This is a genomic window from Streptomyces sp. NPDC046203 (genome assembly GCF_040646255.1).
Classification (GTDB): domain Bacteria; phylum Actinomycetota; class Actinomycetes; order Streptomycetales; family Streptomycetaceae; genus Streptomyces.
In genome coordinates, this window is sequence record NZ_JBEYZX010000033.1 from 1 (window position 1) to 57,671 (window position 57,671).

At 71.5% G+C, this 57,671-nt stretch carries 44 protein-coding genes, 2 tRNA genes and 1 pseudogene (1 of these 47 running past the window's edge); 11 read left to right on the forward strand and 36 right to left on the reverse strand.

The annotated features are described in order from the left end of the window. From ABZ990_RS21955 to ABZ990_RS22025, 15 genes and pseudogenes are all read right to left on the reverse strand, one after another. Positions 1-458, reverse strand: a pseudogene (locus ABZ990_RS21955) (ribonuclease E/G); the annotation flags it as partial. Between the two features lie 239 nt (positions 459-697). Next, positions 698-1,489, reverse strand: a complete 792-nt coding sequence (locus ABZ990_RS21960; RefSeq protein WP_361234004.1) for a TIGR03936 family radical SAM-associated protein — start codon at positions 1,487-1,489, stop codon at positions 698-700. Between the two features lie 122 nt (positions 1,490-1,611). Next, positions 1,612-2,694, reverse strand: coding sequence for a hypothetical protein (locus tag ABZ990_RS21965; RefSeq protein WP_361234007.1), 1,083 nt, complete (start codon positions 2,692-2,694; stop codon positions 1,612-1,614). Between the two features lie 119 nt (positions 2,695-2,813). Beyond that, positions 2,814-4,742, reverse strand: coding sequence for a TIGR03960 family B12-binding radical SAM protein (locus tag ABZ990_RS21970; RefSeq protein WP_361234010.1), 1,929 nt, complete (start codon positions 4,740-4,742; stop codon positions 2,814-2,816). A gap of 52 nt (positions 4,743-4,794) precedes the next feature. Further along, entirely contained in the window at positions 4,795-6,402 is a 1,608-nt protein-coding gene (locus tag ABZ990_RS21975; RefSeq protein WP_361234012.1) for a CYTH and CHAD domain-containing protein, read from the reverse strand. Between the two features lie 63 nt (positions 6,403-6,465). Continuing rightward, entirely contained in the window at positions 6,466-7,665 is a 1,200-nt protein-coding gene (gene rodA / locus ABZ990_RS21980; protein WP_361234015.1) for a rod shape-determining protein RodA, read from the reverse strand. Between the two features lie 3 nt (positions 7,666-7,668). Continuing rightward, the gene (gene mrdA / locus ABZ990_RS21985; RefSeq protein ID WP_361234017.1) at positions 7,669-9,909 is read right to left on the reverse strand and encodes a penicillin-binding protein 2; all 2,241 of its coding nucleotides are present in this window, start codon (positions 9,907-9,909) and stop codon (positions 7,669-7,671) included. Between the two features lie 19 nt (positions 9,910-9,928). Next, positions 9,929-10,597 carry a rod shape-determining protein MreD gene (gene mreD / locus ABZ990_RS21990; RefSeq protein ID WP_361234020.1) on the reverse strand — a complete coding sequence of 223 codons (669 nt, stop codon included), beginning with the start codon at positions 10,595-10,597 and terminating at the stop codon, positions 9,929-9,931. Then, positions 10,594-11,679, reverse strand: coding sequence for a rod shape-determining protein MreC (gene mreC, locus ABZ990_RS21995; protein ID WP_361234023.1), 1,086 nt, complete (start codon positions 11,677-11,679; stop codon positions 10,594-10,596). Before mreC ends, mreD begins: the two co-directional genes overlap by 4 nt. A gap of 176 nt (positions 11,680-11,855) precedes the next feature. Then, the gene (locus ABZ990_RS22000) at positions 11,856-12,875 is read right to left on the reverse strand and encodes a rod shape-determining protein (RefSeq protein WP_361234026.1); all 1,020 of its coding nucleotides are present in this window, start codon (positions 12,873-12,875) and stop codon (positions 11,856-11,858) included. Between the two features lie 516 nt (positions 12,876-13,391). Next, complete coding sequence (gene ndk / locus ABZ990_RS22005) at positions 13,392-13,805, reverse strand: nucleoside-diphosphate kinase (RefSeq protein WP_361234029.1); 414 nt, start codon at positions 13,803-13,805, stop codon at positions 13,392-13,394. Positions 13,806-13,904: 99 nt separating this feature from the next. After that, positions 13,905-14,273: a DUF4233 domain-containing protein gene (locus tag ABZ990_RS22010; RefSeq protein WP_361234031.1), complete on the reverse strand. Its 369-nt coding sequence runs from the start codon at positions 14,271-14,273 to the stop codon at positions 13,905-13,907. A gap of 5 nt (positions 14,274-14,278) precedes the next feature. After that, positions 14,279-15,793: a folylpolyglutamate synthase/dihydrofolate synthase family protein gene (locus ABZ990_RS22015; protein ID WP_361234033.1), complete on the reverse strand. Its 1,515-nt coding sequence runs from the start codon at positions 15,791-15,793 to the stop codon at positions 14,279-14,281. 83 nt (positions 15,794-15,876) lie between these two features. Then, positions 15,877-17,004 (reverse strand): ATP-binding protein, encoded by a 1,128-nt coding sequence (locus ABZ990_RS22020; protein WP_361234036.1) that lies wholly within the window; start codon positions 17,002-17,004, stop codon positions 15,877-15,879. A gap of 167 nt (positions 17,005-17,171) precedes the next feature. Continuing rightward, a complete protein-coding gene (locus ABZ990_RS22025) occupies positions 17,172-19,793 on the reverse strand; it encodes a valine--tRNA ligase (protein WP_361234039.1) in 2,622 nt (873 codons plus the stop codon). 137 nt (positions 19,794-19,930) lie between these two features. On the opposite strand from ABZ990_RS22025, the gene ABZ990_RS22030 reads away from it, so the two are divergent. Next, the gene (locus ABZ990_RS22030) at positions 19,931-20,965 is read left to right on the forward strand and encodes a hypothetical protein (protein ID WP_361234041.1); all 1,035 of its coding nucleotides are present in this window, start codon (positions 19,931-19,933) and stop codon (positions 20,963-20,965) included. A gap of 169 nt (positions 20,966-21,134) precedes the next feature. Here the strand turns inward: ABZ990_RS22030 and clpX are convergent, their stop codons facing one another. The 5 genes from clpX to ABZ990_RS22055 form a co-directional block, all read right to left on the reverse strand. Continuing rightward, a complete protein-coding gene (gene clpX / locus ABZ990_RS22035) occupies positions 21,135-22,418 on the reverse strand; it encodes an ATP-dependent Clp protease ATP-binding subunit ClpX (RefSeq protein ID WP_361234044.1) in 1,284 nt (427 codons plus the stop codon). A 176-nt stretch (positions 22,419-22,594) separates the two neighbouring features. Further along, the gene (locus ABZ990_RS22040; RefSeq protein WP_361234047.1) at positions 22,595-23,266 is read right to left on the reverse strand and encodes an ATP-dependent Clp protease proteolytic subunit; all 672 of its coding nucleotides are present in this window, start codon (positions 23,264-23,266) and stop codon (positions 22,595-22,597) included. A 43-nt stretch (positions 23,267-23,309) separates the two neighbouring features. Then, the gene (locus tag ABZ990_RS22045; protein WP_361234050.1) at positions 23,310-23,927 is read right to left on the reverse strand and encodes an ATP-dependent Clp protease proteolytic subunit; all 618 of its coding nucleotides are present in this window, start codon (positions 23,925-23,927) and stop codon (positions 23,310-23,312) included. Positions 23,928-24,202: 275 nt separating this feature from the next. Next, the gene (gene tig, locus ABZ990_RS22050) at positions 24,203-25,582 is read right to left on the reverse strand and encodes a trigger factor (protein WP_361234053.1); all 1,380 of its coding nucleotides are present in this window, start codon (positions 25,580-25,582) and stop codon (positions 24,203-24,205) included. A 162-nt stretch (positions 25,583-25,744) separates the two neighbouring features. After that, positions 25,745-25,821 (reverse strand) — tRNA-Pro (locus tag ABZ990_RS22055). Positions 25,822-25,956: 135 nt separating this feature from the next. Here ABZ990_RS22055 and ABZ990_RS22060 point away from each other — a divergent pair. Next, positions 25,957-26,027 (forward strand) — tRNA-Gly (locus tag ABZ990_RS22060). Between the two features lie 202 nt (positions 26,028-26,229). Here ABZ990_RS22060 and ABZ990_RS22065 read toward each other — a convergent pair. From ABZ990_RS22065 to ABZ990_RS22105, 9 genes are all read right to left on the reverse strand, one after another. Continuing rightward, a complete protein-coding gene (locus tag ABZ990_RS22065; RefSeq protein ID WP_361234056.1) occupies positions 26,230-26,424 on the reverse strand; it encodes a hypothetical protein in 195 nt (64 codons plus the stop codon). Between the two features lie 147 nt (positions 26,425-26,571). Next, positions 26,572-27,084, reverse strand: coding sequence for an HD domain-containing protein (locus tag ABZ990_RS22070; protein ID WP_361234059.1), 513 nt, complete (start codon positions 27,082-27,084; stop codon positions 26,572-26,574). A 58-nt stretch (positions 27,085-27,142) separates the two neighbouring features. Continuing rightward, on the reverse strand, positions 27,143-29,632 hold the full coding sequence (locus ABZ990_RS22075) for an ABC transporter permease (protein WP_361234062.1): 2,490 nt from the start codon (positions 29,630-29,632) through the stop codon (positions 27,143-27,145). Then, positions 29,632-30,441, reverse strand: coding sequence for an ABC transporter ATP-binding protein (locus ABZ990_RS22080; protein WP_361234064.1), 810 nt, complete (start codon positions 30,439-30,441; stop codon positions 29,632-29,634). Before ABZ990_RS22080 ends, ABZ990_RS22075 begins: the two co-directional genes overlap by 1 nt. A 116-nt stretch (positions 30,442-30,557) precedes the next feature. Continuing rightward, positions 30,558-31,703, reverse strand: coding sequence for a PP2C family protein-serine/threonine phosphatase (locus ABZ990_RS22085; protein ID WP_361234067.1), 1,146 nt, complete (start codon positions 31,701-31,703; stop codon positions 30,558-30,560). Positions 31,704-32,456: 753 nt separating this feature from the next. Further along, on the reverse strand, positions 32,457-33,047 hold the full coding sequence (locus ABZ990_RS22090; protein ID WP_361234070.1) for a L,D-transpeptidase: 591 nt from the start codon (positions 33,045-33,047) through the stop codon (positions 32,457-32,459). A gap of 248 nt (positions 33,048-33,295) precedes the next feature. After that, entirely contained in the window at positions 33,296-34,342 is a 1,047-nt protein-coding gene (locus ABZ990_RS22095; protein ID WP_361234072.1) for a peptidoglycan-binding protein, read from the reverse strand. A 490-nt stretch (positions 34,343-34,832) separates the two neighbouring features. Continuing rightward, positions 34,833-35,702, reverse strand: a complete 870-nt coding sequence (locus ABZ990_RS22100) for a DNA-formamidopyrimidine glycosylase family protein (protein ID WP_361234075.1) — start codon at positions 35,700-35,702, stop codon at positions 34,833-34,835. Then, positions 35,702-36,196 carry a ribose-5-phosphate isomerase gene (locus ABZ990_RS22105; protein WP_361234077.1) on the reverse strand — a complete coding sequence of 165 codons (495 nt, stop codon included), beginning with the start codon at positions 36,194-36,196 and terminating at the stop codon, positions 35,702-35,704. The genes ABZ990_RS22100 and ABZ990_RS22105 overlap by 1 nt, the downstream gene beginning before the upstream one ends. A 192-nt stretch (positions 36,197-36,388) precedes the next feature. Between ABZ990_RS22105 and ABZ990_RS22110 the strand changes: the two genes are divergently transcribed. Beyond that, positions 36,389-37,879 carry an amino acid permease gene (locus tag ABZ990_RS22110; protein WP_361234080.1) on the forward strand — a complete coding sequence of 497 codons (1,491 nt, stop codon included), beginning with the start codon at positions 36,389-36,391 and terminating at the stop codon, positions 37,877-37,879. A gap of 160 nt (positions 37,880-38,039) precedes the next feature. On the opposite strand, the gene ABZ990_RS22115 is transcribed toward ABZ990_RS22110, so the two are convergent. Next, positions 38,040-38,630, reverse strand: a complete 591-nt coding sequence (locus ABZ990_RS22115; RefSeq protein WP_361234083.1) for a biotin transporter BioY — start codon at positions 38,628-38,630, stop codon at positions 38,040-38,042. Between the two features lie 410 nt (positions 38,631-39,040). Here ABZ990_RS22115 and ABZ990_RS22120 point away from each other — a divergent pair, with 410 nt between their 5' ends. The 3 genes from ABZ990_RS22120 to ABZ990_RS22130 all read left to right on the forward strand — a co-directional run bounded on the left by ABZ990_RS22120 (position 39,041) and on the right by ABZ990_RS22130 (position 43,165). After that, positions 39,041-40,534: an amino acid permease gene (locus ABZ990_RS22120; RefSeq protein ID WP_361234086.1), complete on the forward strand. Its 1,494-nt coding sequence runs from the start codon at positions 39,041-39,043 to the stop codon at positions 40,532-40,534. Between the two features lie 116 nt (positions 40,535-40,650). Next, a complete protein-coding gene (locus ABZ990_RS22125) occupies positions 40,651-42,291 on the forward strand; it encodes an amino acid permease (protein ID WP_361234089.1) in 1,641 nt (546 codons plus the stop codon). 229 nt (positions 42,292-42,520) lie between these two features. Then, positions 42,521-43,165, forward strand: a complete 645-nt coding sequence (locus ABZ990_RS22130; RefSeq protein WP_361234092.1) for a superoxide dismutase — start codon at positions 42,521-42,523, stop codon at positions 43,163-43,165. 188 nt (positions 43,166-43,353) lie between these two features. On the opposite strand, the gene ABZ990_RS22135 is transcribed toward ABZ990_RS22130, so the two are convergent. Next, positions 43,354-43,989 carry a DsbA family protein gene (locus tag ABZ990_RS22135; protein ID WP_361234095.1) on the reverse strand — a complete coding sequence of 212 codons (636 nt, stop codon included), beginning with the start codon at positions 43,987-43,989 and terminating at the stop codon, positions 43,354-43,356. A 198-nt stretch (positions 43,990-44,187) separates the two neighbouring features. Here ABZ990_RS22135 and pepN (ABZ990_RS22140) point away from each other — a divergent pair, with 198 nt between their 5' ends. Beyond that, positions 44,188-46,749, forward strand: coding sequence for an aminopeptidase N (gene pepN, locus ABZ990_RS22140; protein WP_361234098.1), 2,562 nt, complete (start codon positions 44,188-44,190; stop codon positions 46,747-46,749). Between the two features lie 223 nt (positions 46,750-46,972). Then, complete coding sequence (locus ABZ990_RS22145; RefSeq protein ID WP_361234185.1) at positions 46,973-47,752, forward strand: hypothetical protein; 780 nt, start codon at positions 46,973-46,975, stop codon at positions 47,750-47,752. Positions 47,753-47,861: 109 nt separating this feature from the next. On the opposite strand, the gene ABZ990_RS22150 is transcribed toward ABZ990_RS22145, so the two are convergent. From ABZ990_RS22150 to ABZ990_RS22160, 3 genes are all read right to left on the reverse strand, one after another. Continuing rightward, positions 47,862-49,073, reverse strand: a complete 1,212-nt coding sequence (locus ABZ990_RS22150; protein ID WP_361234101.1) for a serine hydrolase domain-containing protein — start codon at positions 49,071-49,073, stop codon at positions 47,862-47,864. 137 nt (positions 49,074-49,210) lie between these two features. Next, positions 49,211-49,678, reverse strand: a complete 468-nt coding sequence (locus tag ABZ990_RS22155) for an NUDIX domain-containing protein (RefSeq protein WP_361234103.1) — start codon at positions 49,676-49,678, stop codon at positions 49,211-49,213. 237 nt (positions 49,679-49,915) lie between these two features. Next, positions 49,916-50,581, reverse strand: a complete 666-nt coding sequence (locus ABZ990_RS22160; RefSeq protein WP_361234106.1) for a hypothetical protein — start codon at positions 50,579-50,581, stop codon at positions 49,916-49,918. 316 nt (positions 50,582-50,897) lie between these two features. Between ABZ990_RS22160 and ABZ990_RS22165 the strand changes: the two genes are divergently transcribed. From ABZ990_RS22165 to pepN (ABZ990_RS22175), 3 genes are all read left to right on the forward strand, one after another. After that, the gene (locus ABZ990_RS22165; RefSeq protein ID WP_361234109.1) at positions 50,898-51,431 is read left to right on the forward strand and encodes a hypothetical protein; all 534 of its coding nucleotides are present in this window, start codon (positions 50,898-50,900) and stop codon (positions 51,429-51,431) included. Between the two features lie 210 nt (positions 51,432-51,641). Next, positions 51,642-52,658, forward strand: coding sequence for an aspartate-semialdehyde dehydrogenase (locus ABZ990_RS22170; RefSeq protein WP_361234112.1), 1,017 nt, complete (start codon positions 51,642-51,644; stop codon positions 52,656-52,658). A 249-nt stretch (positions 52,659-52,907) separates the two neighbouring features. Beyond that, on the forward strand, positions 52,908-55,484 hold the full coding sequence (gene pepN / locus ABZ990_RS22175; RefSeq protein ID WP_361234114.1) for an aminopeptidase N: 2,577 nt from the start codon (positions 52,908-52,910) through the stop codon (positions 55,482-55,484). A 175-nt stretch (positions 55,485-55,659) separates the two neighbouring features. Here the strand turns inward: pepN (ABZ990_RS22175) and alc are convergent, their stop codons facing one another. Then, positions 55,660-56,889, reverse strand: coding sequence for an allantoicase (gene alc / locus ABZ990_RS22180; protein ID WP_361234117.1), 1,230 nt, complete (start codon positions 56,887-56,889; stop codon positions 55,660-55,662). Positions 56,890-57,045: 156 nt separating this feature from the next. Next, positions 57,046-57,671 carry the 3' portion of a LysR family transcriptional regulator gene (locus ABZ990_RS22185; RefSeq protein ID WP_361234120.1) on the reverse strand. Its footprint extends 295 nt past the window's final position, so only the last 626 of its 921 coding nucleotides appear in the window; the start codon falls outside the window, past its right edge — the gene reads right to left on this strand; the stop codon is at positions 57,046-57,048.

Consider the following 57,671-nt stretch of genomic DNA (forward strand, 5'->3'; position numbering starts at 1 on the left):
GCCTCGGCGGCGGGCGCAGGGGTCTCCGCGACCGCAGCGGCCTCGGGGGCCTCCGGGGCGGCGACGGCGCGGGTGGCACGACGACGGGTACGGCGGGCCGGAGCGGCCTCCGTCTCCGCGACGGGCTCGGCCGGGGCGGCCTCGGCCACCGGCTCGGCGGCCGGGGTCTCGGCGGCGGCCTGGGCCTTCACCGGCTCCGGCGTGCTGGTCTTGCGGGTGGCACGGCGGCGCGGACGCGCGGGCGCCGGCTCCTCGGCGGCGGCCGGAGCGGACGCTGCGGCCTGCGTGCCGGTGCCGGCGTCCGTGTCGGTGGAAGGGGTCTCGACGACGGTCTCGGACGCGGCGGCCTCGGCCGTCACCGGCGGACCGGCGGGCCGGGAGGCGGCGCGGCGCCGGCGGCGGGCCGGCAGCTTGTCCCCGAGAGCGTTGTTCTCGTTTTCTTCGTGCTGTTCGAGCATGCGGGCGGTTCTCCCGTCACGCTCCCGGGCGCCGCGTCGGTTCCGGTCCGGCGGCACGTACGCGCGCGAGGCGCGGTGCCGTGCCGCCGTCCGGGGCGCGGGCGCCGCACGGGAGCTGTATGTCTGGCTCGCCGGTTCCGTACGCCCTGTGCGGACGGCCTGGCGAAAGTCTCCTGGTCAGTGCGCGGCCCGACCCAGGTGGCTCCCGAGTACCAGGGCTGCGCTACGACGACCGCTCCTTACGCGGCACCGGCACCCGGCGCCGTCGCCGAGGTGGTCGCGGCGGCCGTGGGTGAAGCGGCCGAGACAGCCTCGCGGTCGGCCGCGAGCGGGTCGGTCACCGTGCCGGACTCCTCGTCGAAGAGCCCCTGCGCCAGCCTGGTCACCGCTGCGGGGACCGGCGGCGCCAGGTCGGCCACAGCTCGGAGACCGGACAGGACGTCGTCGGGTCGTACGGCAGGTGTCACGTGCCGAACAACCAGCCGCAGTATCGCACAGGCGCTGTCCACCGGCCCATTAACCTGGGCGTCGCCCTGGGCGGGGGCCGCGGTCAGCTCCACGACGGCACCGCGGGTGTCGAAGGTGCGGATTCCGTTCTTGGTCTTGCGCTGGACTTCCACGGTCTCGGCCGCGAGGAAGGCCGCGACGGCCTCGGCCGCGTCCTCGGTGGCGACGCCGTCGAGGCGCAGCTCCCAGACGGAGGCGGTGAGCCGGTCGGCGAGACCGGAGGTGCCGGCCTCGACGGCCTCGACGATGTCGAGACCGGTCGGCATCGACTCGTCGAGCAGCCGGCACAGGGTCTCGGGATCGCGCGCCTGGGTGAGGGCGATCTCCAGGTACTCGGCCTCGGAGCCGGTACCCGTCGGGGCGGCGTTCGCGTACGACACCTTGGGGTGCGGGGTGAACCCGGCCGAGTACGCCATGGGCACCTCGGCACGGCGCAGGGCGCGCTCGAAGGCGCGCTGGAAGTCACGGTGGCTGGTGAACCGGAGGCGGCCGCGCTTGGTGTAGCGCAGTCGGATGCGCTGCACCGCAGGTGCGGGCGGCGGGCCTTCGGGCTGTCGCTTGCCCAGTGGTTCTTCTCCTCGGTGCGGGGCGGGCGCGGGAGGCGGCCGCCCTCGAAGGCGGGTGTGTCCCGGGGGTCCCGCCCGGCTCACCCCCGCTGGTGCGAGGAGATCTCGGGTGCGGGCGCCGCGCCGGGGACGTTCGTTGTACTACCCAGAGTACGCGCCGAGGCCGCCGGAGGTTCCCCGGGCCGCCCGGGGCGCGCTCCGCCGACGAGGGCGCGCCACGCGTCCTGCCGGGCGGTGCGCACGGTGTCCCGGGCGGCGGAGAGCACGGCGCGCGCGGTCTTTCGGACCTGGGTGAGGGCGGTGCGGGCCGGGCTCAGGACGGCGTCGCGGACCCGGTGCCCGGCCGGGACGCAGACCTCCCGGTAGAGCCAGGCGGCGGGATCGCGGACCAGATGGCGCAGGAGCCAGCCGAGCGGCCGGGCGACGAGATCGCGGGCCACCCAGACCACGGGCCGTACGACGAGGGTGCGGACCGTCCAGGCGAGGCCGCGCCACGCGGCGTGCGAGAGGAATCCGGCGACGCGCCAACAGATGGCGAGCGCGTCGCGGATCTCCCGGCCGAGCGGTGCGAGTACGCGCGCGTACAGCCACCCGGCCGGGGCGGCGACGCCTCGGCGCAGGAGCGGGGCGAGGGCCTCCCGCCACAGCCAGCCGGCCGGGCGGGCGATCCCGTGGACGGCGACCGGGACGATCACATGGCGCCAGGCCAGGACGAAGGGCCGGGCCAGCGCGGCGCCGGTCCATCGGGCGGCGACCGCGAGGCCGTGTCCGATCCCCCGGCCGAGCCACCCTAGGGCGCGCCGGATCCCGGTGAACGCCCAGGTCAGGCCGTGCCACACCACCGCGCCGGCCCGGGCCAGCACCCGTCCCACCGGTCCGAAGAGCCAGACCAGAGCCCGGCCCGATCCGTCCAGCAGCCGGCCGAGGGCGCGGCCCGCCGGCCGCAGCAGGTGCCGTTCGAGCAGGTGCCCGCCGGCCTCCACGGCGTCCCAGGCCATGCGCACCGGCAGGACGAGGACCAGCACGACGACCCGGACCGGGATCCGGATCAGCGGATGCGGGGCGTGGGCGGCCGGGACGGGCACCCGGGAGGGCGCCGGGGCAGGGGCCTCGGCGGGCGCCGGGGCGCGGTCCGGGGCGGGGTCCGGGTCGGGCGTGTTCATGCCCACACAGACGCCGGAGGCCCGGCGGAGGGTTGTCCTCCGCCGGGCCTTCGTCACACGGGACTCACACGGGACCCGGGCGTGTCACGCCCGTCCCCGCGCCGGTTTCCCGCCCGCGCCTACTTCTTGACCGAGAGCGGCAGCAGCTTCTTGCCGGTCGGGCCGACCTGGATCTCGGTCTGCATCGCCGGGCAGACACCGCAGTCGAAGCACGGGGTCCAGCGGCAGTCGTCGACCTCGGTCTCGTCGAGGGCGTCCTGCCAGTCCTCCCAGAGCCAGTCCTTGTCGAGACCGGAGTCCAGGTGGTCCCAGGGCAGGACCTCCTCGTAGCCGCGCTCGCGGGTGGTGTACCAGTCGACGTCGACACCGAACTCGGGCAGCGTCTTGTCGGCGCACGCCATCCAGCGGTCGTACGAGAAGTGCTCGCGCCAGCCGTCGAAGCGGCCGCCGTCCTCGTAGACCGCGCGGATGACCGCGCCGATCCGGCGGTCGCCCCGGGAGAGCAGGCCCTCGACGATGCCGGGCTTGCCGTCGTGGTAGCGGAAGCCGATGGAGCGGCCGTACTTCTTGTCGCCGCGGATCTTGTCGCGGAGCTTCTGCAGACGGGCGTCCGTCTCCTCGGCCGACAGCTGCGGCGCCCACTGGAACGGGGTGTGCGGCTTGGGCACGAACCCGCCGATGGAGACGGTGCAGCGGATGTCGTTCTGGCCGGAGACCTCGCGGCCCTTGGCGATGACGTTGATCGCCATGTCGGCGATCTGGAGCACGTCCTCGTCGGTCTCGGTCGGCAGGCCGCACATGAAGTACAGCTTCACCTGGCGCCAGCCGTTGCCGTACGCGGTGGCGACGGTACGGATCAGGTCCTCTTCCGAGACCATCTTGTTGATGACCTTGCGCATGCGCTCGGAGCCGCCCTCGGGGGCGAAGGTCAGTCCGGAACGACGGCCGTTGCGGGTCAGCTCGTTGGCCAGGTCGACGTTGAACGCGTCGACGCGGGTCGACGGCAGCGACAGACCGATCTTGTCGTCCGTGTAGCGGTCGGCGAGACCCTTGGCGATCTCACCGATCTCCGTGTGGTCCGCGGAGGACAGCGAGAGCAGACCGACCTCTTCGAAGCCGGTCGCCTTCAGACCGCGGTCCACCATCTCGCCGATGCCGGTGATGCTTCGCTCCCGCACGGGGCGCGTGATCATGCCGGCCTGGCAGAAACGGCAGCCGCGGGTGCAACCGCGGAAGATCTCGACGGACATCCGCTCGTGGACGGTCTCCGCGAGCGGGACGAGGGGCTGCTTGGGGTACGGCCACTCGTCGAGGTCCATGACGGTGTGCTTGGAGACGCGCCACGGCACACCGGACTTGTTGGGGACGACCCGGCCGATGCGGCCGTCGGGCAGGTACTCCACGTCGTAGAAGGCCGGGACGTAGATGCTGCCCGTCTTCGCGAGGCGGAAGAGGACCTCCTCGCGACCGCCCGGGCGGCCCTCGGCCTTCCACTGGCGGATGATCTCCGTCATGTCGAGGACGGCCTGCTCGCCGTCGCCGATGATCGCCGCGTCGATGAAGTCCGCGATCGGCTCGGGGTTGAAGGCGGCGTGGCCGCCGGCGAGCACGATCGGGTGATCGACGGTGCGGTCCTTCGACTCCAGCGGGATGCCGGCCAGGTCGAGGGCGGTGAGCATGTTCGTGTAGCCCAGCTCCGTGGAGAAGGACAGGCCGAACACGTCGAACGCGGAGACCGGGCGGTGGGAGTCGACGGTGAACTGCGGGACCTTGTGCTCGCGCATCAGGGCCTCCAGGTCCGGCCACACGCTGTACGTGCGCTCGGCGAGGACGCCCTCCCGCTCGTTCAGTACCTCGTAGAGGATCATGACGCCCTGGTTGGGCAGACCGACCTCGTACGCGTCCGGGTACATCAGCGCCCAGCGGACATCGGCGGACTCCCACGGCTTGACCGTGGAGTTCAGCTCTCCGCCGACGTACTGAATCGGCTTCTGCACGTGCGGGAGCAGAGCTTCGAGCTGCGGAAAGACAGACTCGGCAGCAGACATCTCGAACCTTTGTGAGCTGGCAGGGGGGCGACTATCCAGCGTACCCCGGCGCTCAGCGGCTCCGTGCCGCCCGGAAGCGGGGCGCGGAGGAGCGGGCCCACACCCGGTGCAGCTCGCGTTCGCGGTCCGCGGCCGCCGCTTCCTCCCTGCCGTACAGAACACCCCAGGTGAAGGCGGTCTCGCCGGCCGTGTGGGCCGCGTCGGCCAGTTCGCGCAGCGCGGCGCGGGCGACGACGGAGTCCTGGTGGTCGCCGAGACAGTCCTGGAGACGTTTCATCCGGGTGACGAGACGGCGGGCGGGCTTGCCGAGGGCGGGGGCGGCTGCCTCGGCGGCGTAGCGGACGCGTTTGGCGGCCTTGCGGGCGTCGTGCAGGGCGTGGTCGCGTTCCGTCCCGGGGTCGAGCGCGAGGGCCCGCTCGACCCCGCGGGCGAGGCGGCGGTGGTCGCGCAGGACCGCCTTGCGCAGGACGGGCCCCGCAGGCCGGTGGGCGGCGGGGAGCAGGGGCGGGTCGGCGAGCAGGGCGTCGATCCGGGTGAGCAGGGCGAGGTGGCGCGGGGAGTCGAGGGCGGCCCGGGCGCGGCGGCGGGTGCCCGCGTTCCGGCTCTTCGCCCAGCTCTTCAGGCGCCGGTGGACGGGTCCGGCGGCGAGGTCGCGGGGAATCGCGTCGAGGGCGGTCCGGATGCGGTCGTCGAGTACTTCGAGGTCGCGGGCGGCGCCGAGTTCGGCGGCGAGCCGGCGCAGTTCGGCGCCGAGGGGGTCGGTGACCTCGCGGTCGAGGACGTCGCCGTACGTCCGCAGGGCGCCGCGCAGCCGCCGGCAGGCGACCCGCATCCGGTGGACGGCGTCGGGCAGGTCGCGGCGGACGGCGGGGTCGAGCCGGACGAGGGCGTCGGCCTGTGCGCGTACGTAGGCGAGGACGACGGAGCCCGCCGTGCCGGTGTCCGTATCGGCGCCAGTACCGGTACCTGTGCCCCCGGCCGGGGGCCGCTCGGGAACGGGGGTGCCGGTCGCGGCGAGGGCGCGGGCGAGTTTCGAGGGGGCTACGGAGGGCCGGATCCCGGCCTTGACCAGGCGTTTTTCGACCGCGTCGAGGATCTCGGGGTCCGCTCCGTCGGCGAGCTCGACCTCGATCTCGGTCCAGTCCGCGGTGCCCGGGCAGCCGGTGAGGCGCTCGGCGTGGACGGTGTCGACGGAGACCTCGGCGAGCAGGGTGCCGTCGGCGGCGTGCAGGTGGGTGACGTCGCGGCGGGACCGCAGCCGGACGACCGGCTGGACGGGGGCGGTGCGGACGCGGGAACGCAGCAGCCCCGCCAAGGAGCGCGGGAGTGTGTCCGAGAGCGGGGCCCTGATCTCGTCGCGGACGCCGGGGGCGACGGGGAGCTTCAGGTGCCAGCCGGCGTCGGCGCCGCCGGTGCGGCGGCGCAGGGTGAGGGAGTCGGCGGCGAGCCGGAGGTCGGCGGTGTCGTAGTAGACGGCGTCGAGTTCGGTGACGCCCCGGGCACGGGTGGTGGCGACGCCGTGGGCGCGGGTGAGGTCGGGGAGCCGGGTCTTCCCCGTGGCCTCGTATTTACGTTCGATCTCGCGGTGTGTCGTGGCACCGGAGCCCCGCTCCCCCGGCCGCTTCCCCGTGCGCTCCGCCGCCGCCCGTTTCTGTGCCATACATCGAATCTAGTGGCGAAACGGGCGGCGAGCAGCGGAGCCGAAGGAGCCGAAGCCGGGGAACTACGCCGTCATCGGGCGCTGCACCCTGATCGACTGGAGCAGCCCGATCGCCACCCACACCGCGAACATCGACGACCCTCCGTACGAGACGAACGGCAGCGGCAGACCGGCCACCGGCATGATGCCGAGGGTCATCCCGATGTTCTCGAATGCCTGGAAGGCGAACCAGGCGATGATCCCGGCCGCCACGATCGTGCCGTACAGCTCGGTCGTCTCGCGGGCGATCCGGCAGGCGCGCCACAGGATCACGCCGAGCAGCACGAGGATGAGCCCCGCGCCGACGAAGCCCAGCTCCTCCCCCGCGACGGTGAAGACGAAGTCCGTCTGCTGCTCGGGCACGAACTGGCCGGTGGTCTGGGACCCCTTGAAGAGTCCCGAGCCGAGCAGTCCGCCCGACCCGATCGCGATCCGCGCCTGGTTGGTGTTGTAGCCGACACCGGCCGGGTCGAGGTCCGGGTTGGCGAAGGCGGCGAACCGGTTGATCTGGTACTCGTCGAGCATGCCGAGCGCGGTGACGAGCACCGCGCCGAGGACGCCCGCGCCGATCAGGCCGAGGACCCAGCGGTTGGAGGCGCCGGAGGCGAGCAGCGCCCCGAGCACGATGACCGCCATGACCATCACGGAGCCGAGGTCGGGCATCAGCATGACGATGCCCATGGGCAGCGCGGCCAGGCCGAGCGCCTTGGCGACGGTGCCGTGGTCGGGGTGGAGCTGGTCGCCCGCGTCGACCTTCGCGGCCAGCAGCATCGCCATCACCAGAATGATGGTGATCTTGACGAACTCGCTGGGCTGGAGCGAGAAGCCGCCGCCGACGACGATCCAGGCGTGCGCGCCGTTGATGGTCGCGCCGAGCGGGGTGAGCACGGCGAGGATCAGCACGATCGAGATGCCGTACAGGAACGGGACCGCGCCGCGCAGCGTGCGGTGGCCGAGCCAGACGGTGCCGATCATCAGGGCGAGCCCGATCCCGGTGTTCATGGCGTGCCGGAACAGGAAGTAGTACGGGTCGCCCTGATTGAGCGAGGTGCGGCCGCGGGTCGCGGACCACACCAGCAGCGAGCCCAGGAAGGACAGGGCGAGCGCCGACAGCAGGATGGGCCAGTCGAGCCGGCGCAGCACCGAGTCGCGGGCGGCGAGCCGGGCGATCGTGCCGCGCTTGGGCGCGTAGCGGGAGACGGAGAAGCCGTGGGGCGTGGTCATCGGTCAGTCCCTCCCGCGCAGGGCGGTGCCGGGCGGTCCGGCCAGCGGGTCGGTGGGCTTGCGCGGTGGATCGGCCGGCTGGTCGGCGGGCGGTCCCGCCTCCGTCGGCGGCAGGGTGTCGGCCGTCTTGCCCGCGTTCGGGTCGTACGGCTCGATGCCGGGCGCGTCGATGGAGCCGTCGGCCGCGATCTTCGGCAGGTCCTTCTGGGGCTGCGGCAGCAGCGCCCGCTTCAGGTCCTGCTTGCCGGAGTCGTCGAAGCCGTACAGCGCGTCGTAGATGTTGCGCACGGCGGGGCCGGAGGCGCCGGAGCCCGTACCACCCTGGGAGATCGTCATGACGATCGAGTAGTCCTTGGTGTACGTGGCGAACCACGAGGTGGTCTGCTTGCCGTAGACCTCCGCCGTACCCGTCTTGGCGTGCATCGCGACCTTGTCCTGCGGCCAGCCGCCGAACCGCCAGGCGGCCGTACCTCGGGTGGCGACACCCGCGAGGGCTTCGTCTATCAAGTCGCGGGTCGCCTTGGTGAACGGCAGCTTGCCGTGCGACTTGGGCTTGATCTCCTCGACGTTTCTGCCGTCGGCGGTGATGACGGCCTTGCCGACGGTGGGGTTCCACAGGGTGCCGCCGTTGGCGATGGCGGAGTAGATGGTGGCCATCTGGATGGGGGTGACGAGGGTGTCGCCCTGGCCGATGGAGTAGTTGACGGAGTCACCGGCGCGCATCAGATTGCCCTCCAGGCAGTTCTCGTACGAGAGCTGCTGGACGTAGGTGCCGCCCTTCTTGCCGTTCTTGCACCACCAGTCCTTGTTGGCCGACCAGAAGTTCTGCTTCCACTGGCGGTCGGGGACCCGGCCGGTGACCTCGTTGGGCAGGTCGATGCCGGTCTCGGCGCCGAGGCCGAACTGGTGGGCCGTCTTGTAGAACCAGTCGCCCGGGTGGCTCTTCGGCTTCATCCCGCCGTCCTTCTGCCACTGCTGGTGGGCGAGGGCGTAGAAGACGGTGTCGCAGGAGACCTCCAGGGCGCGGCCGAGCGAGATCGGGCCGTGGTTTTGCGACTCGAAGTTCTTGAAGACCTGGTTGCCGATGGAGTACGAGCTGGTGCAGGGGTAGCGGCCGTCGAAGTCGTAGCCGGCGTTGACGGCGGCGGTGGTGGAGACGACCTTGAAGATGGAGCCCGGCGCGGCCTGGCCCTGGATGGCCCGGTTGAGCAGCGGGAAGTTGGAGTTCTTGCCGGTGAGGGCGGCGTAGTCCTTGGCGGAGATGCCGCCGACCCAGGCGTTGGGGTCGTAGTCGGGCAGCGAGGCCATGGCGACGATCCGGCCGGTCTTGGCCTCCATGACGACGACGGCGCCCGCGTCGGCCTTGTAGTTCTCGTTGGTGTTCTTGTCGAAGGTCTTGCGGGCTTCCTTCATGGCGTTGGCCAGTTCCCATTCGGCGACCGCCTGGACGCGGGCGTCGATGGAGGTGACCACGTTGGCGCCGGGCACCGCCGGGTCGCTCTTGGCCTGGCCGATGACCCGGCCGAGGTTGTCGACCTCGTAGCGGGTGACGCCGGCCTTGCCGCGCAGCTGCTTGTCGTACGTACGCTCCAGGCCGGAGCGGCCGACCATGTCGGAGCGCAGATACGGCGACTCGGTGGTCTTCGCCTTCTCGATCTCGTCGTCGGTGACCGGCGAGAGATAGCCGAGGACCTGGGAGGTGCGGGACTTGCCGGGGGTCGGGTAGCGGCGTACGGCGGCGGGTTCGGCGGTGATCCCGGGGAAGTCCTCGGCGCGCTCGCGGATCTGGAGGGCCTGCTGGGTGGTGGCCTCGTCGGTGACCGGGATGGGCTGGTAGGGCGAGCCGTTCCAGCAGGGCTTGGGCGTCTTGGAGTCGCACAGCCGGATCTTGTTGACGACGTCCTCGGGCTTCATGTGGAGGACGTCGGCGAGCCGGGTGAGGACGGCCTTGCCGTCGTCCTTCATCTTCATCAGCTCGGTGCGCGAGGCGGAGACCACGAGCCGGGTCTCGTTGTCGGCGAGCGGCACCCCTCGGGCGTCGAGGACGGAGCCTCGGACGGCGGGCTGGACGACCCGCTGGACGTGGTTGTTCTTGGCCTCGTCCCCGTACTCCTTGCCGTTGCGGATCTGGAGGTACCAGAGGCGTCCGCCGAGGGTGAAGAGCAGGGAGAAGACGAGAACCTGGATGACGACGAGCCGGATCTGGACCCGGGGGGTCCGCCCGGTCTCGGGGATGTTGCTCATGCTGCCGCTGCCCCCTGGGTCACAGTCGCTTGACTCCCTTGATCCGCCCGGCGCGCGAGGCGCGGTTACGGGCGGCCTTGATGCGCAGTCCGTTGCTCGGGCCGCCGATTCTCAGGCCGGTGCCGGAGGACAGCCAGCCGGAGGCCACGTCGGCGCCGTTCGCCCCCGTCGCACCGGCGATCGGGTCGTTGTCGACGCGCCGGGCCAGGGCCATGATCAGCGGCACTGTGAACGGGGCGAGGAGCAGGTCGTACAGGACGGCCGTGAACAGCAGGAACCCGAGGCCGACATGGCGGGCGGCGGTGTCGCCGACGAGGGCGCCGACTCCCGCGTAGAGCAGGGTGGAGCCGACGGCGGCGGCGGCCACCACGGTCATCGGGCCGGTGGCGGACTTCAGCCGGCCGTTCTCGGGGCGGGCCAGGCCGCACAGATAGCCGACGAGGCAGAGCACCAGGGCGTAGCGGCCGGCCGCGTGGTCGGCGGGCGGGGCGAGGTCGGCGAGCAGTCCGGCGGCGAAGCCCGCGAGGGCGCCGGTGACGTGCCCGTACACCAGGGCGAGGGCGACCACCGTGAGCAGGACGAGGTCCGGGACGGCGCCGGGGAGCTGGAGCCGGGCGAGGACGGAGACCTGGACGACGAGGGCGACGACGACCAGGACCGCCGACAGGAGAATGCGGTTGATCTTCACGGTGTCGCCCCCTGGTCCTGCGGCTGCTGGTTCTCGTCCGCCTGGTCGGCGGGCGGGGCGGCGGGCGGCTGGGCCGGCTGCCCCGGCTGCTGGACGCGGCCCGCGGCCGGTCCGACCGGCGCCTGACCACCCGTCTGCTGTCCCGGCTGCCGCTGGCCGTCGGCCTGCTGGCCGTCCTGGGCCGGCGGCGGGGCCGTGACGGTGACGGTCGGCGCGGGCTTGGGCTTCTGCGGCAGGACCATGTCGCGCGGGTCCTTGCGCGGGGCCTGGACGACGACGCCGACGATGTCGAGCTTGGTGAAGCCGACGTACGGGCGGACGTAGATGTTGCGGGTCAGACCGCCGCCCGCGGGGTCGACGCGGACGACCTCGCCGACGGGCACGCCGGGCACGAACGGCTTGTCGGCCTGCGAGCCGAAGGTGACGAGCCGGTCGCCCTTCTTGACCTTGGCCTTGCCGTTGAGGAGCTGGATGAGCAGCGGGCGGTCGCCCTGGCCGGTGGCGAAGCCGAGTTCGTCGCTCTTCTCCATCCGGGTGCCGACGGTGAAGTCCGGGTCGTTGGCGAGCAGCACGGTGGACGTGGACGGGCCGACGGTGGTGACGCGGCCGACAAGCCCGGAGCCGTTGATGACGGTCATGTCGCGCTTGACGCCGTCCCGGGCGCCGATGTCGATGGTGACGGTCCAGGAGAAGCCCTGGGCGGCGCCGATGGCGATGACCTGGGCGCCCTTGATGCCGTACTGGCCGGCCCCGGCGGTCTTCAGCATGGCGTCGAGTTCGCGCACCCGGTTGCGGTTGCGGTCGTCGCTGCCGAGCTTCGTCTTGAGCGCCGCGTTCTCCTTCTCCAGGGCGGCGATACGGGTGCTCCGCTCCCCGGAGTCGCGGACGGCTCCTATGGCGTTGCCGACCGGGTCGACCGCGGAGGCGACTCCGTTCTCGACCGGGCCGAAGACCGCGGCCGCGGCCTGCCGGGCACCGTCGACCGGTGACTCCTGGCCTCCTCTGATGTCCACCGTGATCAGCGCGAACGCGGTGGCGATCAACAGCACCAGGAGCAGCCGGCTCTCTCGTGTGTCCCTCACGTGCGGCGGCCGTGCCCTTCCTCGAGTCGACAGATGATGGAGTTGTACGGGCGCGGGTACGGACGGCACCGGGGTGCGCGTACGCGCGCGGGGCGCGAGATCCACCGGGTGCGGGGGGCGCCGGGCGGCCTCGCGACGGCGCCGGGCCCGGGATCACCCCCGGGCCCGGCGGGCCGTCAGCGGCGTGGCTGGGCGTCCAGGACCTGCTGGAGGGCCTCGAACTCCTCGACGCACTTGCCGGAGCCGAGCGCCACCGAGTCCAGCGGGTCCTCGGCGATGTGGATCGGCATGCCGGTCTCCTGGCGCAGCCGCTCGTCGAGGCCGCGCAGCAGGGCGCCGCCGCCGGTGAGGACGATGCCCCGGTCCATGACGTCACCGGACAGCTCCGGCGGGCACTTGTCGAGGGTGGTCTTCACCGCGTCCACGATGGCGTTGACCGGCTCCTCGATGGCCTTGCGGACCTCGGCGGCGGAGATGACCACGGTCTTCGGCAGGCCGGAGACCAGGTCACGGCCGCGGATCTCGGTGTGCTCGTCCTCTTCGAGCTCGTACGCCGAGCCGATGGTGATCTTGATCTGCTCGGCGGTGCGCTCGCCGAGGAGGAGCGAGTACTCCTTCTTGACGTGCTGGATGATCGCGTTGTCCAGTTCGTCGCCGGCCACCCGGATGGACTGTGCCGTGACGATTCCGCCGAGGGAGATGACGGCCACCTCGGTGGTGCCGCCGCCGATGTCGACGACCATGTTGCCGGTGGCCTCGTGGACCGGCAGGCCGGAGCCGATCGCGGCGGCCATCGGCTCCTCGATGATGTGCACCTGGCGGGCACCGGCCTGGGTGGACGCCTCGATGACGGCGCGGCGCTCGACTCCGGTGATGCCGGAGGGCACGCAGACGACGACCCGGGGGCGGGCCAGATAGCGGCGCTTGTGGATCTTGAGGATGAAGTAGCGGAGCATCCGCTCCGTGATCTCGAAGTCGGCGATCACGCCGTCCTTGAGCGGGCGGACCGCGACGATGTTGCCGGGCGTCCGGCCGATCATCTTCTTCGCCTCGGCACCGACCGCGAGGATGCCACCGGTGTTGGTGTTGATCGCGACGACGGACGGCTCGTTCAGAACGATGCCTCGACCCCTGACGTACACCAGCGTGTTGGCGGTCCCGAGGTCGACAGCCATGTCACGGCCGATGAACGACATTGAGTTCCCCTTGATTCCCATGAGGATCGTCGGGCCTTCCCTAGCGGAGCGTTGACGGCTTCTCAGGACGGCGAGGTGGTGGCTGACGAGGCAGCGGCGTGGAGTTCTCCATCGTAGTGCCGCCCGTGCGCCTGCCGCGCGGCGGACCGCCTCGCTCCACCTCTGTATAGGTGACGGAATGACGCGGCGATCCGTTCCCGGGATCGGCGATCATATGCCAGAGGGCGACCGAATTCCTTCGGTCGCCCTCTGGCGCATGCGCTGTTCGGCGGAGGCGGTGCCCCGCCGGTCGGCCGGTCGGCCGTACGGACCGTTTCCGGGACCGGATCGGCCGGATGTGGTCGGTACGCGGAGTCCGGCGCGGAGCCGGACGCGGAGTCCGGCGCGGAGCCGGACGCGGAGTCCGGCGCGGAGCCGGATCCCGGACCGGACGAACCGGCGGGGCCCGGGCTCAGGTCGGCCCGGGCTCGGATCGGCCCCTGGCCGAAGCCCGGCCCGAGCCCCGCCGGACCCGGATCAGACCAGGCCGGGGAAGAAGATCTTCATCTCGCGCTCGGCGGACTCCTCGGAGTCCGAGGCGTGGATCAGGTTCTCGCGGACGATGGTGCCGAAGTCGCCGCGGATGGAACCCGGGGCGGCGGCGATCGGGTCGGTCGGGCCGGCCAGGGTCCGCAGACCCTCGATGACCCGCTCGCCCTCGACGATCAGCGCGACGACCGGACCGGAGGCCATGAAGCCCATCAGCGGCTCGTAGAACGGCTTGCCCTTGTGCTCGCCGTAGTGCTGCTCCAGGGTCTCCTGGTCCAGCTCGCGCATCTCCAGGGCCGCGAGGGTCCAGCCGGCCTTGCGCTCGATACGGCCGATGATCTCGCCGACCAGGCCACGGCGGACGGCGTCGGGCTTGAGCAGGACGAGCGTGCGCTGGCTCACGGGAAAACTCCTTTTGGGACTTCGGACAGACTTCAGGGTGGAACAAAGCAGACAAGGGGGCGCGGGCCACTGAATCTACCGGGCCCGCACCAGGGAACATCACGCAGCGTCAGGTGCTGCCGAGCCTTCGGCGGCGGCAGCGTTGGCCGCCCAGCGGGCCTTGATCTCGTCGATCCTCCGGCCGTAGTGCACCGAGGCCCACCACAGGACGGCGAAGACCGCGCCCAGGAAGAACATCACCGGGACGACGAAACCGCTCGCGATCAGCGCGATCTGGAGCGCCCAGCCCAGCTGCACACCCCCCGGACGGGTGATCATCCCGCACAGCAGGATCGTCAGGACCATGGCGATCCCGCACACCGTCCAGACCGTCGACGTGGACAGCGTGTCGTCCTTCATCGCGACCAGACCGGCGAAGCCGATCACGAAGAACTCGCCGATCAGCGTCGAGGCGCAGAGCATACGCACAGGTTTCAGCCCCTCTTGAGCAGCAGCCGGGCATCGCCGACCGTGAAGATCGAACCGGTGACGAGCACACCGCCGCCCGCGTACTCGCCCTCTTCCTCGGCGAGCGTGATCGCGGCCTCGATGGCGTCGTCCAGGCGCGGCTCCACCACGACCCGGTCCTCGCCGAAGACCTCGACCGCGAGCGCGGCGAGTTCGTCCGGGTCGCTCGCGCGCGCGTTGGAGTTCGAGGTGATCACGATCTCCGCGAAGATCGGCTCGAACGCTTCGAGCAGCCCCCGGGCGTCCTTGTCCGCGCTCGTCGACACCACGCCGATGAGCCGGGAGAAACCGAAGGACTCGGTGACCGCCTCGGCCGTCGCGCGGGCGCCGTGCGGGTTGTGCGCCGCGTCCAGGACGACCGTCGGCGACGAACGGACGACCTCCAGCCGGCCCGGCGACGCCACCTGCGCGAACGCGCGGCGGATCGTGTCGATGTCCAGCGTGCGGGCGTGCTCCGCGCCGATGCCGAAGAACGCCTCGACCGCCGCGAGCGCCACCGCCGCGTTGTGCGCCTGGTGGGCGCCGTACAGCGGCAGGAACACCTCTTCGTACTCGCCGCCCAGACCCCGCAGCGTCAGCAGCTGGCCGCCGACCGCGACCTCGCGCGCGGTGACGCCGAACTCCATGCCCTCGCGGGCCACGGTGGCGTCCACCGAGACGGCCTTCTTCAGCAGCACCTGCGCCGCGTCCACCGGCTGCTGCGCCAGGATCACCGTCGCGCCCTGCTTGATGACACCGGACTTCTCGCCGGCGATCTCGCCGGTCGTCTCGCCGAGCCGGTCCGTGTGGTCCAGGTCGATCGGCGTCACCACCGCGACCGAACCGTCGATGACGTTCGTCGCGTCCCAGGTGCCGCCCATGCCGACCTCGACCACGGCCACGTCCACCGGGGCGTCCGCGAACGCCGCGTACGCCATGCCGGTGAGGACCTCGAAGAACGACAGCCGGTACTCCTCGCGGGCGTCGACCATCTCCACGTACGGCTTCACGTCCCGGTACGTCTCGATGAACCGCTCGGGGTCGATCGGGGCGCCGTCCAGGCTGATCCGCTCGGTGATGGTCTGCACGTGCGGCGAGGTGTACCGCCCGGTGCGCAGGTCGAAGGCGCCGAGCAGGGCCTCGATCATGCGGGCCGTCGACGTCTTGCCGTTCGTGCCCGTGATGTGGATCGACGGGTACGCGTGCTGCGGATCGCCCAGCACGTCCATCAGCGCGGCGATCCGCTTGACCGACGGCTCCAGCTTCGTCTCGCCCCAGCGGGTCGACAGCTCCGTCTCGACCTCGCGCAGCGCGCGGTCCACCTCCGGATCCTCCGGACGGGACGGCACCGGGTCGCCCTGCGGCGGGCCGGTCATCGCGCGCAGGGTGCGGCTGCCGGCCTCGATCACCGCCAGATCGGGATCACGGTCGGTCGCTTCGTCGACGATGCCGTCGAACTGGTCGTCGTCGGCCTGGTCGCGCGGGTCAGTCGAGTCACTCACGGGTCCAGTCTACGGAGCGGCGCGGGACGCGCTGCGCGCGGCCGTGCGGTGGGGCGGTGCAGGTCGCCGTGCGGTGGGGTGGGCTACCGCAGGCCCGACGGCAGCGTCGCCCTCACCACGTACGCGTCGTCGGTGCGGGTCGCGTGGAGGGTGCCGCCCATCGTCGTGACACGTTCCGCCATGGAGAGCAGGCCCGTGCCGGCGGAGACCGGGGCGCGGTCCGGCGGGGTGGCCGGGAGGGGGTTGTGGACCTCCAGGTGGAGGTCGGCGGCGTCGAGGGTGATGGCGACGGTGACGGGGAGGCCGGGGGCGTGCTTGGCCGCGTTCGTGAGGCACTCGCGGACGACCCGGTGGACCGCCGCCTGGCGCAGCGGGGAGAGGGCCTTCGCCCCGGCGTCGACGTCGAGCCGCACGGGGCTGCCCATCTGCTCGCTCTCCTCGGCGAGGGCCGCGAGACCGTCCAGGCCGGGGGTGTCGTCGGTGCGCCGGACGATGGTCTCGTTGAGCATGTGATGGGCGCGGCGGGCGGTGTCGGCCAGTTCCTCGAAGTCCTGCTGGTGGGCCTGGCCCCGGGCGCGTACCGCCAGCACCTCGGCGCGTACGGCGAGCAGGGTCAGCTCCCGGCCCACCAGGTCGTGGACGTCCCGGCCGACCTGGATGCGCTCCTCCTGGACGGCCTGCCGGGCGGCGGACTCGCGGCGCTCGACCTCCAGGGCGGCGACCAGGTCCTGGCGGTACGCGGCGATGCCGACGCCCGCCGCGAGGACGCCGATGGGCAGGACCAGGCTGAGGAAGTCGCTGAGGGTGTCGCCGTGCCGGTCGGGCCAGCCCGGCAGGTTGAAGTAGGCGTACGCGACGACCACGTACAGAGCCGTGGCCAGCAGGGCGGTCCGGCGGCCCCGGAAGCGGCCGAGGGAGTACAGCGCGAACTGGATCATCGTCAGTTCGTGCAGCCAGCCCAGCGTGCCCATGGCCACCACGAACGGCACCCACGGCATCCGGCGGCGCAGCGTCAGGGTCGACGCGGCGGCGGCGAAGACCAGGGCCGCGACCCAGCCGGGGAGCGAGTCGTCCTCACGGGCGAGCCCGGGGACGTCCAGGACCATCAGGCCGAAGGAGAAGAGTGCGGCGACGACGTCCATGGCCGGCGGCGACACGGCCCACCGGTCCACACAGCGGCGCAGCGTGAGCGGGGCGGGCGAGGGGGGCATGAGGCCATCATCCCGGGTCGAAGGTCCCGTCACCGTGGTCCTGAAGTCCCGATCACTGTGAGATCGGGCACTTAGTCCGGATCGGACTAATTTTCTGACGGTGTGTCACCTACGAAAAAGGGTCCCTCCCGCGCTCGATGCGCGGGAGGGACCCCTTCCCCGTCCGGTTACGCCTGCGGCAGGCGGTCCAGCTGCGTCCGGATACGGGCGATGTCCTCGTCCGCCTTGGCGAGGCGGGTACGGATCTTGTCGACCACGTTGTCGGGCGCCTTGGCGAGGAACGCCTCGTTGCCCAGCTTGCCCTCGGCCTGCGCCTTCTCCTTCTCGGCGGCGGCCAGGTCCTTCGCGAGCCGCTTGCGCTCGGCGGCCACGTCGATGGTGCCCGACAGGTCGAGGGAGACCGTCGCGCCGGCGACCGGCAGGGAGGCGGTGGCGGAGAATGCCTCGCCCTCCGGCTGGAGGCGCAGCAGCTGGCGGATGGCGGCCTCGTGCGAGGCGAGCGCGGTGCCGTCGAGGTCGAGACGGGCCGGGACCTTCTGGCCGTCGTTGAGGCCCTGCTCCTTGCGGAACCGGCGGACCTCGGTGACGACCTGCTGGACCAGCTCGATCTCGCGCTCGGCGGCCTCGTCGCGGAAGCCGCTGTCCTTCGGCCAGTCGGCGATCACCAGGGACTCGCCGCCGGTCAGCGTGGTCCACAGCGTCTCGGTGACGAACGGGACGATCGGGTGCAGCAGACGCAGCATGACGTCCAGGACCTCGCCGAGGACCCGGCCGGAGACCTTCGCGCCCTCGCCGCCCGCGAAGAACGTCGTCTTCGACAGCTCGACGTACCAGGCGAAGACCTCGTCCCACGCGAAGTGGTAGAGCGCCTCGCTGAGCTTGGAGAACTGGAAGTCCTCGTAGTACGCGTCGGCCTGCGCGACCGTCTTGTTGAGACGCGAGAGGATCCAGCGGTCCGTCGCGGACAGCTGCTCCGCCGGCGGCAGCTCGCCCTCGATCGTCGCGCCGTTCATCATCGCGAAGCGGGTGGCGTTCCAGATCTTGTTGGCGAAGTTGCGGGACGCCTGGACCCAGTCCTCGCCGATCGGCACGTCGGTGCCCGGGTTGGCGCCCTTGGCCAGGGTGAAGCGGACGGCGTCGGAGCCGTACTTGTCCATCCAGTCCAGCGGGTCGACGACGTTGCCGAAGGACTTCGACATCTTCTTGCCGAACTCGTCGCGGACCAGGCCGGTCAGGGCGATGGTCTTGAACGGGACCTCGCCGTCCATCGCGTACAGGCCGAACATCATCATCCGGGCGACCCAGAAGAAGATGATGTCGTGGCCGGTGACCAGGACGTCGGTCGAGTAGAACTTCTCCAGCTCCGGCGTCCGCTCCGGCCAGCCGAGCGTGGAGAACGGCCACAAGCCGGAGGAGAACCAGGTGTCGAGGACGTCGGTGTCCTGGTGCCAGCCCTCGCCCGTCGGCGCCTGCTCGTCGGGGCCGACGCAGACGATCTCGCCCTCCGGGCCGTACCAGATCGGGATCCGGTGGCCCCACCACAGCTGGCGCGAGATGCACCAGTCGTTCATGTTGTCGACCCAGTCGAAGTAGCGCTTCGACATGTCGGCCGGGTGGATGGCGACCCGGCCGTCGCGGACCGCGTCGCCGGCGGCCTTGGCCAGCGGCTTGACGTTGACCCACCACTGGAGGGACAGGCGCGGCTCGACGGTGGTCTTGCAGCGCGAGCAGTGGCCGACGGAGTGCGTGTACGGGCGCTTCTCGGCGACGATGCGGCCCTGCTCGCGCAGGGCGCCGACGACCGCGGAGCGGGCCTCGAAGCGGTCCAGGCCGAGGAAGGGGCCGTGGACGGTGATGACGCCGTGCTCGTCCATGACGGACAGCGACGGCAGGTCGTGGCGCTGGCCGATGGCGAAGTCGTTCGGGTCGTGCGCGGGCGTCACCTTGACGGCGCCGGTGCCGAACTCCGGGTCGACGTGGGTGTCCGCGACGACCGGGATGGTGCGGTCGGTCAGCGGCAGCTTGATCTGCTTGCCGACCAGGTGCGCGTAGCGCTCGTCGTCGGGGTGGACGGCGACGGCGGTGTCGCCGAGCATCGTCTCGGCCCGGGTGGTGGCGACGACCAGCGAGTCCTCGCCCTCGCCGTACCGGATGGAGACCAGCTCGCCGGCGTCCTCCTGGTACTCGACCTCGATGTCGGAGATCGCGGTGAGGCAGCGCGGGCACCAGTTGATGATGCGCTCGGCGCGGTAGATCAGACCGTCCTCGTACAGCTTCTTGAAGATGGTCTGGACGGCACGGGACAGGCCCTCGTCCATGGTGAAGCGCTCACGGCTCCAGTCGACGCCGTCGCCGAGCCGGCGCATCTGGCCGAGGATCTTGCCGCCGTACTCCTCCTTCCACTGCCAGACACGCTCGACGAACTCCTCGCGGCCCAGGTCGTGGCGGGACTTGCCGACCTCGGCGAGCTGCTGCTCGACCTTGTTCTGGGTGGCGATGCCGGCGTGGTCCATGCCGGGCAGCCACAGGGCCTCGTAGCCCTGCATGCGCTTGCGGCGGGTGAGGGCGTCCATCAGCGTGTGCTGGAAGGCGTGGCCCAGGTGGAGCGAGCCGGTGACGTTCGGCGGCGGGATGACGATGGTGAAGGGCGGCTTGTCGCTCTTCACGTCGGCGGTGAAGTAGCCGCGGTCCACCCAGCGCTCGTACAGCGCCCCCTCTACCTCGGCCGGCGCGTACGTGGTCGGGAGTTCGGGGGTGGCTGCGGGGTGCTGCTGAGTGTTATCGGTCACCGGGCCAGTTTAAAGGTGTCACCGCCCGGTCCTGAAACGCGATTCTTCGGTAACGGTGTGGGCCCCGTCGCGCTTCTCGCCGCCGACTTCCGACAGGATGTTCGGCAGCATAAGCATTCTGTGAGGGGAACCCGTCCATGAGCCACAATCAGCCAGGACCGTACGGCGGCCAGCCGAACCCGTACGGGCAGCAGCCCGGGCCTTACGGGGGCCAGCCGAACCCGTACGGGCAGCCGCAGGCGCCGCAGCCCGGCTACGGATACCCCCCGCAGGCACCGCAGGCACCCCAGGCCCCGCAGGGCGTCCCGCCGCAGGCCCCCGGCCCGTACGGCCAGCCGCAGGGTTACGGATACCCGCCGCAGCCCCCGCAGCCGCAGCAGTACCCCTACGGGCAGCCCGGACCGCAGCCCGGCCCCTACGGGCAGCCGCCGCAGCCTCCGTACGGTGCCCCGCAGGGCCCCGGCGGTTACGACATGCCCCCGCCGGGCGGTCCGAAGAAGAGCAAGGCCGGCTGGATCGTCGGCGGCGCGGCCGTCGTGGCGCTCGCCGTGGGCGCGTACTTCGTCATCGGCGGGGGCGGCGGCTCCAATGTCGCGGACGACGGCGCGCACAAGCTGATCACCCCGGCCACGGTGCTCGGCGAGTACAAGAAGTCCTCCAAGGACGACGCGTCGTCGAGCGACAAGGAGTCGCTGAAGCAGGCGGAGAAGGACGGAGTCCGTAACGCCAAGGAGGTCCAGGCGTCCTACCAGGTGCAGGACCCGAACAACCCGATGGCCGGGAAGCTGCTCCAGTTCAACGGCCTCTACGGCGAGATCGACGACCCGGAGAAGGTCGTCGACTCCATCTTCGCCTTCGTCAAGGCGCAGTCGGCGAAGGACCAGGGCAAGGGCAAGGAGGGCACGGGCGAGCTCCAGGGCGACCCGCAGGCGTACAACCCGGCCGAGCTGGGCGATGCCATTCTCAAGTGCCAGCAGTCCAAGACGGAGGCCAACCCCGCCGAGAAGACGCCCGCGTTCACGATCTCCATCTGTGTGTGGGCCGACCACAGCACGGTGGGCATCGTGGTCCCGCTCGACATGGGATCCCTGCTCACGGGCAAGGGCGGCTCCCCCGAGGACGCGGCCGGCCTGACCGCCAAGTTCCGCAAGGAAGTCCGCGTCAAGATCTGACGCGCGGGCCCTGAAGCCGCGCGGGCCCTGAGGCAGGGCTCCTGAGGCGCGGGGCCCGGCCCCGCGGCTCCGGCCCTCGGCCGCGGCCCTCGGTTGAGTGGCAACGAAGAAGGGGCGCCCCGGCGGGGGCGCCCCTTCTTCGTGTCCTACGGCGGGAGTTGCTCCCGGCTCACGCGCTCTTCTCGTGCCGTCCGTCGTTCTTCACGATCCGGGGCACCAGCGTCGGGTTGACGTTGTCGCGGACCACGTCGGCCGTGATGACCACGCGGGCCACGTCCTTGCGGGACGGGACCTCGTACATCACCGACTGGAGGACTTCCTCCATGATCGCGCGCAGACCGCGCGCGCCGGTGCCGCGCAGGATCGCCTGGTCGGCGATGGCCTCCAGGGCGGGACGGTCGAAGTCCAGCTCGACACCGTCGAGTTCGAAGAGCCGCTGGTACTGCTTGACCAGCGCGTTGCGCGGCTCGACGAGGATCTTGAGGAGGGCCTCGCGGTCCAGGTTGTGCACCGAGGTGATGACCGGGAGACGGCCGATGAACTCGGGGATCATCCCGAACTTCACCAGGTCCTCGGGCATGACCTCCTGGAACACCTCGCTCGACTCGATCTCCCGCTTGGAGCGGATGGTCGCACCGAAGCCGATGCCCTTGGCGCCGGCCCGCGACTCGATGATCTTCTCCAGGCCGGCGAAGGCGCCGCCCACGATGAAGAGCACGTTCGTCGTGTCGATCTGGATGAACTCCTGGTGCGGGTGCTTCCGTCCGCCCTGCGGCGGCACGGAGGCGGTGGTGCCTTCCAGGATCTTCAGCAGGGCCTGCTGTACGCCCTCGCCGGAGACATCGCGCGTGATCGACGGGTTTTCGCTCTTGCGGGCGACCTTGTCGATCTCGTCGATGTAGATGATGCCGGTCTCGGCCTTCTTGACGTCGTAGTCGGCGGCCTGGATCAGCTTCAGGAGGATGTTCTCGACGTCCTCGCCGACATAGCCGGCCTCCGTCAGCGCGGTGGCGTCGGCGATGGCGAACGGGACGTTGAGCATCCGGGCCAGGGTCTGCGCGAGCAGCGTCTTGCCGGAGCCGGTCGGGCCGAGCAGCAGGATGTTGGACTTCGCCAGCTCGATGGCGTCCTCACGGCCCGCCCCGCCGCCGTTCTCGCCGGCCTGGACGCGCTTGTAGTGGTTGTAGACGGCCACCGAGAGCGCCTTCTTGGCGGGCTCCTGACCGACGACGTACCCCTCGAGGAACTCGTAGATCTCGCGGGGCTTGGGGAGTTCCTCCCAGCGCACCTCGCTCGTCTCCGCGAGTTCTTCCTCGATGATCTCGTTGCAGAGGTCGATGCACTCGTCGCAGATGTACACACCGGGACCCGCGATGAGCTTCTTCACCTGCTTCTGGCTCTTTCCGCAGAACGAGCACTTGAGCAGATCGCCGCCATCACCGATGCGTGCCACGAGGTGCTTCCCCTTCGCCTGGGAGCGCCTGGTTCAGCGACTCCTGGTGCCTCATATTCGACGGTACCTTGCCGGGCCCTCCACCCGGGCCCCCCTTGACGCGGTTGACAGGGTCGGAATCCGGCCATGCCGTGCTCCGTGGCACCCCGCGTACCGCGTCAAGGGAAGGTCGGGCGTCAGACCGTGACGGCGCCCTTGCGGGTCGAGACGATCTGGTCGACCAGACCGTACGCGAGGGCGTCCTCGGCGGTCAGGATCTTGTCGCGCTCGATGTCGTCGCGGATCTTCTCGATCGGCGTCGAGGAGTGCTTGGCGAGCATCTCCTCGAGCTGGCTGCGCATGCGCAGGATCTCGTTGGCCGCGATCTCCAGGTCGGAGAGCTGCTCACGGCCGGTGCCGCCGGAGGGCTGGTGGATCAGGATCCGGGCGTTCGGCAGCGCCATCCGCTTGCCGGGGGTGCCCGCGGCGAGCAGCACGGCCGCGGCGGAGGCCGCCTGGCCCATGCAGACCGTCTGGATGTCCGGCTTGACGAACTGCATCGTGTCGTAGATGGCGGTCAGCGCGGTGAACGAACCACCGGGGCTGTTGATGTAGATCGAGATGTCGCGGTCCGGGTCCATCGACTCCAGGCACAGCAGCTGCGCCATGACGTCGTTGGCGGAGGCGTCGTCGATCTGCACGCCGAGGAAGATCACGCGCTCCTCGAAGAGCTTCGCGTACGGGTCGTACTCGCGCACACCCTGCGAGGTGCGCTCGACGAAGCGGGGAACGACGTAACGGTTGTCCACCTGCGGGCCGGTGTAGAGACCGCTCGCGGAGAAGTTCGGGGTCATGGGGCTGTTCACCATCCTGGGGGCGTTCGTGGGGCTGGGGCTGCGGTGCGGGGCCGGATCAGGCGCCCGTGCCGCCGCCGCCCGGGACACCCGCGGCGTGGGTGATGATGTCGTCGATGAGGCCGTACTCCTTGGCCTCCTCGGCGGTGAACCAGCGGTCGCGGTCACCGTCGCGGATGATCGCCTCGACCGTCTGGCCCGAGTGGAGCGCGGTGATCTCGGCCATGCGCTTCTTCGTGCGCAGCAGGTACTCGGCCTGGATCTTGATGTCCGAGGCCGTGCCGCCGATGCCGGCGGAGCCCTGGTGCATCAGGATGTCGGTGTTCGGCAGCGCGAAGCGCTTGCCGGCGGTGCCGCCGGTGAGCAGGAACTGGCCCATGGAGGCCGCCATGCCCATGCCGATGGTGACGATGTCGTTCGGGATGTACTGCATGGTGTCGTAGATGGCCATGCCGGCCGTCACCGAGCCACCGGGGCTGTTGATGTAGAGGTAGATGTCCTTCTCCGGGTCGGCTGCCAGGAGGAGCATCTGCGCGGTGATCTTGTTCGCGATCTCGTCGTCGACCTGCTGGCCGAGGAAGATGATCCGCTCGCCGAGAAGCCGGTTGTAGACGTGGTCGCCGAGACCACCACCGATGGACGGCTCACCCGCGGCGTAAGGCTTCAGATTCGTCACGTATCCACCTGCTCGTCTCCGACGGCCCCGTGCCGTCTCGCGTCTCGTTCTGGGGGCAGTGCCCCCGTATTCATGGACCCTAACGCGCTGGTAGGCGGGCGCCATCCCGGTTCCCGAACTGTTCGCTCGGAGCGCAAGGTGGGCGGAGCGCGCATGAAGCGGAGCGCGCGTGAAAGGGCCGGTGTACGTCACGGGCCCGGGCGCACAGTGGTGCGTCCGGGCCCGTGGCGCGGGTACAGCGGGCTTGACCGGGCGAACGGGCCGCCCGGAGAGCCTTACTTGTCCTCGGAGACCTCGGCCTCGCCGGTGGCGGCCTCGACGGTCTCGGTGGCCTGCTCCTCGTCCTCGTCGGACAGGTCGACCACGTTGCCGTTGGTGTCGACGACCTTGGCGGCCTCGACGACGACCGCGAGGGCCTTGCCGCGGGCGACCTCGCCGACCAGCATCGGCACCTGGCCGCCCTGGACGACTGCCTGGGCGAACTGGTCGGGGGACATGCCGGAGGAGGCGGCGCGACGCATGAGGTGCTCGGTGAGCTCCTCCTGCTCCACGTTCAGCTTCTCCTGGGAGACCAGCTCGTCGAGCAGGAACTGGGTCTTGATGCCCTTGACCGCCTGCTCCTTGGTCTCGGCGTCGAACTCCTCGACCGTCTTGCCCTGGAACTCCAGGTACTTCTCGATGGTCAGACCCATCTGACCGAGCTGGTGGTGCTCCAGGTTGTGCTTGCGGGTGTTGACCTCCTCCTCGAGAAGCTTCTCGGGGACGGGGATCTCCGCCAGCTCCAGGAACTTCTCCAGGACACGCTCCTGGGCCTGGGTGGCCTGGTCGAACTGCTTCATGTTCTCGAGGCGCTTGCGGCTGTCGGCCTTGAGCTCGTCGAGGGTGTCGAACTCCGACGCCATCTGCGCGAACTCGTCGTCCAGCTCCGGCAGCTCACGGGCGGCGACGGTGGTGACCTTGACGGTGACCTCGGCGTCCTTGCCCGCGGCGGAGCCGCCCTTCAGCTGCGAGGAGAAGGTGGCCTCGCCACCGGCCTCCAGGCCGGTCACGGCCTCGTCGATGCCGTCGAGCAGCTCGCCCGAACCGATGGTGTACGAGACACCCTCGGCGACACCGTCGGCCAGGACCTCGCCGTCGACCTTCGCCTCGAGGTCGATGGTGACGACGTCACCCTCGGCCGCGGCGCGCTCGACCGGGTTGGTGGAGGCGAAGCGGTCGCGCAGCTGCTCGACCGACTTCTCGACGTCCTCGTCGCTGACCTCGATGGCGTCGACCTCGACCTCGATGCCGGAGTAGTCCGGGATCTCGATCGTCGGGCGGATGTCGACCTCGGCGGTGAAGGCCAGCAGCTCGCCGTCCTTCAGCTCGGTGATGTCCACCTCGGGCTGGCCGAGCGGGTTGATCTCGGCCTCGTTGGCGGCCTGGGTGTAGAACTTCGGAAGCGCGTCGTTGACGGCCTCCTCCAGCACGGCGCCGCGGCCGAACCGCTGGTCGATGACACGCGCGGGGATCTTGCCCTTGCGGAAGCCCTTGACCGTGACCTGCTGGTTGATCTTCTTGTACGCCGCGTCGAGGCTGTCCTTGAGCTCCTCGAAGGGCACCTCGACAGTGAGCCGAACCCGGGTCGGGTTCAGGGTCTCCACGGCGCTCTTCACGGTTCGGTCTCCTTGGTGGCTGATTCCTGGTTTCCGGCGGTACCACCTGAGTGGTTCCGGCCGATCGGCCCGGTCCAGAGAGACACACGGGCACGCAGCTTGCATAGTAACCGCAAGCGACGGGCGGCCCACAATGTGATCTTGCGCTGGTCGATCTCGTGCTGGTCGGGGTGGCGGGATTTGAACCCACGGCCTTCCGCTCCCAAAGCGGACGCGCTACCAAGCTGCGCCACACCCCGTCGGTGCGACACGTAGGGTACATGCACGGGAACAGTCCGACGTCCTCGATTTCCGAGGCGTGTGCGCGGACCTCCCGGAACCCGCTACGATGGCGTCCGTGCCGCGGCCCCAAAGCCTGCGGCATGTCGGTGCACGCGGGCGTAGCTCAATGGTAGAGCCCTAGTCTTCCAAACTAGCTACGCGGGTTCGATTCCCGTCGCCCGCTCTGAAGATGGCGAAGGCCCCCTGGACATGGTCCGGGGGGCCTTCGTCATGTGCGTCGCCGTACGCGCGCGGGGCGGTCGCGAGGCGGTACGGGGCTACAGGCTTGCGGAGATACGGAGTTCACGCGGCCGGGCCACCCGCGCCGGCGGGCCCGGCCTCGCCGTACAGGTCGTCCGGCACACGCGCCGTACGCGCCGCGCGCCTCAGAACTGGATGGCGCTGATCGACGCGGATATCGAGTTCAGGAAGCGCTGGATGGACTCGGACATGCCGGTGAAGGCGAGGAAGAAGCCGAAGAGCACGGCGACGAGCGCCGGTCCCGGCTTGAGGCTCTTGCTGCGGATCAGGACCACCAGGATGATCGCCAACAGCAGCACCACGGACAGTGAAACGGCCATAACTGATCACACCTCTGGTCGGTCGCGCTTACCGCCGGGAGCGCCCGTCACACAGGCCCCCCGCCGCATCTATCGTGCCATCAACCTTCTGCCCGCGCCCGGTGGGTGACGAATCGTCGGCGGAGAAATCCGGCCACGTGACGGATTTCATGGTGTCGCGTCGGAGGGTGCCGAGGGCTGGGCAAGGCCCAACAAGGTGTACATCCGGGCGTATTTGGCGGTGAGCCGGGCGCGGGTCGCGGGGTCGAGGGCGGCGAGCCGGGCCGGGTCGGCGTTGTGCGCCAGGTCGGCCTCCTTGACGAGCAGGGCGCCGGGGGTGGCACGGATCCGTTGGGCATATGCCTCGGGTTCCTCGCCGGGGCGCTTGGTGAGGGCTCGCACCATCGCCTTGACCGCGTCGGGAAGGGCCGCCGCCGTCAGCCACTCCTCGGAGAGGGCGTCGTCCTCGACGGCGTCGTGCAGCCAGCCCGCCGCGATCTGTTCCGCGCCGCCGCCCCGCGCCCGCACCCCCTCGGCGACGGCCCGCAGATGTTCCGCGTAGGGCCGGCCCGCCTTGTCGGTCTGCCCGGCGTGGGCGGCGACGGCGAGCGCCTCGATCTCGGCGAGGGTGAGGTACGGGCGCGGGGAAGGGGACGGGGACGGGGACGGGGCTGCGGTCATGCGGGCCAGGCTACGGACCGGACCGGCCGCGGACAGGGTCCCGGGGTTACGGACGGGGTTACGGACCGGGCGAGCGCAGTGCCGCGCGGGCCGGGAGGGACGTCGCGGCGAGGCCCAGGGCGACGATGCCCGTGGCGAACGCCCCGTAGACCAGCGGCGGGATGTACGGGCCCTCGCCGGTCACGGCGCGGGTCAGCGGGACGAGGGTGGCCAGGGCGATCAGGCTGCCGAGGACGGTGCCCGCGAGGGTGACCAGCAGGGACTCCCAGCGGATCATGCGCAGGACCTGGCGGCGGGTGGTGCCGACGAGGCGCAGGACGCGCAGTTCGCGGCGGCGGTCGAGGACGGTCATCACCAGGGTGTTGGCGGCGGCGATCGCCGCGAATCCGCCGAGGACGGCCGCCATGACGGTGTTGGCCCAGGCGTTGAGTTCCCGGTCCTGGCTGCGCGCGGCGGCCCGGCCCGCGGCGTCGGTGACGGTGAGCGGTCCGAGCGCGGCGAGGTCGGCGGCGCTGCCGCCGCGTACCAGCAGCTCGTCGGCGTACGGGCTGGAGACGTGTCCGGCGAGGTCGGCGGCGGACAGGGTGATCTCGCCCAGGCCGAGGCCCCGGCCGTAGGTGGCGACGACGCGCGGGGTGGCCTCGGTGCCGTCGGGCAGCCGGAGGGCGAGCCGCTGGCCGGTCCGTACCCCGGCCGTCTCGGCGAGGGTGGCGTCGACGGCGGCGGTGCCGGGGCCGAGGTCGGCGAGCGAGCCGGTGCGGACGTCGAGGTCGAGCACCGGGCTCGGGTCGGCGGAGACGCCCTGCGCCGCGACGGGGAAGAAGCCCATGGTGTCGTCGGGGACGAGGACGCCGGTGCGCTGGACGGTCACGGCGGCGGTGACCCCGGGGATCCCGGCGGCGCGGCGGGCGGTGTCGGTGGGCAGCGGACCGGCCGGGGCGGTGACGACATGGTCGGCGACGACGCCGTCGCGCTGCTGGTGCCGGGTGGCCCGCTCGGTGCTGGTCTGGAGGAAGACCAGGGTGGAGGTGAAGGCCAGGGCGAGCACGATGGGGGTGAGGGCGGAGGCGAGCCGGCGGGCGTTGGTACGGGAGTTGGCGGCGGCGAGGTGGCCGGAGGCGCCGAGGCGGCCGAGCGGCAGCCTGGCCAGGGCGGCGCAGATCCGGGCGATCCACGGGCCGAGCAGGGCGACGGCCACCATGAACAGCATGACGACGCCGAGGGCGGCCTGGGCGGCGCCCATGCCCGACTGGGCGGTGGCGACCCCGCCGACGCCGACGCCGCCGGCCAGGGCGGCCAGGCCGAACCCGGTGCGGACCCGTCCCGGCCCCGCCTGTTCGGTCTGCGCCTCGGCCAGCGCGCTGCCGGGCGCGGTACGGGAGGGACGGCGGGCGGCCATCAGGCCGGCGAGCAGCGCGGTGAGGACGACGGCGACGACGGCCGCGAGGAAGGGCAGCGGGCCGGTGTCGAGCCGTACGCCGTCGGGGATCGCGCCCCGGTCCCGCAGGGCGTCGAACCACCAGCGGGCGAGGGCGAGTCCGGGCAGGCAGCCGAGGGCTCCGGCGAGCGGGGCGAGCAGCAGGGCCTCGGTGGCGATCGAACGGCGCAGCTGGCGCGGGGTGGTGCCGATGGCCCGCAGCAGGGCGAACTCGCGGGCGCGCTGGCCGACCGAGAGCGCGACGGTGCCGGCCGCGGTGAAGACGGCGACCATGGTCGCGGTGCCGCCGAAGGAGCCGCCGAGTCCGGTGAGCAGCTCCCGGGCGGCGGGCAGCGCGGCGCCCTCGGCGAGGCTGCGGTCGTCGCCGGTGTGCACCAGGGCCTTGCCGTCCAGGGCGTGGCCGAGGCGGCCGGCGAGCGCGGCGGGGTCGGTGCCGGGCTCGGGCAGGACGGCGATGGCGTCGACGGTGCGGGGGTGGCCGGACAGGGCGAGGGCCCGGGCGTCGGTGAACCAGACGCCGGGGGTGTCCGTGGTGCCGGAGACGGTGAAGGTACGCCGGCCGGCCGGGGTGTCGAGGGTGAGGCGGGCGCCGGGCCGGCCGAGGCCGGGGCCGGTCACGACCTGGTCCGGGCCGGCCGGGGCGGTGCCGGAGGTCGTACGGACGCCGGTGAAGGCGGTGGAGCCCCAGCCGGAGGCGGCGAGCGGGCCGCCGGCGAAGACCGGGGCGCCGGCGGAGGCGAGAGCGGGGGCGTCGGCGGGGACGGCCCGGACCGGGTAGCCGACGTCGCCGATCGCGCGGGCGGTACCGGGGACGGCGGCGGCCGTACGGACCAGACGGGCGTCGAGGCGGGCCCGGTCGGGCACCGCGACGGCCTCGGTCTCGGGCTCGGGGCCCCGCAGGACGGTGGCGTGGACCTGCTGGTCGGCGGCGGCGACCACGGGCGCGCCGGCGTAGCGGGTGGGCGGCACGGAGGCGGTCAGACCGGTCTGGAGCAGCAGTCCGCAGCCGGAGACGACGGCGGCGGCGAGCAGCAGGGCGAGGAAGGTGCCCGCGAAGGCGGACGGCTTGAAGCGGATCGCCGCGCGGGCGAGTCCGTTGGCGCGGAGCATCAGACGGCCGTCCCGGCGTAGTGGGCGAAGGGGGCGGGGGCGGTGGCGGCGGTGGGACCGGTCGGGGCGGCGGGACGGGCGGCGAGCGCGGTCATCCGGGCGGCGATCGTGGCGGGGGTGCTTCGCGGGAGCGTGTCCACCAGGCTGCCGTCCGCCAGGAAGATCACCCGGTCGGCGTAGGCCGCGGCGACCGGATCATGGGTGACCATGACCACGGTGGCCCCGAGGTGGTCGACCGCGCTCCGCAGCAGGGCCAGCACCTCGGCGGCGGTGGTGGGGTCGAGGGCGCCGGTCGGCTCGTCGCCGAAGATCACGTCGGGGCGGGTGACCAGGGCCCGGGCGATGGCCACCCGCTGCTGCTGGCCGCCGGAGAGCTCGCCGGGGCGGCGGGCGCCCTTGTCGCCGAGGCCGACCTGGGCCAGCACCTCGGCGGCGCGCCGGCGGTCGGGGCGCAGGCCGGCCAGGCGCAGCGGCAGCAGGACGTTCTGTTCGACGGTGAGGGAGGGCAGCAGGTTGAACGCCTGGAAGACGAAGCCGAGACGGCTGCGGCGCAGCTCGGTGAGCCGGTTCTCGCCGAGGCCGGTGATCTCGGTGCCGCCGAGCCGGATGGAGCCGGCGGTCGGGCGGTCGAGTCCGGCGGCGCACTGGAGGAAGGTCGACTTGCCGGAGCCGGACGGCCCCATGACGGCGGTGAAGGTGCCGCTCGGCAGGCGCAGATCGATGCCGCGCAGGGCGTGGACGGCACGGTCGCCCCTGCCGTACTGGCGTCGTACTCCGGCGAGTTCGACGGCTGCCGTGTCCGGGCCCATGGGTTCCTCCGTACGTTCGTTCTTGACCCCTTGAACGTACGGATCAGCGCAGGTCAGCGGCTATGACGCAGGCCGGTGGAGCGGGGGTGGGGCCATCCCTACCCCGGCGCCGGGGGTCAGCCCTTGCGACTGATGAGAAGCAGCGCCCGGTCGTCGTTGACGTCCTTGGCGCATGCCTCGATGAGGTGCCAGGCGGCGCCCTCGAAGCCGCCGGCGACATGGCGGTCGGCCTCGCCGGTGAGCCGGTCGATGCCCTCGGCGATGTCGCGTTCGGCGCTCTCGACGAGGCCGTCGGTGTAGAGCATGAGGACGTCGCCGGGGCTGAGCGAGCCCTTGACCGGGTGGTATTCGGCGGCGTCGTACACACCGAGCAGCGGTCCGTCGGCGGACTTCTCCTCCCAGGCACCCCGGCCCGCGTGGAGCTGGAGGGCGGGCAGATGCCCGGCGGAGAAGAGTTCGTAGTCGCCGGAGTCCAGGTCGAGGACGAGATGGATGGAGGTGGCGAAGCCCTCGTCCCAGTCCTGGCGCAGCAGATAGCCGTTGGCGGCGGGCAGGAAGGCGTGCGGGGGCAGCGAGCCGAGGAGTCCGCCGAAGGCGCCGGACAGCAGCAGGGCGCGGGAGCCCGCGTCCATGCCCTTGCCGGAGACGTCGGTGAGGACGACTTCCAGGGTGCGGCCGCCGTGGGTGCGGGCGGCGACGACGAAGTCCCCGGAGAAGGACTGGCCGCCGGCCGGGCGCAGGGCCATCTCGCGGTGCCAGCCGCCGGGCAGGCGGGGCAGCGCGCTCTGGACCCGGATGCGTTCGCGCAGGTCGAAGAGCATGGTGCCGCCGCGCCGCCAGGGCACGCCGACGCGGGCCCGGAACTGGGCGACGAGCAGCCCGAACAGTCCGCAGGCGGCGACGACCAGGACGATGCCCGGGGTGACCCGGGCGGGGCCTTGCGTATAGGGGCCGAGGGCCACTGACTCGACGATGAGCGCGGCGGCGGCCGTCGCGTACAGGCCGAGCAGGCTGGCGGGGCGCAGGATCAGTCCGCCGGCGACGATCGGCAGCACGAGGGCGGCCGGCGAGCACCAGACGGGGGCGAAAAGCGTGCCGCAGGCGATGGCGGGGACGGTGAGGAGGAGACCCGCGAGGGCGAACCGGTCGGAGCCGTCGCCCCGGAAGTAGTCGACCCCGGACCGGCGCAGGCCGACGCGGACCCGGCGGAGGCTCCTGCGCCACCGGGCCACGTATCCGGGCATCGCTCCACGACGTGTCATATGGGCTGGACCCTATCCACCCGATCGGAGCTCGTGCAGGGGGACCCGAGTGACATTGCATTCGAAATCGGATGGCCGGAATCGTGAACCGGAGAAGCCAGTGGCATATGACAGGTGCACGTATGGGCCGGCACCTGCCCGAAGAGGCCGCTGGTCGGCCGCCGGAGGGTCCGCCTCCGGCGCGCGACGGGAGCATTCCGGAAGGACCGGCTCTGGCGGGAATTGAGCGGAGCTGAACGGCCCCGCCGCACCGGAGGGAGGGCCCCGGCGGGCGGCTCGGGCCCGCCGTGGCGGCCGGGCGGCGGGGAAGTCGCCGCCGGTGGCGGTGGCTACGGAGCGCGGCGACGGCGTCACAGGGCCCTCGCACGACACCATCAGGCCGAAGTAGGACTTCGCGGACGCGAACAGTCCGCTCTGGCGTACTCCTGCCGTGCGCCGCCGAATGGCCGTATGAGCCGTCGCACACGGCACCGGGTGCCACCCCGCGCGCCACGGGACGTACGGCCGCGCCCGGCTCCGCGCCGGGTCCCGCGTACGACCGTGTACGACCCCGCGCACGCCCCCGCCCGGGGTCCCGCGCACGCCCCCGCCTGGAGCCCTGGAGCCCGGAGCCCCGGGTACGCCCCACCCGAGCCCCGCACCTGCCGCAGCACCTTCCGCCGCGCATGCCGCCGGCCGCGACGAGCCCGTCAGGGTCGTCGCGGCCGGGTGGGGATCACGGTCCGGGAGCCGGACCGGAGGGATCGGACGCGGTCAGGAGACCACGCGCAGGTGGGTCGGCCAGCCGATGCGGTCCAGGAGCCGGAACATCTTCTTGATGTCGGTCGGGCTGACCTTCACACAGCCGTTGGACTTGTAGTCGCTCGCGCCGTCCCAGCGCCGGGCCTCCGTGCGGCCCTGGGAGCCGTCCCGGTTCATCTCGGAGTGGATGAACATCTCCCTGCGCTTGGTGGTGCCCTTGGAGCAGGTCATGTCCTGGAGGTAGACCGCGTAGCCCTTGATGTACCGGCCCCCGTAAGTGCGGGACTTGCTGCGGATCTTCCAGTTGCCGTTGGGCATCCAGCCCTTGTTGCGCGTGCAGTCGTTCTTGACGCCGGTGCCCGAGCCGGCCCGGTAGGAGGCCACGAGCTTCTTGCCCCGGTAGACGAGGAGCCGCGAGTCGGCCGGGTTCTTCTGGTTCTTGTCGAAGACCAGCGAGGTGGCCGCGTGTGCCGCCGGGGTGCGGGCGGGGGCCGCCGGGGTGTGGGCCGAGGCGGCCGGCGCGAGGGAACCGGCGAGCAGCCCGCCGGTGAGGACGGCGGTGAAGACCGCGGACACGAGGGTCTTACGGGCGACAGCGGACATGGGGATGCCCCCTTCGGGCGGTGTGCGGACGGGAAGCGGACCGGGATACGGCCCCGGAGGCGGCGCCCCGCCGATGAGGCGGGGCGTCCGGGGCGCCGGCCGCGGCATCAGCATGGCCCGGGGCGGCGGGGGCCGGGAAGCGGTTGCGGGCCGTCCGCCGATGCGCATGGATGCGTCGTCATGGGCATGGCTCCGACCTGGGGTTATGCCCTCATGCGAAGCCGGGGGCGACCGGGCCCGGACAGCCTCTAGTCGTCGTGCGAGGAGACGGCCGGCAGCTGACCCACCAGCAGGGCCAGCCAGGTGTTGGTGTCCGCCCGGCCGGTGTCGGGCAGATGGCAGGTGCGCTGGAAGTACTTCAGGGCGTCGGCGGTCATCGAGGTGAAGGTGCCGGAGACCGGGGTGCCGCCCTGGCCCACGTTGTCGAGGAGTTCCTGGACGGCCCGCACCTCGAACGGACCGGAGTCGGGGCCGACCACCCTCGCCCGCACCAGCTCCGGCCAGGTCTGGTCCCCCACCTTGCCGTCGGCGGGCAGGAGGCGCTTGCGCTGGAAGTCGGTGACGGCGTCCCGGGTGTCCTCCCGGAAGAAGCCGTCGGTCCGCACCTGGTAGCCGTGTGAGCGCAGCAGGTACTGAAGGGCGCGGGCCCGGGTGAACTGGTCCTCGTCCCGCATGATCAGCACCGGCCATTTGTGCCGTACCACCCGGGTGGCGACCGCCCCGGCGGCGCTGCCCTCCGCCTCGTCCTCGCGCCCCGCGGCGAACCACCAGGCGTGGACGACGACCCCGGCCGTGAACGCCATCACCACGAGCGCCGCGACCAGGACCGGCGGAAGCCAGCGGGAGCCGGTCCGGGCGGCGGCCTCCTTTCGCGCGGGAGGGGTGTCGACGGGGGCGGCGCCCAGGGGAACGGTGCTCAGGGGAGCGGTGTCCGTGAGCCCGCCCCGCCCGGCCGGGCCGCCGGGGGCGGCGGTCCGCTGCCGGCTGTTCTCCCGCAGCGCGGCCGCGCACAGGGCGCGGGCCTCGTCGAGTTCGGCCGCCGGGGCCCGCAGGTGGGTGTGCAGGGCCTCGACCACGCGCAGGGGCGCGGTCGAGAGATGTCCCGGGTTCAGATAGCGCGAGAGTGTCGTCTGGTCGACGCCCACCCGGGCGGCGAGTGCCTGCTGGGTCGGCCGGGTGCCTCGGGAGGGGCCGCCGGACTCCTCCCACCACCGGCGCAGCAGCCGCGCCAGCCGTACTCCCGCCGTCCGTTCACGGTTCTGTCCCTGGGCCTGGTCCTCAGGCTGCTGTGTCATGTGCCCGCCCCTTCCCGTCGTCCCCACCCCTCGCCGGGCCCCGCCACATCACCCCCGCCACACCACCCAGCCCACCGCACGGCCCGCCGCCGCATGACGGCATAACGGCAGGTCAGATCCATGCATCAGGACGGGCATCGGTGCATCGGTGCATCAGGACGCGGCGCGTGCGGATCGTAGCGACGCGACCCCCCTCTTCGGCCCCTCCCCCGAGGGCCCCCTGCGATGCGGTCATATGCCGAAACCGCGCCGGCCCTCGCGAAAGAGCCCGGGCGGCCGTCCCGTCGGGGCGCGCCACTATCACCCGTACGAGTGTGCCACCCAAGGCGCCGCACTCAGGGATGAATCACCCTCAAGAGGGACACCACGGGCTGGAGTCGGAAAATCCCGGCGGGCCGCCCCCGGGAGGAGGACGGCCGCTCGGCATGGCCGGGACACCCTGCGCACCCGGGACACCCGGCACACCCGGCGCCCCCAACCGGAAGCGCGGCTATCGCCGCTGGCAGGTGGGGCACCAGAAGAGATTGCGGGCCGCCAGGTCGGCGGTGCGGATCTCCGTGCCGCAGATATGACAGGGCAGATGCGCCCGGCGGTAGACGTAGACCTCACCGCCGTGGTCGTCGACGCGCGGCGGACGGCCCATCGCCTCGGGGGTGTGCTCGGGTCGGACGGTGTCGATGCGGTTCAGCCGGACGCCCTCGCGCATCAGCAGGACCAGGTCCTCCCAGATCGCGGTCCACTCCCCCGCGCCCAGCTCCCGCCCGGCCCGGTAGGGGTCGATGCCGTGCCGGAAGAGGACCTCGGCGCGGTAGACGTTGCCGACGCCCGCGACGATCTTCTGGTCCATCAGGAGGGCGGCGATGGTGGTGCGGGACTTCGAGATCCGCCGCCAGGCCCCGTCCGGGTCGTCGTCCGCGCGCAGCGGGTCGGGGCCGAGCCGGTCGTGTATCGCCCGCTTCTCGGCGTCCGTGATGAGCGCGCAGGTGGTGGGGCCGCGCAGATCGACGTACGCGTCCGGGTTGGCGAGCCGCAGCCGGACGGTGTCGGTGGGCGGCGGTATGGCCCGGTTCCGGCCATTTTTTCCGGCGGCATCGACGGCCTCGGCGGCACCGTCGGTGGCAATGGCGTCACCGAAGGTGACTTTTCCGAAGAGACCCAGGTGGATATGGACCCACTCGCCGCCGGGGAAGCCTAGGAAAAGGTGCTTGCCGTGCGCCTCCGTGCGGGCGAGGACCGCGCCGTCGAGCAGGGCGGCGGAGTCGGCGAACTTGCCCTGGGGGCTGGAAACACGCACCGGCCGGCCGCCGAACCGTTCCCGGTAGTCGGCGGCCAGCCGGTGGATGGTGTGCCCTTCGGGCATCAGGCGGTGGGCTCCTGCGGGTGGTGGGCCGGGATGGCCGGAAGCTCGCCCGTGGTCTCGTACGCCGAGAGCATGTCGATGCGGCGGGTGTGGCGCTCGTCACCGGAGTACGGGGTCTTCAGGAAGATCTCGACGAAGGTGGTGGCCTCGTCGCGGGTGTGCATGCGGGCGCCGACGGCGACGACGTTGGCGTTGTTGTGCTCGCGGCCGAGAGCGGCGGTCTGCTCGCTCCAGGCGAGGGCGGCGCGCACCCCCTTGACCTTGTTGGCCGCGATCTGCTCGCCGTTGCCGGAACCGCCGATGACGACACCGAGGCTGCCCTCGTCCGCGGCGGTCCGCTCGGCGGCGCGCAGGCAGAACGGCGGGTAGTCGTCCTGGGCGTCGTAGATGTGGGGACCGCAGTCGACGGGCTCGTGGCCATGGGCCTTCAGCCACTCGACGAGATGGGTCTTGAGTTCGTAGCCGGCGTGGTCGGAGCCGAGGTAGACGCGCATGATCCGAGTGTGGCACGGACCGGCGCGGGTAGCCGAAAGCGGGGTCGGGACCTTGGTCCAGGACCTCCGTCCTGCCTGCTCTGGACCGTATGTCCGAAATCACGATCCGGAATTAGGTCTTCCGTATGGGGCCGTATACGGGTTTTATGTGTCCAGCTCACCCGAGCGCCCCCCACATCGAAGGAAGCGTTCATGAACACGCAGCCGACTCTGACGAAGGAAGGCGGATCCGCCGACGACACCGGTGGTAACTCGCAGTCCCTCGGCACACCCGATGCCCACAACGCGGGCCAGGACGGCCTGAAGCCCGGCCTCAAGAACCGCCATCTCTCGATGATCGCCATCGGCGGCGTCATCGGTGCCGGCCTCTTCATCGGTTCGGGCGCGGGCATCGCCGCGGCCGGACCGGCCATCCTCCTGTCCTACGCGCTCGTCGGCGTGATGGTCGTCTTCGTGATGCGGATGCTCGGCGAGATGGCCGCCGCGCGACCCTCCTCCGGTTCCTTCTCCGCCTACGCCGACCAGGCGCTCGGCCGCTGGGCCGGCTTCACCATCGGCTGGCTGTACTGGTTCTTCTGGGTCGTGGTGCTCGCGGTCGAGGCGACCGCCGGTGCCAAGATCCTGGAGGGCTGGATCCCGGCCGTCCCGCAGTGGGGCTGGGCGCTCATCGTGATGGTGGTGCTCACCGCCACCAACCTGGCCTCGGTCGCCTCCTACGGCGAGTTCGAGTTCTGGTTCGCGGGCATCAAGGTCGTCGCCATCGGCGCCTTCGTCGTGATCGGTCTGCTGGCCGTCTTCGGCGTGCTGCCGGGCTCGGACAACCCGGGCGCGGGCTTCGGGCACCTCACCGACGCCGGCGGGTTCTTCCCGATGGGCGCGGGCGCGGTCCTCACCGGTGTGCTGATGGTCGTCTTCTCCTTCATGGGCAGCGAGATCGTCACCCTGGCCGCCGGTGAGTCGGAGGACCCGCAGCGTGCCGTGACGAAGGCCACCAACAGCGTCATCTGGCGTATCGCCGTCTTCTACCTGGGCTCGATCTTCGTCGTCCTCACCCTGCTGCGCTGGGACGACAAGGCGATCCTGGAGAAGGGCTCGTACGTCGCCGCCCTGGACTCGATCGGCATCCCCCACGCCGGCCAGATCATGAACGTGATCGTGCTGACCGCCGTTCTGTCCTGTCTGAACTCGGGTCTGTACACCGCCTCCCGCATGGCCTTCTCGCTCGGCCAGCGCGGCGACGCGCCCCGTGCCTTCGCCCGTGTCAGCAAGCGCGGTGTGCCCAAGGCGGCGATCCTGTCCTCGGTGGTCTTCGGCTTCGTCGCGGTCTTCTTCAACTACAAGTGGCCCGACACCGTCTTCGCCTTCCTGCTGAACTCCTCCGGCGCCGTCGCGCTCTTCGTCTGGCTGGTCATCTGTGTGACCCAGCTGCGGATGCGCGGGATGATCCTGCGCGAGCAGCCCGAGAAGCTGGTCGTGAAGATGTGGCTCTTCCCGTACCTGACCTGGGCCACCATCGGCATGATCACCTTCGTGATCGGCTACATGGTGTTCGACGGCGGCGACAACCGCCAGCAGGTCGTGCTCTCGCTCGGGGTGGCCCTGCTCGTGCTGGTGATCGGTCTCGTCAAGGAGCGGATCATGAAGAAGTCCGCGCCGTCGGAGATACCGGCCGAGAAGAGCTGACGCTCCCCCTCCCCCGACCGGCAGCGCCGGTCCCTCCATACGAAAAGGCTCTCCGTACCCCGGAAGATCGGGTACGGAGAGCCTTTTCGTATGTACGAGCGCGCCTTCAAGCGTGCGGGGCGGGGCGGGGGCGCGTGGGTACGGCGCCCCCTTCGCCCGCTCAGCCCTTGCGGCCGACGAGCTTCCAGGCGGCCGGCAGGGCGCCCATGGCGAGGGCCGCCTTGAGCGCGTCGCCGATCAGGAACGGGACAAGGCCGGCGGCCACGGCCTGGGCGAGCGTCATGCCGGTGGCCAGCGCGAGGTACGGCACGCCGACCGCGTAGATGATCGCGGAGCCGAGCGCCATCGTGCCGGCCGTGCGCAGCACGGAGCGGTCGCCGCCGCGGCGGGCGAGGGCGCCGACCACGGTCGCGGCGAGCAGCATGCCGAGGATGTAGCCGAAGGAGGCCATGGACCAGCCGGAGGCGCCCTCGGCGAACCACGGCACGCCCGCCATACCGACGACGGCGTACAGACCGAGGGAGAGGAAGCCTCGGCGGGCGCCGAGCGCGGTGCCGACCAGGAGGGCGGCGAAGGTCTGGCCGGAGACCGGGACCGGGGAGCCGGGGACCGCGACGGTGATCTGGGCCGCGAGGCCGGTCAGCGCGGCACCGCCGGCGATCAGCGCGATCTCGCGGACGCGGCTCGCCGGGATCAGGTCGGCGAGGACCGTACCGGAACGGAGGGAGGAGACGGGGGCTGCGGTGCTCATCGGTACTCCGTGTGGGATCGGGAGGAAGGCAGAAGAGAAAGCGGGACAGCGGGACTGCGGGTGAAGCGGGACAGCAGGGACAGCGGTTCACGCCTGGCAGGGACCCCCGAGGGGAGCGGCGCGGACCACCGGGGGCCCGCGGGCGGCTCCAGGGGGCCGCGCGGGCCGCAGGGGGCCAGCTCGACCGTATGCCAGGGGTGAGCGGCCGATCACCATCAACGGCCCACAAAGCACGGGCCGACCCCTTCGTGGAGATCAAACAAAGCCCACGATCCCCGCGTCGCGCCACGTGATGCTGGTCACTGGGAAGTCGTACCAAGTTGGTCCCTTTTGCGTCCAAGGGTGCCGAGCGGAGAGACTGTGGGGTCCCCATAAAGCCGCAGCACCACCCGAGAGCACGAGCCCCCCACATGCACGAACCCGCCGAACCTTCCGAACCCGCCGAACCTTCCGGACGCCCCGATTCCGGCGGGTCCGCCCCCGGGGCCCGGTCCGGGACCGCTGCCGGGTCCGGCGCGGCCGCCCCCTCCGTCCTGGACGATCTGCCGGCGCCGCTCTCCCACGGACTGAAGCAGCGCCACCTCACGATGCTGGGGCTCGGCGGTGTCATCGGCGCGGGTCTGTTCGTCGGTTCGGGCGCGGGCATCGCGGTGGCGGGCCCGGGGATCGTGATCTCGTATCTGCTGGCGGGCGCGCTGGCGATGCTGATCATGCGGATGCTGGGCGAGATGTCGGCGGCGATGCCGTCGTCCGGGGCGTTCTCCGTGCACGCGGAGCGGGCGCTGGGCCGCTGGGCGGGCTTCTCGGTGGGCTGGCTGTACTGGTTCCTGCTGGTGGTCGTGCTCGCGGTGGAGGCGACGGGGGCGGCCCGGATCGCGCACGGCTGGGTGCCGGGGGTGCCGCAGTGGGGCTGGGTGCTGGCCTTCATGGTGGTGTTCACCGCGGCCAACCTGTCGGCGGTGAAGAACTTCGGCGAGTTCGAGTTCTGGTTCGCGGCGCTGAAGGTGGGCGCCATCAGCCTGTTCCTCGTCCTCGGCCTGCTGGCGATCGTGGGCTGGCTGCCGGACTCCGCCCCGGTGGGGATGGCGAATCTGACCGGTCAGGGCGGCTTCCTGCCGAACGGCTGGTCCGGGGTGGTCTCCGGAGTGCTCGTCGTCGCGTTCGCGTTCGGCGGTCTGGAGGTCGTGACGATCGCGGCGGCGGAGTCGGACGACCCGGTGCGCAATGTGGCGCGGGCGGTGCGCAGCGCGGTGTGGCGGATCCTCTTCTTCTACGTGGGTTCGATGCTGGTGATCGTGACCCTGCTGCCGTGGACGGCGATCAAGCCGGGCGAGTCGCCTTATGTCGCGGTACTGGATCACATCGGGGTACCGGCGGCCGGGCAGATCATGAATGTCGTGGTGTTCGTGGCGCTTTTGTCCGCGCTGAACGCGAATCTGTACGGCGCTTCCCGCATGGTGTTCTCGCTCGCCGAGCGCGGAGAGGCGCCGAAGGGCCTGCTCAAGATCACGGAAGGCGGAGTTCCGCGCCGGGCGCTGCTCGCGTCCGTCGCATTCGGTTTCGTCTCCGTCGTCCTCAATCTGAAGTGGCCGGATTCCGTCTTTCTCTACCTCTTGAACGCGGTCGGCGCGGTGCTGCTGTTCGTCTGGGCGCTGATCGCGGTCTCGGAGCTGCGGCTGCGGCGCCGGATCGAGCACGAGATGCCCGAGAAGCTGTCCCTCCGTATGTGGTGCTTCCCCTGGCTCACCTGGGTGGCACTGGCCGCGATGGCGGTGGTTCTGGTGCTGATGCTGCTCGACGACGCGTCCCGGCCGCAGGTGCTCTGGTCCAGCGGAGCGACCGCATTGGTGCTGGTCGTGGCCGGAATTCGCGAGCGCGTTACACCCCGCACTAAGCGGAATTAATAATTCACCTTGTGTAAAGATCGTGACCGTATAGCGGACATGCGTTCCCTCTGAGCGGTATACCCCTCCACACTGTGGGCCACTCTCCCGTCTCGGCTAGTGAACAGAGTTCGCCCATGTCACGGAGCACCACCCCCGCACCGTCCGACGGCGGCAAGGACGGCGCCCCCGCCGCCCCCTCCGCCGCCGCCGTCGGAAGCTTGTCGCACGGCCTCAAGCAGCGTCACCTGTCGATGATCGCCCTCGGCGGCGTCATCGGCGCCGGCCTCTTCGTCGGCTCCGGCCAAGGCATCGCCAAGGCCGGCCCCTCGATCGTCCTCGCCTACGCCCTCTCCGGTGTGCTCGTCATGCTGGTCATGCGCATGCTCGGCGAGATGTCGGCCGCCAACCCGGCCTCCGGGTCCTTCTCCGTCCACGCCGAGCGCGCCTTCGGCCCGTGGGCGGGCTTCACCTCCGGCTGGGCCTTCTGGTTCCTGCTCTGCGTCGCCGTCGGCCTGGAGGGCCTCGGCGCGGCCGGCATCATGGTCGGCTGGTTCCCCGGCACCCCGGCGTGGGCCTGGGTGGCCCTCTTCATGCTGGTGTTCTGCGGCACCAACCTGGCGGCCGTGAAGAACTTCGGCGAGTTCGAGTTCTGGTTCGCCGCTCTGAAGATCGGCGCCATCGTCCTCTTCCTGGGCATCGGCGTGCTCGCCATCGTCGGCATCATCCCGGCCGACGAGGCCGCCAAGGCGGCCTCCGAGGCGGCCACGAGCAAGGCCGGCGGGGGCGGTGGCGGCTTCTTCCCGAACGGCGTCGACGGCCTGATCTTCGGTCTGCTCGCCTCGCTCTTCGCGTACGGCGGTCTGGAGACCGTCACCATCGCCGCCGCCGAGTCCGAGCACCCGGTGCAGGGCGTCGCCAAGGCCGTCCGTACGGCGATGTGGCGCATCGCGATCTTCTACATCGGCTCCATGGCCGTCATCGTCGCCATCATGCCGTGGAACGACCCGGCGGTCGCCGAGAAGGGCCCGTACGTCGCGACCCTCGACTACCTGGGCATCCCGGCCGCCGGCCAGATCATGAACGTGGTCGTCCTCGTCGCCCTGCTGTCCGCGATGAACGCCAACATCTACGGTGCCTCCCGGATGGCCTGCTCGCTGGTCGCCCGCCGCATGGGCCCGCAGGTCATGGGCCGCACCTTCGGCGGCGTGCCGCGCCTGGCCGTCCTCGCCTCCTGTGTGCTCGGCTTCGGCTGTGTGATGCTCAGCTTCTGGTCGCCGGACAAGGCGTTCATCTGGCTGCTGAACACCATCGGCGCGATCATCCTCGTCGTCTGGTTCTTCATCGGCGCCTCCCAGCTGGCCCTGCGCGGCCGCACCGAGCGCGAGACGCCGGAGAAGCTGGTCGTGAAGATGTGGCTGTTCCCCGGCCTCACCATCGCGGCGCTGGTCGGCATGGTGGTGGTCTTCATCCTGATGGCCATGGAGGCCGAGACCCGCGAGCAGCTCTACTACACCGGCGCGCTGACCATCCTCCTCGCGATCGTCGGCTTCATCATCCAGAAGAAGCGCGGCGACGAGACGGCCGCCGAGGCGGCCCTGCCCGGCGCGACCCCGGCGGAGCCGGCCGCGGCCGAGGAGAAGGCCGAGGGGAAGACCGAGAAGAAGGCCGAGGCCAAGGGCAAGACCGAGGCCAAGGCCACGGCCGAGAAGAAGGCCGCGTCCGGCGACAAGGCCGCGGGCGACGACAAGAAGCCCGTGACGGCCGAGAAGGCCTGACGGCTCCCGTAGCCCCGCAGTCCCGTAGAACACGCGTGATGCCCCGCCGAGCAGTGCTCGGCGGGGCATCGTGCTGTACGGGCCGGGGCGGGGCGTGTCGGGGCCCGCCGGACCGACACGACCTAGGACCAAGGACTGATCCACATCGACCGCACCTGCTGTTAGCCTGCACTTGCACATTGATTGCAATAAGCATTCAGCCAGTCAGTCGAAGGGTCGGACAGGACACATGGCCGTCTACACGCTTCCGGAGCTGCCGTACGACTACGCGGCGCTGGAGCCGGTGATCGATCCGCGGATCGTGGAGCTGCACCACGACAAGCACCACGCCGCCTACGTCAAGGGCGCGAACGACACGCTGGAACAGCTGGCGGAGGCCCGCGACAAGGGGCAGTGGGCGTCGCTCAACGGCCTGGAGAAGAACCTGGCCTTCCATCTCTCCGGCCACATCCTGCACTCGATCTACTGGAACAACATGAGCAGCCCGAAGGAGGGCGGCGGCGGCGAGCCGCTGGCCGCCGACGGGGTCGGCGAGCTCGCGGACGCCATCACCGAGTCCTTCGGCTCCTTCGCCGGCTTCAAGGCGCAGCTCACCAAGGCCGCCGCGACGACCCAGGGTTCCGGCTGGGGCGTCCTCGCCTACGAGCCGGTCAGCGGCCGGCTGATCGTCGAGCAGGTCTACGACCACCAGGGCAATGTGGGCCAGGGCTCGGTCCCGGTCCTGGTCTTCGACGCCTGGGAGCACGCCTTCTACCTCCAGTACAAGAACCAGAAGGTCGACTTCATCGAGGCCATGTGGGGGGTCGTCAACTGGCAGGACGTCGCCCGCCGTTACGAGACGGCCAAGGCGTCGGTCCCGCTGATCTCCTTCTGAGCCACACCCCCCGTCCGGCGCCCGGGCCAGGCGCCCGGGGCGGCAGCGTCCTGCTCGTGATCGTCTTTTCAACCGTCACCGGGCAGGCGGTGAGAAGAGGAACCCCCGTGATGACGTGAATCACGGGGGTTCCTCCGTAGGGGGAGGGCGGCCGGCCTCCCGGCGGCCGGCGCTTCCTCAGGCCGGTCCTACTCGAAGCTCGGCGCCGCCGTACGGGTGCGCTTGATCTCGTAGAAGCCCGGGGTCGACGCCACCAGCAGGGTGCCGTCCCACAGCCGGGCCGCCGCCTCGCCGCGCGGGGTCGGGGTGACGACGGGACCGAAGAAGGCGACCTCCTCGCCACCGGCGCCGGGCACCGAGATCACCGGGGTGCCGACCTCCTGGCCCACCTTGTCGATGCCCTCCTTGTGGGAGGCGCGCAGCTCCTGGTCGTACGTGTCCTTGTCGGCGTACTCCAGGAGTTCGGCCGGCAGGCCGACGTCTGCGAGGGCGCCCGCGATGGCCTCGCGCGTCGGGCCCTCGCCGTTGACGTGGAAGCGGGTGCCGAGCGCGGTGTAGAGCGGGCCGACGACCTCGTCGCCGTGCAGCTCGCGGGCGGCGATGACGACCCGCACCGGGGCCCACGCCTGGGTCTCCATCATCTCGCGGTACCGCGGCGGCATCTCGTCGAGGCGGTCCTCGTTGAGGACGGCGAGGCTCATGACCTTCCAGCGCACGTGGACCGGACGGACCTGCTCCACCTCCAGCATCCAGCGGGAGGTCAGCCAGGCCCAGGGGCACAGCGGGTCGAAGAAGAATTCCGCGGTGGTCACGTTCTCGGACATGCGTCTCCTCAAAGGAAAGGGCTTCGGCCTACGGTGGAGCGGGTCGAGCGAGTGGAGCGGGTCGAGCGGGTCGAGCGAGGTGGTCGATCTGACGGAACACCACGGCCCCCGGCCGCATTCCCCGGCGCCCGTCGCCCGGGGACACCCCGGCACATGGCAGGATCGGTGCTGTTTCGAACGCACGACGAAGGAGTGACCGTGCCCGGTGAGAACCTGACCCGCGACGAGGCCCACGAGCGGGCCGGGCTGGTGGCCGTCGACGGCTACGAGGTCGCCCTCGACCTGCGCTCGGCGGTCGGCGGGACCGAGCGGCCGGGCCGCACCTTCCGCTCGGTGACGACCCTCCGGTTCCGCCGTACGGGAGCGGGCGACGCCACCTTCGTCGACCTGGTCGCGCCCTCCGTGGACGCCGTCACGCTCAACGGCCGCGCCCTCGACCCGGCGGTCGTCTTCGACGGCAACCGGATCGCGCTCGACAGCCTCGCCGACGAGAACGTCCTGGTGGTCGACGCCCAGTGCGCCTACAGCCGTACCGGCGAGGGCATGCACCGCTTCGTCGACCCCGAGGACGGCGAGGTCTACCTCTACACGCAGTACGAGCCGGCCGACGCCCGCCGCGTCTTCGCCAACTTCGAGCAGCCCGACCTCAAGGCCCCGTACCGCTTCGAGGTGACCGCGCCCGAGGGCTGGACGGTGTGGTCCAACGGCGCGGGCGAGCAGGGCGCCGACGGGGTGTGGCGGTTCGCCGAGACGGCGCCGATCTCCACGTACATCACCTGTGTCGTGGCCGGCCCGTACCACCACGTCACCGACTCCTACACGCGCGTCCTGGGCGACGGCACCGAGCTGGAGATCCCGCTCGGCGCGATGTGCCGCAAGGGGCTCGCGAAGCACTTCGACGCGGACGACGTCTTCCTGGTCACCAAGCAGGGTCTCGACTTCTTCCACGAGAACTTCGACTTCCCGTACCCCTTCGGCAAGTACGACCAGGTCTTCGTCCCCGAGTACAACCTCGGCGCGATGGAGAACCCGGGCCTGGTCACCTTCACCGAGGAGTACGTCTACCGCGGCAAGGTGACGCGGGCGGCGTACGAGCGCCGGGCCAACGTGGTCCTGCACGAGATGGCCCACATGTGGTTCGGCGACCTGGTCACCATGGTGTGGTGGGACGACCTGTGGCTGAAGGAGTCGTTCGCCGACTTCATGGGCTCCTTCTCGCTCGCCGAGGCCACCCGTTTCACCGACAGCTGGGTGACCTTCGCCAACAACCGCAAGGCGTGGGCCTACCGGGCCGACCAGCTGCCGTCCACCCACCCGGTCACGGCCGACATCCGCGACCTGGAGGACGCCAAGCTCAACTTCGACGGCATCACGTACGCCAAGGGCGCCTCGGTGCTCAAGCAGCTGGTGGCCTACGCCGGACGGGACGCGTTCCTGGAGGGCTCGCGCCGCTACTTCAAGCGCCACGCGTACGGCAACACGCGCCTCGCCGACCTGCTGACCGTCCTGGAGGAGACCTCCGGCCGGGACATGAAGGCCTGGGCGAAGTCCTGGCTGCAGACCTCCGGCGTCAACACTCTGACCCCCGACGTCACCTATGACGCGGAGGGCCGGATCACCGAACTCGCCGTCCTCCAGGACGGCGGCGAGCCGCGCCCGCACCGCGCCGCCGTCGGCCTGTACCGGCTGACCGACGGGGATCTCGTCCGCTACGCGCGCGCGGAGGCGGACATCACCGGCGCCCGTACGGTGATCGCCGAGCTCGCCGGGGCCGAGCGCCCCGACCTCGTGCTGGTCAACGACGACGACCTCACCTACTGCAAGATCCGCTTCGACGAGGACTCGCTGGCCACCCTGCGCGGCCACCTCGGCGACATCACCGACCCGCTGGCCCGCGCGCTGTGCTGGTCGGCGCTGTGGAACCTGACCCGCGACGGTCTGATGCCGGCCCGCGACTTCGTGCGCGTGGCGCTGGACTTCGCGGGCCGCGAGACCGACATCGGCGTACTCCAGATGGTGCACGCCTGGGCGCGGTCGGCCGTCGTCCACTACGCGGCCCCCGCGTGGCGCGCCGAGGGCGGGCGGCTGCTCGCCGAGGGCGCGCTCGGCGAGCTGCGGATCGCGGCGCCGGGCAGCGAGCACCAGCTGACCTGGGCGCGCTTCTTCGCCGCCGTGGCCTCGTCGGACGCGGACTTCCAGCTCCTGGAGGGACTGCTCGACGGTACGGCCGTGATCGACGGTCTGGAGGTGGACCAGGAGCTGCGCTGGGCGTTCCTGGAGCCGCTGGCCACGCACGGGCGAGCCGACGAGGCGCGGATCGGCGCGGAGCTGACCCGCGACGACACCGCGACCGGCAAGCGGCACCAGGTGCGCTGCCTGGCCGCCCGCCCGTCCGAGGCGGTCAAGGCGCAGGCGTGGGCGCAGGTGGTGGAGTCCGACCAGCTGTCCAACGCCCTGGTGGGGGCGACGATCGGCGGCTTCGTCCAGCCGTCGCAGCGCGAGCTGATCGCGCCGTACGCGGAGAAGTACTTCGCGGCGATCGAGCGGATCTGGGCGGAGCGGTCCATCCAGATCGGCATGGACGTGGTGCGCGGTCTGTTCCCGGGGCTCCAGGACCGGCCGGAGACGCTGGCGGCGACGGACGCGTGGCTCGCGGAGCACGCGGACGCGGCGCCGGCGCTGCGCCGGCTCGTCCTGGAGGCGCGCGACGACCTGGCGCGGGCGCTGCGCGCGCAGGAGTGCGACCAGCGCGCGGTGTGAGCGCGCGCCCGGCGGAACCCCTGAGGTGAGGCGAGCGGCCCCGGTGGACGGACATCCACCGGGGCCGCCCTGTATCGGCATTCGAACGCCTATTCTTTAGGGAGGAGTTGTCCTGATTGGGCAACGAATAGGCAACAGCGGTTATCCCCTTGTCGTATGACGGAAGACCGTCGTCATGAACTACGACATCCCCACGGGCACGGAGACCGGAACGGAAACCGGCATGGACCGGTTCCGGGCGGCCGTCCGCCACGGCCGCGCCGAGGCGATGCTCACCGGGCTCGCCGCGCTGTCCCTGCACCGTCTCGCCACCGCTCCCCGGCCGGACCTGATCGAGCGGATCGACATCCTCGTCCCGCGCACCCGGCGACCGCGCTCCACCGACCGGGTCCGGGTGGTACGCACGGCCCGGCCGCCGCTGCCGGTCGAGATCGACGGGCTGCCGGTGGCCCCGGTGGAACGGGCCCTCGCCGACGCGGTGGCCCAGCCGGCGGACGCGGACACCGTCCGTCGCCTCCTCACCGAGGCGGTCGGCGGCGGACACTGCGAACCGGGCATGGTCGTCCGCGAGTTGAGCCGGGCCCGGCTGCTCGGCCGGCCGCAGGTGGCGGCCGCCGTGGACGTCCTGCTCACCGAGGGCCGGGCGCTCGCCGAACAGCGGCTGTACGCGATGGTGCGGCGCTGCGGGCTGCCGGACCCACTGTGGAACGTGGATCTGCGGCTGCCCGGCGGCCCGCACCTGGGCGCCCTGGACGCCTACTGGCCGGCCCAGGCGGTGGCGGTGGAGCTGGACACCCGGGCGGCCCGGCGCGACGAGGACACCCTGGACGCCGCGTACACGCGCAAGCGCGAGCATCTGGAGCGGCTGGGCGTCACCGTCGTCCGGCTCAGCCCCCGCGGGCTGCGCGAGGCGAGGGAGCAGCAGGCGACCGTGGTCCGTACGGCGCTGATGGCCGCGGCGGACCGGCCGCCGGCCGCCCATGTGGTCGTGCTGCCCCGCTGAGCGGCCGGCGGGGGCGGTCGGCGGGGGCGTCGGTCCCTTGGGGCGGCTTGGCGGACCGGCCGCCCGGCCCGCCGGGTGGGGCGACCGGCCCGGCGGGTGGGGCGGCCGGTCAGTTCCTCGGGCCGGCCAGGTCGGTCGCGCCCGTCTTGGCGGCGGTGGCGGACTTGGAGGGGTTCGCGGGCTTGGCGGGCTTGGCGGGCTTGTGGCAGAACTCGGCCTCGACGATCGCCTGGGAGTCGCCCGTCCAGTCGGCGTTGAGGTTCGCGGCGAGGGAGTGCTCGCCGTCGCGGGTGACCTGGGCCTCGGAGATGGACCCGTGGATGCCGCCGTTGTGCCCCCAGACCACGGTGCCGCAGCTGAGCGTCTGCCGGGCGAGGCCGAGGCCGTAACGGACGTTCGGCCCCAGGGTCGTGGCGACCGTGTCGGTCATCTCCCTCATCTCGGCGGGCGGCAGCAGCCGTCCCTTCAACAGGGCGCGGTAGAAGGTCTGGAGGTCGTTCGTGTCGGAGACGATCTCCCCGGCGCCCGCGGCGAGGCTCGGGTTGAGCTCGGTCACGTCGTACGTCGGTCCGGTGTCGGCGGTCAGCTTGGAGTACGCCGTGGAGTGCGGCCGAGGCATTCGGTGGTCGGTGCCGGGGGCCCGGGTGGCGCGCAGTCCGAGCGGTTCGATGATCCGCCGCTCGACCTCCTTCTCGTACGAGTGGCCGGTGGCCTTCTCGACGACCATGCCGGCGAGCACGAAGTTGGTGTTCGAGTAGTTCCAGGAAGAGCCGGGGGCGAAGTCCGGCTTGTGCCGCATCGCGACGGCGACGATCTGCTCGGGGGTCCAGGTGTCGTAACGGTGCTCCAGGAAGTCCGCACCGAAGACCTGCTTCTGGAAGGCGGGATCGACGGTGTAGTTGGAGATCCCGCTGGTGTGGTTGAGCAGTTGACGGAGCGTCACCTTGCGGCCGTCGTGGCCGTGGCCGCGCACCACGCCGGGCAGCCACTTCTCGACCGGGTCGTCGAGGTCGAGCCGGCCCTCGGCCTGGAGCTGGAGCAGCACGGTGGCGGTGAAGGTCTTGGTGATGGAGCCGACCCGGAACCGGTCGGCGGCCCCGCGCTCGCCCGCCGTACCGGCCCAGCGGCCCCGGTCGTCGCGGGCCGCCGCGACGGCGCCGGGCACCCCGTCCGCGACATTGACCTCCAGGGCCTGCCGGGTGACGGAGTGCCCGGCCGGGGCGGGCGCCGCCGCCAGGGCGGGGACGGCGAGCGCGGTGGTGGCGAGACCCGCCGCGAGGGCGGCGGCGACGGCGGTACGGAGGACGCGGACGGCTTGCATACGGGCTCCCGTGGTCGTGTACGGACCGCGATCACGGTGCGACCGGGGCCGGCCGGACGATGATCGACGGTTCTTGGTGGGACAGGACCGCGGGAGGGTGCGCCGGGTTGAGACCGTTCGGGACGGTTGAGCCGTTTTCAGCCGTCCGCCGGGTCGGCGGACGGGGAGCGGCCGAGCGGCGGCCGGTCGCGCCAGAGCCGGAGGCCCACGTCGACGAGCGGGAGCCGGTCGAGACCGGGCAGCGTGTCGAGCGGATGCCAGGCGGCGAGGTCGGTGGAACCGTTGCTCTCGGCGCGCAGCTCGCCGCCGGTGATCCGGGCCTCGTAGACGATGCGCAGCCCCTGCCAGTCCCCGACGGCCCCGAGGCGGCGCGGCCAGGTGCGGCGGATGGAGTCGATGCCGAGCAGGGTGGTGGGCTCGGCCGCGTACCCGGTCTCCTCCTCGACCTCGCGGACGACCGCTTCGACCGGATCCTCGCCGTGCTCCAGGCCCCCGCCGGGGAGCGTCCACTGCCGGACGCCGTGCGGCGCCACCCAGCGGGCCAGGAGTATCGCCCCGTCCCGCACGCACACGGCGTAGGCCGCCACCCGCAACTCGGTTCGCATCCACCGAGGTTAGAGCCCTCGCCCGGCCGGTGGGGAGTGATCGGGAAGCTGTGTGGTCCGGGCGGTGCCACCCGCCGGACGGATTGGGAATCCCGCTCTCCAGAAGCGGGAGGATGTCTCGCGTGGTGATTCCGTGGGGCACGGTGTCGTGGCGGCTCGCGGGTGCCGGTCCGTCGCGGCGGCCGGCTCCTGACGGCCCTTGGGAACCGGCCGCTCCCGCGCCCCGTGGGACATCCGCTAGAGGATCAGCTTGCCCACGATGTCCGCGTTGGTCTCCACATGCTCCACGTTGGTCAGCCCCCTCGTATCCCATCCCACGTTGATCGTGTAGCCGATGTTCACCGGCTTCGCGTTCTCGGTCATGTCGACGATCACGCTCTTGGCGATCGCGGTCTCCTTGACCAAGGAATTCGAGAGGTCCGTGTTCGCGAACGTGAGAAGCACGATGTTCATCGGCTTCATGACCACGGTGGTCTGCCCATGGAGCGGGAAGGCGGCGATAGGCAGCATCTCCCCGTTGACATTCGTCTGCGAGACACCCGTGGTGTACAGCTTGGTCGCCTCGCTCTTCACGGAAATGCTGCCCGCCACGGCGTTGGTGGTGCTGAGAGACACACTGCCTTTCGCCGAGACGGTCATGACCTGGCCCAGCTTGATGTCCCGCTTGGTCGATGTCTTGATGACACCGCTGGGGATCTCGTGGCCTGTGGCGATGAAGGTGCCGTAACTCTCCTGCCAGTCCACGGTCACGGTTTCCAGGAGGTCGCTGGTCCCGAACCACACCACAGGACGGCCGTTCGTCGCGCCGCCGGCGCTCACGGCCTTGAAGCCGTAGAGCGACCAGTTCCCTTCACTGAACTGCTTCTGGGTCTCAGGCGTGAGTTCGATGTTGATCTCGGGCATCTACGGTCTCCCTCTCACTTCGGGCGAGGACTGTCGCTCCGGTTCGCGGGGGCAACCCTAGAAACTTCGAGATCACGCCATGCGGATTGAATCGTTCATCTCATCGGCGTTTCTCCCGGATTGCCCCTGAAGGCCTAAGCGGGTGCCTCACCCCCGAGGCCGGAGGTCTCACCCGGCGGTGCGGGTTGGCCGGATCTCCGCCCCGGAAGATCAGATTCTCCTCAGGGCTCGGGCGATTCCCCTCCTCACGCCTTCCGGCTGCCTAGCGTTTCCCTTGTCCGGCGCCTTCGGAGCCGGGAAACGGGAGGGGATGTCCATGGCCGTGGCCATATCCGTGTCCAGGGGAGTCAAGGGCGGGAGAGCGGGCTCCCGCACCAGGGCCGCCGCGCTCGCGGGCACGGCGGCGCTGCTGCTGCTCGTGACCGGATGCACCAGTGCCGGGGGCGGGGCCGCTGCGGCATCCCCCTCCTCGACGGCACCTTCCTCGGCACCCGCGCCGGCGGCGACAGGCACGCGAGCCCCCGGCGACGCCTCGGCAGCCGTCGTCCACGCCCTTGAGCCGAGGGGCAAGAAGGCCCTCCTCCGCGTCGGACCGCGCACCGGGAGCGCCGAACTGGCCGTGGCCAAGAAGCCCGGCGCGGAGCCCCTGGCCGTCGAGGCCGCGTGCCAGGGCAGGGGAAAGATGACCGTACGGCTCTCCCCCACCTGGACCGAGTTCCAGGAGGACTGCGTCGAAGGCAAGGTCACCGTGACGCGCAACGAGATGCATACGGCGACCGCCCCGGACCTGGACACCGTACGGATCACCGCGCCGCCGACCGTGCGCTGGGCGCTGCTGGTGGAGCAGTGACCGGCCCGCACTCCCCCGTCGACCGGGCCCGACCGGCCCCGACCTGGGCCGATTCCGCCCGCCGCGGCCCCACCGCCGTCCACCACCGCCCCGCCGCGCCGGAGCCGTCCGCTCCTTGGACAATGGATTGGACAAGCGATACGGGGACATACGCATGATGGAAAAGCGGCATCACCCGCATCACCTGCACATCCCTACGGAGGAGTCCCCGTGAAGGTCGGAATCGTCGGAGCCACCGGTCAGGTCGGCACAGTCATGCGCAGGATTCTGGCCGAGCGCGACTTCCCGCTGGACGAGCTGCGGCTCTTCGCCTCCGCGCGCTCCGCCGGTACGGTCCTGGACGGCGTCACCGTCGAGGACGCGTCCACCGCCGACTACACCGGTCTCGACATCGTGCTGTTCTCGGCCGGCGGCGCCACCTCCAAGGCGCTCGCCGAGAAGGTCGCCTCGCAGGGCGCCGTCGTGATCGACAACTCCTCCGCCTGGCGCCGCGACCCCGAGGTCCCGCTGGTGGTGTCCGAGGTCAACCCGCACGCGATCAAGGACCGCCCCAAGGGCATCATCGCCAACCCGAACTGCACCACCATGGCAGCCATGCCGGTGCTCAAGCCGCTGCACCAGGAGGCGGAGCTGACCACCCTGGTCGCCACCACCTACCAGGCCGTCTCCGGCTCCGGTCTGGCCGGTGTCGCCGAGCTGGACGGCCAGGTCAAGGCCGTCGCCGACCGCGCGACCGAGCTGACCCACGACGGCGAGGCCGTGGCCTTCCCGGAGCCCGGCGTCTACCGCCGCCCGATCGCGTTCAACGTACTGCCGCTCGCCGGCAGCCTCGTCGACGACGGCTCGCACGAGACCGACGAGGAGCAGAAGCTCCGCAACGAGTCCCGCAAGATCCTGGAGATCCCGGAGCTCAAGGTCTCCGGCACCTGCGTCCGCGTCCCGGTTTTCTCCGGCCACTCGCTCCAGATCAACGCGTCCTTCGCGCGCCCGATCGGCGTCGAGCGCGCCTACGAGCTGCTGAAGGACGCCGAGGGCGTCGAGCTGTCCGAGATCCCGACCCCGCTCCAGGCGGCCGGCAAGGACGCCTCGTACGTGGGCCGTATCCGGGTCGACGAGACCGTCGAGCACGGTCTCGCGCTCTTCGTGTCCAACGACAACCTGCGCAAGGGCGCGGCGCTCAACGCCGTGCAGATCGCGGAGCTGGTCGCGGCCGAGCTGAAGGGCTGACCCCGGCACACGCGTACGGAAGGGCGGTCACCCCGGTGGGGTGGCCGCCCTTCGCGCTGCCCGCCGTTCCTCCGTACCCACCCGCCGTTCCCTCCGTACGCGCCCCGGGCCTCGCCCCCGCACGCGCCCGCCGCCTCGCCCGCGTACGCCCGCGCGCATCCGTTGTTCGCCCTGGGAAATGTTCCGTGCGCCCCCGGTCGGCACCGTGGAAGGATGGGCCAAACATCACGAAACCGAGGAGTTGACCGGGTGCCTGGCACAAACCTGACCCGTGAAGAGGCGCAGCAGCGGGCGAAGCTGCTGAACGTGGACGCGTACGAGGTCGACCTGGACCTCACCGGTGCGCGGGAGGGCGGCACCTACCGGTCCGTCACCACCGTCCGTTTCGATTCCGCCGAGTCCGGAGCCGAGACCTTCATCGATCTCGTCGCCCCCGCCGTTCACGAGGTGGTCCTCAACGGGCACTCCCTCGACGTGGCCGCCGTCTTCCGGGACTCCCGGATCGCGCTGCCGCACCTGAAGGAGGGCGCCAACGAGCTGAAGGTCGTCGCGGACTGCGCGTACACCAACACCGGTGAGGGCCTGCACCGCTTCGTCGACCCGGTCGACGGCGAGGTCTACCTCTACACGCAGTTCGAGGTCCCGGACGCCCGCCGCGTCTTCGCCTCCTTCGAGCAGCCCGATCTGAAGGCGACCTTCCGGTTCACCGTGAAGGCCCCCGACGGCTGGTCCGTGATCTCCAACAGCCCGACCCCGGACGGCAAGGACGGCGTCTGGGAGTTCGCGCCGACGCCGCGCATCTCCACGTACATCACGGCCCTGATCGCCGGTCCGTACCACGCGGTGCACTCCACCTACGAGGGCAAGAACGGCCAGGTCGTGCCGCTCGGCATCTACTGCCGCCCGTCGCTGGCCGAGTACCTCGACGCCGACCACATCTTCGACGTCACGCGTCAGGGCTTCGACTGGTTCCAGGAGAAGTTCGACTACGACTACCCGTTCGCCAAGTACGACCAGCTGTTCGTCCCGGAGTTCAACGCGGGCGCGATGGAGAACGCGGGCGCGGTCACCATCCGCGACCAGTACGTGTTCCGCTCGAAGGTGACGGACGCCGCGTACGAGCGCCGTGCCGAGACGATCCTGCACGAGCTGGCGCACATGTGGTTCGGCGACCTGGTCACCATGGAGTGGTGGAACGACCTGTGGCTGAACGAGTCGTTCGCCACCTTCACCTCGGTCGCCTGCCAGGCATCCGTCGAGGGCACCCGCTGGCCGAACGCCTGGACCACCTTCGCCAACGCGGAGAAGACCTGGGCCTACCGCCAGGACCAGCTGCCGTCCACGCACCCGATCATGGCCGAGATCAACGACCTGGAGGACGTGCTCGTCAACTTCGACGGCATCACCTACGCGAAGGGCGCCTCGGTGCTCAAGCAGCTGGTGGCGTACGTCGGGCAGGACGAGTTCTTCCAGGGCGTGCAGGCGTACTTCAAGCGCCACGCGTTCGGCAACACCCGGCTCGCCGACCTGCTCGGCGCGCTGGAGGAGACCTCCGGCCGTGACCTCAAGTCCTGGTCGAAGGCGTGGCTGGAGACCGCGGGCATCAACATCCTGCGGCCCGAGCTGGAGACCGACGAGAACGGCGCGCTGACCGCCTTCGCCGTCCGCCAGGAGGCCCCGGCGCTCCCGGCCGGCGCGAAGGGCGAGGCCGTGCTGCGCCCGCACCGGATCGCGATCGGCTTCTACGACCTCGACGAGGCCGGCAAGCTGGTGCGCACCGAGCGTCTGGAGCTGGACATCGAGGCGGCCGAGCTGACGGCCGTTCCGCAGCTGGTGGGCCGGCCGCGGCCGGCGGTCGTGCTGCTCAACGACGACGACCTGTCCTATGCCAAGGTCCGGCTCGACGAGGTGTCGCTGCAGAACGTCACCGCGCACCTGGGCGACTTCACCGAGTCGCTGCCGCGCGCGCTGTGCTGGGCCTCCGCCTGGGACATGACCCGCGACGGCGAGCTGGCCACCCGCGACTACCTGGCCCTGGTGCTCTCCGGCATCGCCAAGGAGACCGACATCGGCGTGGTCCAGTCGCTCCAGGGGCAGACCAAGCTGGCGCTGGAGCTGTACGCGGCGCCGGAGTTCCGTGCCGAGGGCCTGGCCCGCTGGGGCGCCTTCGCGCTGGAGCAGCTGCGGGCGGCCGAGCCGGGCGGCGACCACCAGCTGGCCTGGGCGCGGGCCTTCGCGGCGACCGCCCGCGAGGACGCCGACCTCGACCTCCTGGCGGCGCTGCTCGACGGCTCCGCGAGCGTCGACGGCCTGGCCGTGGACGCCGAGCTGCGCTGGGCGTTCGTCCAGCGGCTCGCGGCGACCGGCCGGTTCGAGGAGCCGGAGATCGCGGCCGAGCTGGAGCGCGACCGCACGGCGGCGGGCGAGCGGCACGCCGCGACGGCCCGCGCGGCCCGTCCCACCGAGGCCGCCAAGGCCGAGGCGTGGGCGTCGGTCGTGGAGAGCGACACGCTGGCGAACGCCGTGCAGGAGGCCGTCATCGGCGGCTTCGTGCAGACCGACCAGCGCGAGCTGCTCGCCCCGTACACGGCGAAGTACTTCGCGGCCATCAAGCAGGTCTCCGAGACCCGCAGCCACGAGATGGTGCAGCAGATCGTGGTCGGCCTGTACCCGACGCTCCAGGTCTCCGAGGAGACGCTGGCCGCGACGGACGCCTGGATCGCCGAGCACCAGCCGGTTCCGGCGCTGCGCCGCATGGTGACGGAGTGCCGCGCGGGCATCGAGCGCGCGCTGAAGGCGCGGGCGGCGGACGCGGCCGCGGCCTGATCCGTACCGGTTGGTCAGGGCGTACGACAGACGGAACAGCACCCCGGGCATATGCCTGGGGTGCTGTTCCGTTTCGGGGTGCCTGGGCTGGCATATGCCTGCCCGGACGCCCGTCGGCCCGGCCTGCCGGTTGGTCAGCCCGTCAGCCCGGTCGCCCCGTCAGCCCGTCAGCCCGTCAGCCCGTCAGGCTCGCGTACCGGGACGCCAGTCGGGCCGCGCCCTCCTCCGTCAGTTCGCCGTGCAGCCGCATCCGGGCGACGCCCCCGTCCGGGAACGCGTCGAGGCGGACATGGGTGACGACCGCCGGCGCGTCGAGCCGGAAGCGGTGGAGGGTGTCGGGCTGGAGGCGGGTGCGCGGCAGGATCTCGAACCACTCCCCCGTCTCGCCGTCGCGCCCCTGGAGGGCGATCCAGCCGGCCGCGTTGCCCTTGAGGTACGCGGTGTCGATCTCGACCGCGCGGACGGCACCCTGGGCGGCGAGCCGGAAACGTACCCAGTCGTTCGTGTCGCGCACCCGGCGGCGGCGGTTCTCCCAGCCGTCGTCCATCTTGCGGGAAGTGCCGGGCAGGATGATCTGGGTGGGCGAGGAGTAGAAGCGGTCCGAGGCGTCCTCGTACACCCCGCCGTTGAGGACCGAGACCAGGTCGAGGGTGCCGAGGACGGCCAGCCACTCGGGGTCCGGCACGACCTCGCCGTGCACCCGCAGCCGGGCGATGCCGCCGTCGGGGTGCTGGCAGACCTTGAGATGGGTGTAGCGGCGTTCGGCGGTGATCGCGAAGCCGTTGGCGGCATGGCCGCGCACGGGGGTGGGCGGCAGCAGCTCCTCCCACTTCGCGTCCAGGAGTTCGGCCGGGCTCGGGGCGCCCGGGAGGGCGGTGGCCTGGATGCTCACCCGCTGCGGGTAGTTGCCCCGGAAGTGGGCGGTGTCGACGACGATCCCTCGGACCACGCCGGGCGCGCCGAGGCGGACGATCGCCCAGTCGTGCTCCCCGGGCGCCGGGAAGGGGTGGCCGGCGTCGGCGCCCCGGCGGCGCCGGGTCTCCCAGCCGTCCATGATCTTGCCCTTGTGCCCGAAGCGCTCCGGATCGAAGACCGCGCGCTCGCGCAGGAGCAGGTTCTCGCGCTCGGCGAAGAACTCGTCGTTGGCGGCGACGACCCCGGCGCCGAGGCGGCGGTCGGCCAGGTCCACGAGTTCGGTGAACGGGAAGTCGCCGGCCCGGTAGTCGGCGTACGGGTCCCCGCCGCCGTAGGGCGCGGCGTCATTGGCGTGCGGGTCGTCGTCCTGGGCCTGGGTTTGGGCCTGGGTTTGGGCCTGGGCCTGGGCCTGGGCCTGGGCCTGGGCCTGATCGCGCTGGTAGGGGTCCTGGTCCTGTTCCTGGGTGGCTGCGCTCTCGTCGAGACTCATGCGTCGACTGTGCCGCCCCCGCTCCCCCGGGTCCATCGCATGTTTTCGACAGGTCTTTTCAGCCCCGCTGAACCGTCGCTCCGGACCGGCCCGGCTCCCCCGCCCCTCCCCCGTCCCTCCGGCGGCTTCCCCGGCCGCTCCCCCGGCGGCCCGTCGCTACGCCTCCCGGCGTACGGCCGCCTGCCGCAGCGCGGCCAGCACCCGGGCCACCCCGGGCCGGCCCTCGGCCCCGCGCCGTACCGCCGCGACGACATGGCGGCGCGGCCGGTCGGCGGAGAGGACCCGCATGACGACGCCCGAGCCCACCCCCGTGCGCCGTTCGGCGGCGGCCATCCGGGGCACCAGGGCGACCCCCATCCCGGCCTCGACCAGGGCGAGGATCGCGGTCCAGTCGGCGGCGGTGTGCGCCCGCTCCGGTACGAACCCGGCGGCCTCGCAGGCGGCCGTGGTGATCTCCGACCAGGGCCCGGAGCCCCCGTAGATCCACGGCTCGGCGGCCAGGTCGGCCAGCCGGAGGCCGGGCGCCTCGGCCAGCGGATGCCGTACGGGCAGGGCGACGTCGAGCGGGTCGGCGAGCAGCGGTACACGGCTGAACCGCGGGTCCCGGGCGGTCGGCGCGTGGGCGGCGAGCGAGAGCGCCAGGTCGGCCTCGCCGGCCGCGAGCAGGTCGTACGACTCCGCCGCCTCGGCCTCGCGGATCCGGACGTCGAGCCCGGGGTGGGCGGTGCGCAGGGCCTGTACGGCGGGGACGACGAGCGCGGGCACGGCGGTCGGGAAGGCGG

Excerpts from the sequence above, each read along its gene's own strand:
- ABZ990_RS22030 (WP_361234041.1), top strand. The coding sequence starts at position 19,931 with ATGAGCCACAATCAGCCAGGACCGTACGGCGGCCAGCCGAACCCGTAC.
- ABZ990_RS22105 (WP_361234077.1), bottom strand. The coding sequence starts at position 36,196 with ATGCGCGTCTACCTCGGCTCCGACCACGCCGGCTACGAACTCAAGACC.
- ABZ990_RS22120 (WP_361234086.1), top strand. The coding sequence starts at position 39,041 with ATGCACGAACCCGCCGAACCTTCCGAACCCGCCGAACCTTCCGGACGC.
- ABZ990_RS21965 (WP_361234007.1), bottom strand. The coding sequence starts at position 2,694 with ATGAACACGCCCGACCCGGACCCCGCCCCGGACCGCGCCCCGGCGCCC.
- ABZ990_RS22125 (WP_361234089.1), top strand. The coding sequence starts at position 40,651 with ATGTCACGGAGCACCACCCCCGCACCGTCCGACGGCGGCAAGGACGGC.
- ABZ990_RS21970 (WP_361234010.1), bottom strand. The coding sequence starts at position 4,742 with ATGTCTGCTGCCGAGTCTGTCTTTCCGCAGCTCGAAGCTCTGCTCCCG.
- ABZ990_RS22090 (WP_361234070.1), bottom strand. The coding sequence starts at position 33,047 with ATGTCCGCTGTCGCCCGTAAGACCCTCGTGTCCGCGGTCTTCACCGCC.
- ABZ990_RS22100 (WP_361234075.1), bottom strand. The coding sequence starts at position 35,702 with ATGCCCGAAGGGCACACCATCCACCGGCTGGCCGCCGACTACCGGGAA.
- mrdA (WP_361234017.1), bottom strand. The coding sequence starts at position 9,909 with ATGAGCAACATCCCCGAGACCGGGCGGACCCCCCGGGTCCAGATCCGG.
- ABZ990_RS22150 (WP_361234101.1), bottom strand. The coding sequence starts at position 49,073 with ATGCAAGCCGTCCGCGTCCTCCGTACCGCCGTCGCCGCCGCCCTCGCG.
- ABZ990_RS22065 (WP_361234056.1), bottom strand. The coding sequence starts at position 26,424 with ATGGCCGTTTCACTGTCCGTGGTGCTGCTGTTGGCGATCATCCTGGTG.
- ABZ990_RS22155 (WP_361234103.1), bottom strand. The coding sequence starts at position 49,678 with ATGCGAACCGAGTTGCGGGTGGCGGCCTACGCCGTGTGCGTGCGGGAC.
- ABZ990_RS22110 (WP_361234080.1), top strand. The coding sequence starts at position 36,389 with ATGAACACGCAGCCGACTCTGACGAAGGAAGGCGGATCCGCCGACGAC.
- ABZ990_RS22070 (WP_361234059.1), bottom strand. The coding sequence starts at position 27,084 with ATGACCGCAGCCCCGTCCCCGTCCCCGTCCCCTTCCCCGCGCCCGTAC.
- ABZ990_RS22085 (WP_361234067.1), bottom strand. The coding sequence starts at position 31,703 with ATGACACGTCGTGGAGCGATGCCCGGATACGTGGCCCGGTGGCGCAGG.
- ABZ990_RS22165 (WP_361234109.1), top strand. The coding sequence starts at position 50,898 with ATGGCCGTGGCCATATCCGTGTCCAGGGGAGTCAAGGGCGGGAGAGCG.
- ABZ990_RS22135 (WP_361234095.1), bottom strand. The coding sequence starts at position 43,989 with ATGTCCGAGAACGTGACCACCGCGGAATTCTTCTTCGACCCGCTGTGC.
- ABZ990_RS22130 (WP_361234092.1), top strand. The coding sequence starts at position 42,521 with ATGGCCGTCTACACGCTTCCGGAGCTGCCGTACGACTACGCGGCGCTG.
- ABZ990_RS22115 (WP_361234083.1), bottom strand. The coding sequence starts at position 38,630 with ATGAGCACCGCAGCCCCCGTCTCCTCCCTCCGTTCCGGTACGGTCCTC.
- ABZ990_RS22000 (WP_361234026.1), bottom strand. The coding sequence starts at position 12,875 with ATGTCGTTCATCGGCCGTGACATGGCTGTCGACCTCGGGACCGCCAAC.
- alc (WP_361234117.1), bottom strand. The coding sequence starts at position 56,889 with ATGAGTCTCGACGAGAGCGCAGCCACCCAGGAACAGGACCAGGACCCC.
- ABZ990_RS21975 (WP_361234012.1), bottom strand. The coding sequence starts at position 6,402 with ATGGCACAGAAACGGGCGGCGGCGGAGCGCACGGGGAAGCGGCCGGGG.
- ABZ990_RS22040 (WP_361234047.1), bottom strand. The coding sequence starts at position 23,266 with ATGGTGAACAGCCCCATGACCCCGAACTTCTCCGCGAGCGGTCTCTAC.
- ABZ990_RS22145 (WP_361234185.1), top strand. The coding sequence starts at position 46,973 with ATGGACCGGTTCCGGGCGGCCGTCCGCCACGGCCGCGCCGAGGCGATG.
- ABZ990_RS22095 (WP_361234072.1), bottom strand. The coding sequence starts at position 34,342 with ATGACACAGCAGCCTGAGGACCAGGCCCAGGGACAGAACCGTGAACGG.
- rodA (WP_361234015.1), bottom strand. The coding sequence starts at position 7,665 with ATGACCACGCCCCACGGCTTCTCCGTCTCCCGCTACGCGCCCAAGCGC.
- ABZ990_RS22020 (WP_361234036.1), bottom strand. The coding sequence starts at position 17,004 with ATGCCCCCCTCGCCCGCCCCGCTCACGCTGCGCCGCTGTGTGGACCGG.
- ABZ990_RS22075 (WP_361234062.1), bottom strand. The coding sequence starts at position 29,632 with ATGCTCCGCGCCAACGGACTCGCCCGCGCGGCGATCCGCTTCAAGCCG.
- ABZ990_RS22160 (WP_361234106.1), bottom strand. The coding sequence starts at position 50,581 with ATGCCCGAGATCAACATCGAACTCACGCCTGAGACCCAGAAGCAGTTC.
- ABZ990_RS22080 (WP_361234064.1), bottom strand. The coding sequence starts at position 30,441 with ATGGGCCCGGACACGGCAGCCGTCGAACTCGCCGGAGTACGACGCCAG.